At 63.1% G+C, this 56,881-nt stretch carries 51 protein-coding genes, 5 tRNA genes and 1 pseudogene (2 of these 57 running past the window's edge); 46 read left to right on the forward strand and 11 right to left on the reverse strand.

The window, feature by feature from the left end:
* From alaS to mgtE, 8 genes are all read left to right on the forward strand, one after another.
* On the forward strand, positions 1-2,489 hold the 3' portion of the coding sequence (gene alaS / locus SJI00_RS01815; RefSeq protein ID WP_322460051.1) for an alanine--tRNA ligase. 136 nt of this gene lie to the left of the window's left edge; the window shows 2,489 of its 2,625 coding nt (coding positions 137-2,625); the start codon falls outside the window, past its left edge; the stop codon is at positions 2,487-2,489.
* Between the two features lie 123 nt (positions 2,490-2,612).
* Positions 2,613-3,848 (forward strand): aspartate kinase, encoded by a 1,236-nt coding sequence (locus tag SJI00_RS01820; protein ID WP_322460052.1) that lies wholly within the window; start codon positions 2,613-2,615, stop codon positions 3,846-3,848.
* A 143-nt stretch (positions 3,849-3,991) separates the two neighbouring features.
* Positions 3,992-4,180, forward strand: a complete 189-nt coding sequence (gene csrA / locus SJI00_RS01825; RefSeq protein WP_028694590.1) for a carbon storage regulator CsrA — start codon at positions 3,992-3,994, stop codon at positions 4,178-4,180.
* A 72-nt stretch (positions 4,181-4,252) separates the two neighbouring features.
* Positions 4,253-4,343: transfer RNA gene (locus SJI00_RS01830), tRNA-Ser, on the forward strand.
* 108 nt (positions 4,344-4,451) lie between these two features.
* Positions 4,452-4,528 (forward strand) — tRNA-Arg (locus SJI00_RS01835).
* Between the two features lie 71 nt (positions 4,529-4,599).
* Positions 4,600-4,676: transfer RNA gene (locus SJI00_RS01840), tRNA-Arg, on the forward strand.
* A 73-nt stretch (positions 4,677-4,749) separates the two neighbouring features.
* Positions 4,750-4,826 (forward strand) — tRNA-Arg (locus SJI00_RS01845).
* A gap of 344 nt (positions 4,827-5,170) precedes the next feature.
* Positions 5,171-6,613, forward strand: a complete 1,443-nt coding sequence (mgtE, locus tag SJI00_RS01850) for a magnesium transporter (protein ID WP_322460053.1) — start codon at positions 5,171-5,173, stop codon at positions 6,611-6,613.
* A 65-nt stretch (positions 6,614-6,678) separates the two neighbouring features.
* Here the strand turns inward: mgtE and SJI00_RS01855 are convergent, their stop codons facing one another.
* The gene (locus SJI00_RS01855) at positions 6,679-7,005 is read right to left on the reverse strand and encodes an Arc family DNA-binding protein (RefSeq protein ID WP_322460054.1); all 327 of its coding nucleotides are present in this window, start codon (positions 7,003-7,005) and stop codon (positions 6,679-6,681) included.
* A 342-nt stretch (positions 7,006-7,347) separates the two neighbouring features.
* Between SJI00_RS01855 and phnN the strand changes: the two genes are divergently transcribed.
* From phnN to SJI00_RS01870, 3 genes are all read left to right on the forward strand, one after another.
* Positions 7,348-7,956 carry a phosphonate metabolism protein/1,5-bisphosphokinase (PRPP-forming) PhnN gene (phnN, locus tag SJI00_RS01860; RefSeq protein ID WP_322460055.1) on the forward strand — a complete coding sequence of 203 codons (609 nt, stop codon included), beginning with the start codon at positions 7,348-7,350 and terminating at the stop codon, positions 7,954-7,956.
* Between the two features lie 105 nt (positions 7,957-8,061).
* Positions 8,062-8,138, forward strand: a tRNA-Arg gene (locus SJI00_RS01865).
* 266 nt (positions 8,139-8,404) lie between these two features.
* On the forward strand, positions 8,405-8,935 hold the full coding sequence (locus tag SJI00_RS01870; RefSeq protein WP_322460056.1) for a hypothetical protein: 531 nt from the start codon (positions 8,405-8,407) through the stop codon (positions 8,933-8,935).
* Positions 8,936-8,993: 58 nt separating this feature from the next.
* Here SJI00_RS01870 and SJI00_RS01875 read toward each other — a convergent pair whose 3' ends face one another.
* Entirely contained in the window at positions 8,994-9,686 is a 693-nt protein-coding gene (locus SJI00_RS01875; protein ID WP_322460452.1) for a DUF421 domain-containing protein, read from the reverse strand.
* 434 nt (positions 9,687-10,120) lie between these two features.
* Here SJI00_RS01875 and SJI00_RS01880 point away from each other — a divergent pair, with 434 nt between their 5' ends.
* The 4 genes from SJI00_RS01880 (at position 10,121) to SJI00_RS01895 (ending at position 14,752) form a co-directional block, all read left to right on the forward strand.
* Complete coding sequence (locus tag SJI00_RS01880) at positions 10,121-11,002, forward strand: manganese catalase family protein (RefSeq protein ID WP_322460057.1); 882 nt, start codon at positions 10,121-10,123, stop codon at positions 11,000-11,002.
* A 214-nt stretch (positions 11,003-11,216) separates the two neighbouring features.
* Positions 11,217-11,714 carry a YciE/YciF ferroxidase family protein gene (locus SJI00_RS01885; RefSeq protein WP_322460058.1) on the forward strand — a complete coding sequence of 166 codons (498 nt, stop codon included), beginning with the start codon at positions 11,217-11,219 and terminating at the stop codon, positions 11,712-11,714.
* Positions 11,715-12,128: 414 nt separating this feature from the next.
* Entirely contained in the window at positions 12,129-13,310 is a 1,182-nt protein-coding gene (locus tag SJI00_RS01890; protein WP_322460059.1) for an MFS transporter, read from the forward strand.
* A 434-nt stretch (positions 13,311-13,744) separates the two neighbouring features.
* On the forward strand, positions 13,745-14,752 hold the full coding sequence (locus tag SJI00_RS01895; protein ID WP_322460060.1) for a bile acid:sodium symporter family protein: 1,008 nt from the start codon (positions 13,745-13,747) through the stop codon (positions 14,750-14,752).
* Between the two features lie 11 nt (positions 14,753-14,763).
* On the opposite strand, the gene SJI00_RS01900 is transcribed toward SJI00_RS01895, so the two are convergent.
* Complete coding sequence (locus SJI00_RS01900) at positions 14,764-15,471, reverse strand: GNAT family N-acetyltransferase (RefSeq protein WP_322460061.1); 708 nt, start codon at positions 15,469-15,471, stop codon at positions 14,764-14,766.
* A gap of 211 nt (positions 15,472-15,682) precedes the next feature.
* On the opposite strand from SJI00_RS01900, the gene SJI00_RS01905 reads away from it, so the two are divergent.
* Entirely contained in the window at positions 15,683-15,991 is a 309-nt protein-coding gene (locus SJI00_RS01905) for a DUF6555 family protein (RefSeq protein ID WP_322460062.1), read from the forward strand.
* A 258-nt stretch (positions 15,992-16,249) separates the two neighbouring features.
* On the opposite strand, the gene SJI00_RS01910 is transcribed toward SJI00_RS01905, so the two are convergent.
* From SJI00_RS01910 to SJI00_RS01925, 4 genes are read right to left on the reverse strand one after another with little or no spacing between them, the layout of a single operon-like run.
* Entirely contained in the window at positions 16,250-17,737 is a 1,488-nt protein-coding gene (locus SJI00_RS01910) for a dihydrolipoyl dehydrogenase (protein ID WP_322460063.1), read from the reverse strand.
* Between the two features lie 2 nt (positions 17,738-17,739).
* On the reverse strand, positions 17,740-19,218 hold the full coding sequence (locus tag SJI00_RS01915) for a dihydrolipoamide acetyltransferase family protein (RefSeq protein WP_322460064.1): 1,479 nt from the start codon (positions 19,216-19,218) through the stop codon (positions 17,740-17,742).
* Positions 19,219-20,277 (reverse strand): alpha-ketoacid dehydrogenase subunit beta, encoded by a 1,059-nt coding sequence (locus SJI00_RS01920; RefSeq protein ID WP_322460065.1) that lies wholly within the window; start codon positions 20,275-20,277, stop codon positions 19,219-19,221.
* Position 20,278: 1 nt separating this feature from the next.
* The gene (locus SJI00_RS01925; protein ID WP_322460066.1) at positions 20,279-21,511 is read right to left on the reverse strand and encodes a 3-methyl-2-oxobutanoate dehydrogenase (2-methylpropanoyl-transferring) subunit alpha; all 1,233 of its coding nucleotides are present in this window, start codon (positions 21,509-21,511) and stop codon (positions 20,279-20,281) included.
* Between the two features lie 197 nt (positions 21,512-21,708).
* Between SJI00_RS01925 and bkdR the strand changes: the two genes are divergently transcribed.
* The 3 genes and pseudogenes from bkdR to SJI00_RS01940 all read left to right on the forward strand — a co-directional run bounded on the left by bkdR (position 21,709) and on the right by SJI00_RS01940 (position 23,852).
* Positions 21,709-22,194 carry a Bkd operon transcriptional regulator BkdR gene (bkdR, locus tag SJI00_RS01930; protein ID WP_312936017.1) on the forward strand — a complete coding sequence of 162 codons (486 nt, stop codon included), beginning with the start codon at positions 21,709-21,711 and terminating at the stop codon, positions 22,192-22,194.
* Positions 22,193-22,393 (forward strand): annotated as a pseudogene (locus tag SJI00_RS01935) (glutamine synthetase family protein); the annotation flags it as partial. The gene bkdR and the pseudogene SJI00_RS01935, both read left to right, overlap by 2 nt.
* A 118-nt stretch (positions 22,394-22,511) precedes the next feature.
* The gene (locus SJI00_RS01940) at positions 22,512-23,852 is read left to right on the forward strand and encodes an MFS transporter (RefSeq protein WP_322460067.1); all 1,341 of its coding nucleotides are present in this window, start codon (positions 22,512-22,514) and stop codon (positions 23,850-23,852) included.
* Positions 23,853-24,072: 220 nt separating this feature from the next.
* On the opposite strand, the gene SJI00_RS01945 is transcribed toward SJI00_RS01940, so the two are convergent.
* The 4 genes from SJI00_RS01945 to flgA form a co-directional block, all read right to left on the reverse strand.
* Positions 24,073-24,816, reverse strand: a complete 744-nt coding sequence (locus tag SJI00_RS01945; RefSeq protein WP_322460068.1) for a flagellar brake protein — start codon at positions 24,814-24,816, stop codon at positions 24,073-24,075.
* Between the two features lie 88 nt (positions 24,817-24,904).
* Positions 24,905-25,372 (reverse strand): flagella synthesis protein FlgN, encoded by a 468-nt coding sequence (locus SJI00_RS01950; protein ID WP_322460069.1) that lies wholly within the window; start codon positions 25,370-25,372, stop codon positions 24,905-24,907.
* 44 nt (positions 25,373-25,416) lie between these two features.
* Positions 25,417-25,728 carry a flagellar biosynthesis anti-sigma factor FlgM gene (gene flgM, locus SJI00_RS01955; protein WP_322460070.1) on the reverse strand — a complete coding sequence of 104 codons (312 nt, stop codon included), beginning with the start codon at positions 25,726-25,728 and terminating at the stop codon, positions 25,417-25,419.
* Between the two features lie 152 nt (positions 25,729-25,880).
* Positions 25,881-26,633, reverse strand: a complete 753-nt coding sequence (gene flgA / locus SJI00_RS01960) for a flagellar basal body P-ring formation chaperone FlgA (protein ID WP_322460071.1) — start codon at positions 26,631-26,633, stop codon at positions 25,881-25,883.
* 63 nt (positions 26,634-26,696) lie between these two features.
* On the opposite strand from flgA, the gene SJI00_RS01965 reads away from it, so the two are divergent.
* From SJI00_RS01965 to fliG, 27 genes are all read left to right on the forward strand, one after another.
* Complete coding sequence (locus SJI00_RS01965) at positions 26,697-27,626, forward strand: chemotaxis protein CheV (RefSeq protein ID WP_312936023.1); 930 nt, start codon at positions 26,697-26,699, stop codon at positions 27,624-27,626.
* A 51-nt stretch (positions 27,627-27,677) separates the two neighbouring features.
* Positions 27,678-28,505 (forward strand): protein-glutamate O-methyltransferase CheR, encoded by an 828-nt coding sequence (gene cheR / locus SJI00_RS01970; RefSeq protein WP_322460072.1) that lies wholly within the window; start codon positions 27,678-27,680, stop codon positions 28,503-28,505.
* Positions 28,506-29,090: 585 nt separating this feature from the next.
* A complete protein-coding gene (gene flgB / locus SJI00_RS01975) occupies positions 29,091-29,498 on the forward strand; it encodes a flagellar basal body rod protein FlgB (RefSeq protein ID WP_322460073.1) in 408 nt (135 codons plus the stop codon).
* Between the two features lie 2 nt (positions 29,499-29,500).
* Complete coding sequence (flgC, locus tag SJI00_RS01980; RefSeq protein WP_322460074.1) at positions 29,501-29,941, forward strand: flagellar basal body rod protein FlgC; 441 nt, start codon at positions 29,501-29,503, stop codon at positions 29,939-29,941.
* Between the two features lie 13 nt (positions 29,942-29,954).
* On the forward strand, positions 29,955-30,647 hold the full coding sequence (locus tag SJI00_RS01985) for a flagellar hook assembly protein FlgD (RefSeq protein WP_322460075.1): 693 nt from the start codon (positions 29,955-29,957) through the stop codon (positions 30,645-30,647).
* A 29-nt stretch (positions 30,648-30,676) separates the two neighbouring features.
* Entirely contained in the window at positions 30,677-31,996 is a 1,320-nt protein-coding gene (gene flgE / locus SJI00_RS01990; RefSeq protein ID WP_322460076.1) for a flagellar hook protein FlgE, read from the forward strand.
* 244 nt (positions 31,997-32,240) lie between these two features.
* Entirely contained in the window at positions 32,241-32,432 is a 192-nt protein-coding gene (locus SJI00_RS01995) for a hypothetical protein (protein WP_322460077.1), read from the forward strand.
* Positions 32,433-32,838: 406 nt separating this feature from the next.
* Entirely contained in the window at positions 32,839-33,579 is a 741-nt protein-coding gene (locus tag SJI00_RS02000; protein ID WP_322460078.1) for a flagellar basal body rod protein FlgF, read from the forward strand.
* 48 nt (positions 33,580-33,627) lie between these two features.
* Positions 33,628-34,413, forward strand: coding sequence for a flagellar basal-body rod protein FlgG (flgG, locus tag SJI00_RS02005; RefSeq protein ID WP_312936031.1), 786 nt, complete (start codon positions 33,628-33,630; stop codon positions 34,411-34,413).
* A 44-nt stretch (positions 34,414-34,457) separates the two neighbouring features.
* Positions 34,458-35,153 (forward strand): flagellar basal body L-ring protein FlgH, encoded by a 696-nt coding sequence (gene flgH, locus SJI00_RS02010; RefSeq protein ID WP_322460079.1) that lies wholly within the window; start codon positions 34,458-34,460, stop codon positions 35,151-35,153.
* A gap of 11 nt (positions 35,154-35,164) precedes the next feature.
* Positions 35,165-36,274 (forward strand): flagellar basal body P-ring protein FlgI, encoded by a 1,110-nt coding sequence (locus tag SJI00_RS02015; RefSeq protein ID WP_322460080.1) that lies wholly within the window; start codon positions 35,165-35,167, stop codon positions 36,272-36,274.
* Between the two features lie 10 nt (positions 36,275-36,284).
* On the forward strand, positions 36,285-37,475 hold the full coding sequence (flgJ, locus tag SJI00_RS02020) for a flagellar assembly peptidoglycan hydrolase FlgJ (RefSeq protein WP_322460081.1): 1,191 nt from the start codon (positions 36,285-36,287) through the stop codon (positions 37,473-37,475).
* Between the two features lie 10 nt (positions 37,476-37,485).
* Positions 37,486-39,528 (forward strand): flagellar hook-associated protein FlgK, encoded by a 2,043-nt coding sequence (gene flgK, locus SJI00_RS02025; protein WP_322460082.1) that lies wholly within the window; start codon positions 37,486-37,488, stop codon positions 39,526-39,528.
* A gap of 13 nt (positions 39,529-39,541) precedes the next feature.
* Entirely contained in the window at positions 39,542-41,104 is a 1,563-nt protein-coding gene (locus SJI00_RS02030) for a flagellar hook-associated protein 3 (RefSeq protein ID WP_322460083.1), read from the forward strand.
* Positions 41,105-41,630: 526 nt separating this feature from the next.
* The gene (locus SJI00_RS02035) at positions 41,631-42,779 is read left to right on the forward strand and encodes a GAF domain-containing sensor histidine kinase (RefSeq protein WP_322460084.1); all 1,149 of its coding nucleotides are present in this window, start codon (positions 41,631-41,633) and stop codon (positions 42,777-42,779) included.
* 382 nt (positions 42,780-43,161) lie between these two features.
* Positions 43,162-44,103: a ketoacyl-ACP synthase III gene (locus tag SJI00_RS02040; RefSeq protein ID WP_322460085.1), complete on the forward strand. Its 942-nt coding sequence runs from the start codon at positions 43,162-43,164 to the stop codon at positions 44,101-44,103.
* Between the two features lie 294 nt (positions 44,104-44,397).
* Positions 44,398-45,819, forward strand: coding sequence for a flagellin N-terminal helical domain-containing protein (locus tag SJI00_RS02045; protein ID WP_322460086.1), 1,422 nt, complete (start codon positions 44,398-44,400; stop codon positions 45,817-45,819).
* A 75-nt stretch (positions 45,820-45,894) separates the two neighbouring features.
* Positions 45,895-46,260: a flagellar protein FlaG gene (locus SJI00_RS02050; protein WP_322460087.1), complete on the forward strand. Its 366-nt coding sequence runs from the start codon at positions 45,895-45,897 to the stop codon at positions 46,258-46,260.
* 85 nt (positions 46,261-46,345) lie between these two features.
* On the forward strand, positions 46,346-47,740 hold the full coding sequence (fliD, locus tag SJI00_RS02055; protein WP_322460088.1) for a flagellar filament capping protein FliD: 1,395 nt from the start codon (positions 46,346-46,348) through the stop codon (positions 47,738-47,740).
* 82 nt (positions 47,741-47,822) lie between these two features.
* Positions 47,823-48,224 carry a flagellar export chaperone FliS gene (gene fliS, locus SJI00_RS02060; protein ID WP_322460089.1) on the forward strand — a complete coding sequence of 134 codons (402 nt, stop codon included), beginning with the start codon at positions 47,823-47,825 and terminating at the stop codon, positions 48,222-48,224.
* 18 nt (positions 48,225-48,242) lie between these two features.
* Entirely contained in the window at positions 48,243-48,539 is a 297-nt protein-coding gene (fliT, locus tag SJI00_RS02065) for a flagellar protein FliT (RefSeq protein WP_322460090.1), read from the forward strand.
* A 175-nt stretch (positions 48,540-48,714) separates the two neighbouring features.
* Positions 48,715-50,190: a sigma-54 dependent transcriptional regulator gene (locus SJI00_RS02070; RefSeq protein ID WP_322460091.1), complete on the forward strand. Its 1,476-nt coding sequence runs from the start codon at positions 48,715-48,717 to the stop codon at positions 50,188-50,190.
* 499 nt (positions 50,191-50,689) lie between these two features.
* On the forward strand, positions 50,690-51,922 hold the full coding sequence (locus tag SJI00_RS02075; protein ID WP_322460092.1) for a sensor histidine kinase: 1,233 nt from the start codon (positions 50,690-50,692) through the stop codon (positions 51,920-51,922).
* A 388-nt stretch (positions 51,923-52,310) separates the two neighbouring features.
* Positions 52,311-53,669 (forward strand): sigma-54-dependent transcriptional regulator, encoded by a 1,359-nt coding sequence (locus SJI00_RS02080; protein WP_322460093.1) that lies wholly within the window; start codon positions 52,311-52,313, stop codon positions 53,667-53,669.
* A 141-nt stretch (positions 53,670-53,810) separates the two neighbouring features.
* Complete coding sequence (fliE, locus tag SJI00_RS02085; protein ID WP_312935393.1) at positions 53,811-54,137, forward strand: flagellar hook-basal body complex protein FliE; 327 nt, start codon at positions 53,811-53,813, stop codon at positions 54,135-54,137.
* An 11-nt stretch (positions 54,138-54,148) separates the two neighbouring features.
* Complete coding sequence (fliF, locus tag SJI00_RS02090) at positions 54,149-55,927, forward strand: flagellar basal-body MS-ring/collar protein FliF (RefSeq protein WP_322460094.1); 1,779 nt, start codon at positions 54,149-54,151, stop codon at positions 55,925-55,927.
* Positions 55,920-56,881 carry the 5' portion of a flagellar motor switch protein FliG gene (gene fliG / locus SJI00_RS02095; RefSeq protein WP_322460095.1) on the forward strand. The gene runs 58 nt beyond the window's last position, so 962 of the gene's 1,020 nt are visible here — the first part of the coding sequence; the start codon lies at positions 55,920-55,922; the stop codon falls past the right edge of the window. The genes fliF and fliG overlap by 8 nt, the downstream gene beginning before the upstream one ends.

The raw sequence follows: 56,881 nt of genomic DNA on the forward strand, positions 1-56,881 counted from the left end.
AGGATTGCTTCCTCGGCCAGGAAAAACGCGCCTACACCCGTGCGGTCAGCAGCCAGAAGTGCGTTCGCGCCGGCGGCAAGCACAACGACCTGGAAAACGTCGGTTACACCGCGCGTCACCACACCTTCTTCGAGATGCTCGGCAACTTCAGCTTCGGTGATTATTTCAAGCGCGACGCGATCACCTACGCCTGGACCTTCCTGACCTCGGAAAAATGGCTGAACCTGCCCAAGGAAAAACTCTGGGTCACCGTTTACGCCACTGACGACGAAGCCTATGACATCTGGACCAAAGACGTCGGCGTACCCGCCGAGCGCATGGTCCGCATCGGTGACAACAAGGGCGCCCCGTACGCCTCCGACAACTTCTGGACCATGGGCGATACCGGCCCCTGCGGCCCGTGCACCGAGATCTTCTACGACCACGGTGCCGACATCTGGGGCGGCCCACCCGGCTCGCCGGAAGAAGACGGCGACCGCTACATCGAGATCTGGAACAACGTCTTCATGCAGTTCAACCGCACCGCCGACGGCGTGCTGCACCCGCTGCCTGCGCCGTCGGTAGACACCGGCATGGGCCTGGAGCGGATCAGCGCCGTACTCCAGCACGTGCACTCGAACTACGAGATCGACCTGTTCCACAGCCTGCTGGCCGCCTCGGCCAAGGCCATCGGCTGCAGCAATGACGCCCAGGCGTCTCTGAAAGTGGTCGCTGACCACATCCGTTCCTGCGGCTTCCTCATCGCCGACGGCGTGCTGCCGTCCAACGAAGGCCGCGGCTACGTGCTGCGCCGGATCATTCGTCGCGCCTGCCGCCACGGCAACAAGCTCGGCGCCACCGGCAGCTTCTTCTACCAGATCGTTGCCGCGCTGGTGGCCGAGATGGGCGAGGCCTTCGTCGAGTTGAAAAACCAGCAGGCGCACATCGAGCGCGTGCTCAAGGCTGAAGAAGAACAGTTCGCCAAGACCCTCGAACAAGGGCTGCGCATCCTCGAGCAGGACCTGGCCCAGCTCGACGGCAAGGTCGTCCCCGGTGACGTGGTGTTCAAGCTGTACGACACCTACGGCTTCCCCATGGACCTCACCGCCGATATCGCCCGCGAGCGCGAGCTGACCATCGATGAGGCCGGCTTCGAGCGTGAAATGGACGCCCAGCGCGAGCGCGCGCGTTCGGCCAGCGCCTTCGGCATGGACTACAACAGCTTGGTCAAGGTCGACGTCGCTACCGAGTTCCTCGGCTACGGCGCCACCGAAGGCGAGGCCAAGGTCGTGGCCCTGTACCGTGATGGCATGGTGGTCGAGCAGTTGAGCGAAGGCCACGAAGGCGTGGTGATTCTGGATCGCACGCCGTTCTACGGCGAGTCCGGCGGCCAGGTCGGCGACGTCGGGGTGATTGAAATCGACGGCGCGCGCTTCGAGGTGCAAGACACCACCAAGACCGCCGGTGCCTTCCTGCACCATGGCGTGATGAGCGCCGGTTCACTCCAGCGCGGCGCCCAGGTGCAGGCGCGGGTCGAGGCCGAGGTGCAGCAGGCGACGTCGCTCAACCACTCCGCCACTCACTTGCTGCACGAAGCGCTGCGCCAGGTGCTTGGCGAGCACGTCCAACAGAAAGGCTCGCTGGTCGACAGCCAGCGCCTGCGCTTTGACTTCAGCCATTTCGAGGCGGTCAAGCCAGAGCAGCTCAAGCAGCTCGAAGCGATCGTCAACCGCGAAATCCGTCGCAACAGCGAAGTGCTGACCGAAGAAACCGACATCGAGACCGCCAAGCGCAAAGGCGCCATGGCGCTGTTTGGCGAAAAATATGGCGATACCGTGCGCGTGCTGAGCATGGGCGGCGATTTCTCGGTGGAGCTGTGCGGGGGTATTCACGCCAAGCGCACTGGCGACATCAGCGTATTCAAGATCATCAGTGAAGGCGGTGTGGCCTCGGGCGTACGCCGTATCGAAGCGGTCACCGGTGCCGCGGCGCTGGCTTACCTGAACGCTGCCGAAGAGCAGGTCAAGGAAGTCGCGCAACTGGTCAAGGGTAACCGCGAAAATGTCATCGACAAGCTGTCGGCGGTGCTCGAGCGCAACCGTCAGCTGGAAAAACAACTGGAGCAATTGCAGGCCAAGGCCGCCAGCGCCGCCGGGGATGATCTCTCCAATGCGGCCGTGGAGGTCAAAGGCGCCAAGGTGCTCGCCGCCCGCCTGGATGGGCAGGATGGCAAGGCACTGCTGGCGCTGGTCGATCAGTTGAAGAACAAGCTCGGCCACGCAGTGATCCTGCTGGGCAGCGAGCACGAGGGCCGGGTCGTGCTGGTAGCCGGCGTGACCAAGGACCTCTCCAGCCAACTCAAGGCTGGTGACCTGATGAAGCAAGCTGCCGCAGCCGTCGGCGGCAAAGGCGGGGGTCGCCCGGACATGGCCCAGGGTGGTGGCGTCGATGTCGCCGCGCTGGACACTGCCCTGGCCCTGGCGGTGCCCTTCGCCGAGCAGGGACTTTGAGATGCCGCGGCCGCTGAGTCGGTCACGAGCCTTGCCCGCAGGGGCAGGTGCTCGGCAACCGCTCCAGCGGCCACGGCATGATGGATTGTTTATTGGGGCCCTTGGGGCTGAGGCACCTTTGAAATGGCGTTGATCGTACAGAAATTTGGCGGTACCTCTGTCGGTTCCATCGAGCGGATCGAGCAGGTTGCCGACAAGGTCAAGAAATTCCGCGAGGCAGGTGATGACCTGGTGGTCGTGCTGTCGGCTATGAGCGGCGAAACCAATCGCCTGATCGACCTGGCCAAGCAGATTGACGAGAAGCCTGATCCACGCGAGCTGGATGTGATCGTGTCGACCGGCGAGCAGGTGACCATCGCGCTTTTGGTCATGGCCTTGCTCAAGCGCGGCGTGCCGGCGGTGTCCTACACCGGTAACCAGGTGCGCATCCTTACCGATAACGCGCACAACAAGGCGCGCATCCTGCAGATCGACGACCAGAAGATTCGCGCTGACCTGCAGGCTGGACGCGTGGTGGTGGTTGCAGGTTTCCAGGGTGTGGACGAGCACGGCAACATCACCACCCTGGGCCGTGGCGGCTCGGACACCACCGGCGTGGCCCTGGCCGCGGCGCTGAAGGCCGAGGAATGCCAGATCTACACCGATGTCGACGGTGTCTACACCACCGACCCACGGGTGGTGCCCCAGGCCCAGCGCCTGGAAAAGATCACCTTCGAGGAAATGCTGGAAATGGCCAGCCTCGGTTCCAAGGTGTTGCAGATCCGCTCGGTGGAGTTCGCCGGCAAGTACAACGTCCCGCTGCGCGTGCTGCACAGCTTCAAGGAGGGTCCGGGTACCCTCATCACCATCGATGAAGAGGAATCCATGGAACAGCCGATCATTTCCGGTATCGCGTTCAATCGCGACGAGGCCAAGCTGACCATTCGCGGTGTGCCGGATACGCCCGGCGTGGCCTTCAAGATCCTCGGCCCGATCAGCGCCTCGAACATCGAAGTGGACATGATCGTGCAGAACGTGGCGCACGATAACACCACCGATTTCACCTTCACCGTGCACCGCAACGAGTACGAGAAGGCCTTGAGCGTGCTCGAGAACACCGCCCGTGAAATCGGCGCGCGCGAAGTGATTGGCGATATCAAGATTGCCAAAGTCTCGATCGTCGGTGTCGGCATGCGCTCGCACGCGGGTGTTGCCAGTCGCATGTTCGAGTCGCTGGCCAAGGAAACCATCAATATCCAGATGATCTCCACATCCGAAATCAAGGTGTCGGTGGTCATCGAAGAGAAGTACCTGGAGCTGGCCGTGCGCGCGTTGCATACCGCGTTCGAGCTGGACGCGCCTGCGCGCCAGGGCGAGTAACACGCTGCAGGGAAGGGCGCGGCTTGCCGCGCCCTTTCGCGTTTCTGGCAGTTGCGCGGGCTCCTGTCCTTGCGCGCGCAATTGTTGAGGGCCAAGCCCTAAAAAGACTGTTATCCCTGATGAATTGTTTGAGGAGAAAAACCATGTTGATTCTGACTCGTCGGTGCGCCGAGAGCCTGATCATCGGCGACGGTGAAATCACCGTCACGGTCCTGGGTGTCAAAGGCAACCAGGTGCGTATTGGCGTCAGCGCCCCGAAAGAGGTGGCTGTACACCGCGAAGAAATCTACCTGCGGATCAAGAAAGAGAAGGACGACGAACCAAGCCTTTAATTTTTATCGGTTTTTTTTAGAAAAAAGGTTTGCAAACGGGGAGGGGTCTGGTTAATATACGCCCCGTGTTGCGGTGAGGTGGCCGAGTGGCCGAAGGCGCTCCCCTGCTAAGGGAGTATACCTCACAAGGGTATCGGGGGTTCGAATCCCCCCCTCACCGCCATTATTTCGCGAGATAGGTTGTACATCTCACAAGCTGTTAAGTCGTTGAATTTAAACGAAAAATAACTTGGAAAATGATTTTATCAACCTATAATGCGCAGCAAGACACGGACCCATAGCTCAGCTGGATAGAGTACTCGGCTACGAACCGAGCGGTCAGAGGTTCGAATCCTCTTGGGTCCGCCACTTTTGAAGTGGCTTTGAACATCAAGGCAGCTTCATCAACCCGTGGTAATGGGTCTAAAACTACCATCGACGGACCCATAGCTCAGCTGGATAGAGTACTCGGCTACGAACCGAGCGGTCAGAGGTTCGAATCCTCTTGGGTCCGCCACTTTTTGAAGTGGCTTTGAACGTCAAGGCAGCTTCATCAACCCGCGGTAACGGGTCTAAAAACTACCAATCACGGACCCATAGCTCAGCTGGATAGAGTACTCGGCTACGAACCGAGCGGTCAGAGGTTCGAATCCTCTTGGGTCCGCCATATTCAAGAAGCCCGCTTATCAAAGCGGGCTTTTTGCTGTCTGCGGTTCACCTGTCTGTCGTACTTCTCCCTTATCCTCGATCAATCGCCCTGTGCGTCGCCACGGGTGCGCACGTAACGCCTTGAGCGTTGTCATAGCCTCATCGCGGCCACGTTCACCGTGGACAAAAATTTAAGCGAACCAACCGCTTGGGCAGTGTATGATTGCGCCCGTCAGCCCCGCCGGGGCTTGTGGAATACCACCATGGACTTACCCAGTAGTTACTCATCCCTACGTTTCATCAAGTCTGATCTGACCGATTGATTCCCCCGGCGTGCTCCGCTGCTGGGAGTGGAGTTCGCCTATGACCGAAATCGAAGTAAAGAAAAGCCAGGACAGTCTGCAAGACCGTCTCGCTCAGGTAATCGAGCTGCTGCAGCGCCAGCGTGTCGTCGAAGACCTGACCCATCGCCAGGAAGGTCAGCACCACGACCTGGTCGAAAATCTCGTTCACCGCCAGAACCTCGTCGAGCTGCAACGCAAGCTCGATGACCTGCACCCCGCTGACATCGCCTACATCCTCGAAGCCTTGCCCCTGGAAGACCGTCTTTCGGTCTGGCAGCTGGTGCGCTCGGATCGCGATGGCGACATCCTCCTTGAAGTGTCCGACGCCGTTCGTCAAACGCTCATCGCCGACATGGATGACCATGAGCTGCTGGCGGCTGCCAAGGAAATGGACGCCGACGAGCTGGCAGACCTGGCACCCGAGCTGCCGCGCGACGTCGTCCATGAGCTGATGGAAACCCTCGATGCCCAGCAGCGTGAGCGTGTTCGCTCCGCGCTGAGCTATGACGAGGAGCAGATCGGTGCGCTGATGGACTTCGAGATGGTCACCATCCGCGAAGACGTCAGCCTGGAAGTGGTGTTGCGCTACCTGCGCCGTCTGAAGGAGCTGCCCAACCACACAGACAAGCTGTTCGTGGTGGACAACGGCGGCATCCTCAAGGGCGTACTGCCGATCAAGCGTCTGCTGGTCAATGACCCGGACAGAAAGGTCGCGGAGGTCATGGCCACTGACCCCGTCAGTTTCCGCCCCGAGGAAGATGGCTATGACGCCGCTCAGGCGTTCGAGCGTTACGACCTGGTGTCGGCGCCCGTGGTGGACAAGAGCGACCGTCTGATCGGCCGTCTGACCATCGACGAAATGGTCGACCTGATCCGTGAAGAAAGCGAATCCGAAGTGCTCAACATGGCCGGTTTGCGCGAAGAAGAAGACATCTTCGCCTCGGTCTGGCGCTCGCTGCGCAACCGCTGGGCATGGCTGGCAATCAACCTGATCACCGCGTTCCTGGCCTCGCGGGTGATCGGTCTGTTCGAAGGCTCGATCGAGAAGCTGGTCGCCCTGGCGGCACTGATGCCCATCGTGGCAGGAATCGGCGGCAACTCGGGCAACCAGACCATCACCATGATCGTGCGTGCCATGGCGCTCGACCAGGTCAGCCCGGGTAACACCATGCGCCTGATGCGCAAGGAACTGGCGGTCGGTTTGATCAATGGCCTGGTGTGGGGCGGGGTGATCGGCGCTGTGGCCTTCTGGCTGTACGGCAGTTGGTCATTGGGCGTGGTGATGACTGCGGCGATGACCCTCAACCTGCTATTGGCGGCGCTGATGGGGGTATTGATTCCCATGACCCTGATGCGCATGGGGCGCGACCCCGCCATGGGCGCCAGCGTGATGATTACCGCCGTCACCGACAGTGGCGGCTTCTTCATCTTCCTGGGCCTTGCAACGCTGTTCCTGCTCTGAGGACTTGACCTCGGGCCACAAAAAAGCCAGCAGATGCTGGCTTTTTTATTGCGTGATGGGCCCGATCAGGAAGCGTCTGCGGCCATTTCAACGTCGTGAGCGATCAGTGCCACCAGCGCATTTTGCTGGCGGTGGGAGAGTTGGCGGAAGCGTTGCAGGAGTTCACGTTCATGCAGGCTCAATTCAGGGCTGTCGAGGCGCATGCTCAGATCGTCGCCCAAAGCACCTTCCTGAATGAGGCTCTGCTCCAGACGGGCGATGATTTCGGAGTTCATGCTGCGGTGGTGGTTACGCGCTACTTCGGCAATGCGCTCACGCATTCCGTCTGGCAGGCGGACGACGAATTTGTCAGCGGTGCGGCTTGAGTAAATAGCCTGTTTCAATGGGCGCATATAAATTGACCGGTTCTTCTGGTTCAGGGGGAGCGGTTCTCAGATTGCCCGCACGGTGAAGGTACGACCGTTATTGCTGCAAAATGTTCAACCACTGCGTGACGGGGGCTTATAGTGCCTCAGGGTCGCCGGTTCCTTGGCGTCAAATCTGTGACAAATAGTGAGCCGGGTAGAGGCTTTTTGCCAGCACTGATTATCAGAAATGAGTACTGGTTTGAAAAGTGAAACCCTTTTCACGCGCTTTAGGCTGAAAATAGGGTGCAACCAACATCGCGCATCTCATGGCAAAGTTTCGTGAAACGGCGCTGAACATGCCGATTTTATCTAGTGAGGATCTTCGCCATGCCCCATGCGCGCGCTGATCGTGCCTGCTCTCGCAACCGACTCATCTATCTGGTAGGGCCATCGGGTTCAGGCAAGGACTCGCTACTGGAGGCCGCCAGATCGGTACTGGCGGAGCAAGGGATCGAGATTGCGCGGCGCATCATCACCCGTTCCGCCGAGTCAGTGGGTGAAGATGCACTCGGTGTATCACCGGTGCAGTTCGAACAGCTGCGCAAGCAAGGGGCTTTTGCCATGAACTGGCAAGCCAATGGTCTGTGTTATGGCATTGCGTTGCAGATCGATACTTGGTTGCAGCAAGGCAAGTCGGTGCTGGTCAATGGCTCGCGGGGTTATCTGCACCAGGCACGCGCGCGCTACCCGGACCTGCTGGTGATCTGCCTTGAGGTGGCGCCGCAGGTGCTGCGGCAACGTCTGCTGGCTCGCGGGCGTGAGCCTATCGAAGAGATCGAGCAGCGACTGGCGCGCAATGCCCATCTATCGAATGCCCAGGCGGCAGGCATGAAGCACTTGGACAACTCCGGCGAGCTTGGAGCCACGCTGCGTCGATTGCTCACCTTGCTGCAGGAGGAGGGGCTCATTGCTCGTTGCCCAGACGCCTCCGCTTGATGCCAATGGCCTACGCTATGATTGCCCTATTCCTACATGACAAACCGCCGAACGCTGGTTAACATGCACGCCTTCTTTGCCGCCAGCATTCGCTGCGGTCTCAGGGTCTCAGTAGCTCAATTGGATAGAGCATCCCCCTCCTAAGGGGAAGGTTGCAGGTTCAAATCCTGCCTGGGACGCCATCTCGTCTACCTCCCAAACGCCTGCCACACAGACGCTTATCCTTGGTTGCGTGCTCACGTGCTTGGAGTGGGCAGTGCCCGAACGGGCTGCTCATGCCCGCAGCGCCCCGTGGGTGCAGCTGTGTCTCTCGAACTGAACGTACCGGTCGAGCCGCTCTCAAAACGCCTGTCAGCCTTCTGCACGATGCTCACTTTGCAGGCGAGGGTCGAGCGCATGCTCGCCCTGAGGGCTGGCCTTTCGGTGTCTCGTTCAAGGAGCAGCAACAGTGAAAATCGCATGCCTGGCGTGGGGGTCGTTGATCTGGAAACCCGGCGCGCTGCAGATCCACGGCCAGTGGCATGGCGACGGGCCTGAGGTACCCATCGAGTTTTCCCGTGTAGCCGATGGTGGTGAACTGTCTACCGCGATCTGTCTGGGCGCTGCGTGCGTGCAGGTGCTGTGGGGGCGGCTATCGACTGATTCGCTGGAGCAGGCCTGCGGGCAACTCGCACAACGCGAAGGCATACCCTCCGACCGTCTCGGCGGCGTCGGTACACTGCTGGTGCACGACGATGACGGTGCCCAGGGGCTCAATCGCTGGGCGCTCGACCACGACTTCGATGCCGTTATCTGGACCGCGCTGCCGCCACGCTACCTGAATATCGAAAGCCGTATCCCAACGGCCGCGCAGGCCATTGCCTACCTCGCTGATCTAGATCCCCCGGTTCGCGACCACGCGCGTGACTATATCCAGCAGGTGCCATCGCAGATCGCCACGGCCTACCGTCGGCTGTTCGCGAACACGCTGGGGTGGTGAGCCGCACTGGCGGGCCAGCGCTGGCTGCTCGCTGGCAGATGGGTATCGACAAGAAGGGCTAACGGCTGCGCAGCGTCTCCAGCGCCGGCGACCAGGTGTCATGGCCGCAACGCTCGCAGAGCACTGAATCCTGAGCTTCATGGTGGGTCGCAAACCCGCAACTGACGCAGCTGTATTGCCCCGCAGTGGGCGGCGAGGTGAACTCGCAACGGTGTTCACCTGGCAAGACCGACAAACCGGGGCGTGTCTCTTCAGGCCCGTAGAAATACAAGCTCAGGTCGCCGTCTGTTTCCAACAGTCCCAAACGAACCTGGCCGAGGTGCTCGACGCCCTGTTGCCGCAGTTCCATGAACAGCTCATTGGATGAAATGTTCAGATTGCGCAGGGAATGGATTTCATACATGCCGTCCTTGACCACGGTGATGGGAAGCCCATCGATCCGGGCCTCCCAGGCTTTGCTGTGCTTCATGGCATAGATGGTGCCGCGGTACAGCAATAGCAGCGTCACGAATACCAACAACACAGGCAGGATGGGCACATCCTCGTAAAACGTCACATCGCCCGCCGCAGAGCCCAGCGTGAGAATGACCACCAGCTCGAAGCGCGACAGCTGCTTGATGCCGCGCCGGCCGCTGAATTTCAGAAAACAGAACACTGCGACAAATGCCACCACCACTCTGCACGGCACTTCCCAAAGAAAGCTCAGTGGCATTTCACCCAGCAGCATTCTTTGCGCATCAAACGTGACCATTGTTTTATCCCGTGGGCAATCGGTGTCCGGATCGCTGATTGACCCATACGCCTGAGGCGAGTTCAGCGATTGATGCAAGGTACTAGGGCTCTGGTTGAAGGCGTTGGAGTGCGCGGTCACACCGGACAACAGCGAGGTAGCCGGCGGCACACCGGATCGAGACCGCGCACGGTTTGCATGGCGTGGCATCAGCCTGTGGACGTTGGCAGGCGCTGCAGCGCGTCGGCAACTCAGCCCAGGACTCGCTCGCAGGCGGTACTCCAGGCATTAGCGGCCCTTTATTTATCAGCCGTTTATCAGTGCGTGCGGATTGTTCTCCATCCGTCCGGTCAGGCCGAATGCGGTTTAACTATTGGCAACCTGCCTCACTCCCAACTATTGGGCGGCGCTAATACATTCATATTCTGGCGTTTGCCCAACCGTGAGGGAACACCATGTTCATTCACAACAAACGTCTGCAATACACCGTCCGAGTTGCCCAACCTAATCCTGGCCTGGCCAATCTGCTGCTAGAGCAGTTCGGCGGTGCGCAAGGTGAATTGGCGGCGGCGGGTCGTTATTTCACGCAGGCCCTGGCCGAAGATGACCCTGGCCGCAAAGACTTGCTGATGGACATCGCCACCGAGGAACTGAGCCATCTGGAGATCGTCGGTTCGATCATCGTGATGCTCAATAAGGGCGCCAAGGGTCGCCTTGCCGAAGGCGTGGAGGAGGAGGGCGCGCTCTACCGCTCCATCAACGGTGCCGGCAATGACTCGCACATCACCAGCATTCTCTACGGTGCAGGCGCACCGCTGACCAACTCGGCAGGCGTGCCGTGGAGTGCCGCTTACATCGACACCATCGGTGAGCCGACGGCTGATTTTCGCTCCAACATCGCCGCTGAGGCGCGGGCGAAGATTGTCTACGAGCGGCTGATGAACGTGACCGACGACCCCAGCGTCAAGGAGGCCCTGGGCTTTTTGATGACCCGTGAAATCGCTCACCAGTTGTCTTTTGAAAAGGCGCTGCATGCGATCCAGCCCAACTTCCCCCAAGGCAAGCTTGCGGGAATGCCTGGGTTCACCAACAAATATTTCAACATGTCCGGCGAGCCCAATGTGCGTGGCCCATGGAATGAAGGTGAGGAGTGGGAGTACGTCGAGACCCCTTCGCCCGCCGTCGATGGGGGTGACGGTAGCGCGTCGGTGAACTTGCCCGATGCCGACTTCACAGCTTTGCAAGCGATGAAGTCACGCACGATGTCCAACCCCGCCAGCGACCCTATTACAGGCGCCGACCTGGGCTCTGGCTTGGCCAACGCGCCGGACAAATAAGGTGCGGTGACCGTTCGCTGATCCTCGGACACGCAGCGACAACCCCTCAGTGATCCACGGGATGAACAGGGCGCTGTTGGTCCGCGATCGGCGCCCGGAGAAGCAGACCGAGGCGCACCTGCCAGCACACCGTTTCTGCCGTTTCAAGTCGGGCTTGAGGGCTTTTGAGCAAGCCTTGCAACGGCACACTTTTTCGTACCCAGGAGAAATGACGATGGCCCGTAAAACCGTTGAAGACCTGTTCATCCATGAACTGTCGGACGTTTACAGCGCTGAGAAGCAGATCGCCAAAGCGCTTCCCCGCTTGGCCAGGGCAGCAACCAACCCGTTGTTGGCCGAAGCGTTCAGATCCCACTTGGAAGAAACCCACGCACAGATAGAGCGCATCGATCAACTGGTGGACGCCGAAGGCCTCAAGCTCAAACGCATGAAGTGCGTGGCCATGGAAGGCCTGGTGGAAGAGAGCAAAGAGTTGTTGGAGGAAATCGAAAAAGGCGCAGTGCTGGATGCGGGGCTGATCGGCGCCAGTCAGAAGGTCGAGCATTACGAGATCGCCAGTTATGGCACGTTGATCGCGATGGCCAAGACGTTGGGCCTGAAAACGGCTGCCAAGCTACTGGCTGAAACCCTGCAAGAAGAAAAGGCCGCTGATGAGACGTTGTCGGCCATCGCCCAGCAAGGCGGTAATCAGGCCGCTACGCTCGAGAAGTGAGCATCGATGCCCAGCATGCTGCGGGCTGGGCATCCAAGTTCCAAGGGTGGTGTGTAACGCCGTAGTGCGCCAAGCCAGGCCGCCTGGCCGCTGGGTTCGCGTACGCTTGGGGGTTCAAGCGCTTTCCAGTCGAGGGTTGGCGGTCTGCACGCGGGTCAGGCGCGGTGCCGCTGATCGATCGGCCATCGTGACCATCGGCCATCGTTACTGGACTGCCCGGTGTCCAGGCAGACCGCTACGTGACAGCCTGTCGCCCAGGCCTCGGCGCAGGGTCGAGGGTCATCTGCCAGACGCGGCCTTGCTTGCCCTGACTGCCCACCACAGCGTCAAGCTTGCGCACCTTTCATCCCAACCGATTTGACCATTCGGTCAAACCTGCCTAGGGTATGTGCCCCGTTTTTGCCTGAGACCGTCATGACTGACCGTGCTTCACTGCCTCCTGCCGTTTACCTCCTGGGGTTGACGATCTTTTCCTTGGTCACCGCTGAATTCATGGTGGCCGGCATCATGCCGGCGCTGGCAGCGGAGTTTTCCGTCAGCCTGGCCCAGGTCGGCAACCTGATCGCTTTCTACGCCTTAGGGATGGCCCTGGGCGGCCCTCCGGTCACGATGCTGTTGATCAGCCGCGGTGTGCGTAACAAGCATGCGCTGCTCGGCCTGCTGGCGGCGTATGTGCTGGCAGGCGTGCTGGGTGCGGTCGCCACGCAGTATGGCGTGCTGCTGTTCGCCAGGGTGCTGATGGGCGTTACCAGCTCGGCGTGCCTGGGCCTGTGCATGACCCTCTGCGCCAGCCTGGTGCCCGTGCACCAGCGCGGCCGTGCGATTGCCGTGGTGCTGGCGGGGCTGATGATGTCGCCGGTGGCCGGTGTGCCCATGATCAACCTGGTCGAGCACAGCGTTGGCTGGCGTGCCAGCGCGTGGGTGATCGTGGCGCTGTCGATGCTCTGCACCGTGCTGGTAGCCGCGTGCCTGAAACAAGACCCGGCCGATGCGCAGCCGGCGCTGTCGCGGCAATGGGCGGCGCTGCGCAACCCCAGTCTGTGGGGCGCCTACCTCACCAGTGGCTTGATCATTGGCGCGACGTTCGCCGGTTTCAGTTACATCACGCCGATCCTCATCGAGGAAGTCGGTGTGCTGCCCAGCCATGTGGCGCCGCTGCTGGCGCTGTATGGCGTGGCCAACCTGCTGGGCAACATGCTGGTAGGGCGTGTGGCCGACCGGCACACCTTTGCCGCGTTGGGTTGGGGGCTGGTGCTGCTGATGGCCGCGATGGCCGGTTTTGCGCTGGCCGGCGGGCAGGTGTGGTTGAACCTGATGTGTTTCCTGGCCATCGGCCTGACCGGTGTGGCGCTGAACCCGGCGATGGTGGCGCGGGTAATGAAAGCCGCCGAGCCGGGTGCGCTGGTCAATGCGTTGCACACCTCGGTGATCACGGCAGGTCTGGCGTTGGGCAGTTGGGCGGGCGGGCAGGCCATCGACGCCGGTTTCGGCCTGCGTTCACCCTTGTGGGTCGGCGCGGCGATGGCGGCTGTGGGGTTGCTCAGCCTGGTTCGCCCCTGGCTGGCGCCTGCGCCGATGGCCAAGCCGTGTGCGTGATGGCGCGGGGCAGCGAGACGTGTATGTGAACGGGCGCCAGACGAGGATCGCAGCACGCCATTGAGCGAGCGAACCACGCGCCCCTGCGCACTTAAGGCACCGCGGCACGGCACAGGTTGACCCGACCGCGCGCCTGAAGTGGCGGGCGATCGAGGTGATGCCTGGGCAGTGGGTCTGACGCCGCTGGCACCGGAGCCTGTGGGCCAGGCGGGCGTGTCACGTGCCTTGCGCTCAAGCGGGGGCTTGACCTTCCTGACACTCGAACCCGCTCTGGAACCCGGCGCCCAGCAGCACCTCGAGGCGCGCACAGACATTCGGTTACTTTCATCCGGAACAGCTGTCCGTGTATCGTCCCCTCTCGCGCTCAGGCCAATGGCCTGGGGGACTGCCCCGGCCCCGGCGCGCGTCACTCTGACAACAACAGGATCTTCTTCATGGCCCGCTCGCGTTTCCTGCCTGACAACTTCACCCTCATGCTGGTCGCCGTGGTCATTACCGCGACCCTGCTGCCCGCCCAAGGCCAGGTGGCGGTGGCGTTCGACTGGATCACCAACATCGCCATCGGCCTGTTGTTCTTCCTGCACGGTGCCAAGCTGTCGCGTGCGGCGATCCTGGCAGGTGCCGGGCACTGGCGCCTGCATGGGGTGGTGTTCCTCTGCACCTTCGTGCTGTTCCCCTTGCTCGGCCTGGGTTTGCGCCCGTTGCTGCTGCCGCTGGTGGGCAAGGACCTGTACATGGGCTTTCTCTACCTGTGCATGCTGCCGGCGACGGTGCAGTCGGCCATTGCCTTCACCTCGCTGGCGCGCGGTAACGTGCCGGCGGCCATCTGCAGCGCCGCCGCGTCGAGCTTGATCGGTATCTTCATCACGCCCTTGCTGGTGGCGCTGTTGATGGGCGTGCACGGCGACAGCGGCTCGACACTCGAAGCGATCCGCAAGATCAGCCTGCAACTGCTGGTGCCCTTCGTGGCCGGGCAGATCGCGCGGCGCTGGATCGGTGAGTGGGTTGGGCGCAACCGCAACTGGCTGAAAGTGGTCGACCAGGGCTCGATTCTGCTGGTGGTGTACTCGGCGTTCAGCGCGGCGGTGATCGGCGGCTTGTGGCAGCAAGTGCCGCCCCTGCTGCTCGGCTGGCTGGTGCTGGGCTGCTGCGTGCTGCTGGCGCTGTCGCTGGGCATCACGGCGCTGCTGGGGCGGGTGCTGGGCTTCAGTCTCGAAGACCGCATCACCATTTTGTTCTGCGGCTCGAAAAAGAGCCTGGCCACCGGGGTGCCCATGGCCCAGGTGCTGTTCGCTGGCAGCACCATCGGCCTGCTGATTCTGCCGCTGATGCTCTTCCACCAGATCCAGCTGATGGTCTGCGCGGCGTTGGCCCAGCGTTACGCGCGCCGGCCTGAAACACCCGCCTCAATGGCAGACGTGGCGGCCAAGGTCGCCAAGTAAGCCCTTGTCGGTCAACCAGCCCTGAACGCGCTCAGGGCCTGGCGCTGGCGATCCTGTTCATCGAAGTTGGCCGGGTCCAGCCAGGCCACGAAGGCGGCCTTCAGCGCGGGCCATTCGCTGTCGATGATTGCATACCACGCCGTGTCGCGGCTGCGGCCCTTGTACACCAGCGCCTGGCGGAAGGTGCCTTCATAGGTGAAGCCCAGACGGTCCGCTGCGCGCCGCGAGGGCGCGTTGAGGTCGTCGCACTTCCATTCGTAGCGCCGGTAGCCCAGTTCGTCGAAGGCATAGGCCATGAGCAGGTACTGCGCTTCGGTCGACAGCGCTGACTGCTTGAGCTTGGGCGAAAACGTCACGTGGCCCACTTCGATGACGCCATGGGTCGGGTCGATGCGCATCAGCGCCAGCGTGCCTACTGCTTTGCCCGACGCCTGATCGATCACCGCATAATGGCGTGGATCGGTGCTTTTTTCGGCGGCTTGGGCATAGGTCTTGTAATCGGCCGCTGACTGATGAGGGCCGACAGGCAGGTAGGTCCAGTCGCGACCGTCGCTGGCTGAAGCATAGGCCTCGTAGAGTTCAGCGGCGTGGCGCTCGGCGTTCAGCGGCTCCAATCGGCTATAGCGACCACTGAGGGTGACGGCGGCAGGTTGCGCACGCGCTGACCAGTCGCTCAGCGCCGCGCCAATGGGTTGGTCGTATTCGTTGGAGCGGGCCATGGTGATGATTCCTGGGCAAGTGGTGCTCGCACTGTAGCCGGTCAAACGCGGGGCGTAAGGTCCATTTCCCCGTGTTTACGAGGCGCCAATCGGCAGCACTGGAGAGGGCTGCACGCAAGGCATCCGCGCAAGGGCAATCCGATCGGATTTAGACTGAATCTTTCCCGCGCCAGACCGCTCCCATACCCATGAAATGATTGGGGAGGCCGCAATGGCAGGTCAGCAACTGTATGTAATCGAATACGCGCTTCACGCGCAGCCGCGCACATTCATCATCCGTTTGGAACGCATGGACAATGCCCAAGCCTGGCATTGGGCAAGCTGCGATGCCGGGGTGGGGATCATTCCGCGCTTTGGCCAGCACACCATCAAGAAGGTCAGCCGGCCGATGGCCGAGCGCTATGGCATTACCGAGGTGAAATGGCGGGTCGCGGGCCAAGGCCCGGAATTCGTCGCGCCGCCGATCGATGTCACGCGCTTGGGTGGGGCCCGTTCTGAGGGCTGCGTAGGCAGTTCCTAGGGTCTGTCTGAAAGAGGTCTGCGCGAAGGCCACGCAACGCCGGTGGCGGCCCCGCGAAACGGGGCGAGCCAGCGCTGTGTACTGGAGTGCTTGAGCATTGCCTCGGGGACGCCTGGTCAGGGCCGCCCAGTCGAGACCGGCCTTCCGGCGCCGGTTCAACGCACAGGGCAAGTGCAGACCTGTTCACAGCGCCTGAGACAAGCCGTTTGCCACACAACACCCGCCCTGCGCGGGTGTTGTGCTGTTCAGGCCGGGGCATCAGATATGCAGCGCTTGCCCCAATGCACGCAGCGCTGCCTCTTGCACCGCTTCACCCAGGGTGGGGTGGGCGTGAATGGTGCCGGCGATGTCTTCCAGGCGCGCGCCCATTTCCAGTGACTGTGCGAACGCCGTGGACAACTCCGACACCGCCACCCCCACCGCTTGCCAGCCGACGATCAGGTGGTTGTCGCGGCGCGCCACCACGCGCACGAAGCCGCTGCGGCTTTCCAGGGTCATGGCCCGGCCATTGGCCGCGAACGGGAACTGCGCCACCAGGCAGTCCAGGCCCTGCTCGCGGGCATGCTCCGGTGTCAGCCCGGCAACGACCAACTCCGGATCGGTGAAACACACCGCCGCAATCGCCGCAGGCTCAAAACGCCGCGCATGGCCCGCAATCAGCTCAGCGACCATTTCGCCTTGCGCCATGGCCCGGTGCGCGAGCATCGGCTCGCCGGTCAGGTCGCCGATGGCCCAGACGTTGCGCATGCTGGTCTGGCAGCGGTCATCCACCGCCACCGCAGCGCCGTTCATCTGCAGTTGCAGCGACTCCAGGTTGAAGCCCTGACTGCGCGGGCGTCGGCCTACCGCCACCAGCACCCGGTCACAGGCCAGGCTCAAGGCCTCGCCGTCTGGGCTGCGCAGATCCAGGCCCTGCTCGCCTTGGCCCTCGACGCGATGGCCAAGGTAGGTGGCAATGCCCAGCGCCTTCATGGCTTCGACCACCGGCGCCGTCAGCTCGGCGTCGTAGCTGGGCAGCAGCCGCTCGCGAGCCTCCACCACGCTGACCTGCGCACCCAGCTTGCGGTAGGCGATACCCAGCTCCAGGCCGATGTAGCCGCCGCCGACCACCACCAGGTGCTCAGGGAGCGACTGGGGCGACAGGGCTTCGGTGGACGACACCACCTCGCGCCCCAGCGGCAGCGTGGGCCGCTCGGCGCTGTGAGATCGGGGGGGCTGCATCCGATGCTCTGCCGGCGACTGTGCCGATTCGGCGCCGCCAGAGGTCACCGCCGCGCTGCTCAGCGGCAGTGTAGGCAGCTCGACGCTGGTCGATCCGGTGGCTAGCAGCAGGTGCTCGCACTGAATGCGCTGTTCGCCCACTTGCACGGTCTTACCGTCGACGATCTGCGCCCAGCCCTGGATCACTTTGACCTTGTGCTTCTTCAGCAGTGCTGCCACGCCGCTGGTCAGGCGGTCGACGATGCCGTCTTTCCAGGCCACGCTCTGGCCGATGTCCAGCTGCGGCGTACTGACGCTGATGCCCAGGCCTGAACCTGTGGCATGGCGGCTGGCCTGATGAAACTGCTCAGCCACATGGATCAGTGCCTTGGACGGAATACAGCCGACGTTCAGGCAAGTGCCGCCCAGGGCCTGGCCCTCGACCAGCACCGTGGCAACGCCCAGTTGTCCGGCGCGAATGGCGGCGATGTAACCGCCGGGGCCACCGCCGATGATCAGCAGCGTGGTGTTCAAGGTGTCGGACATGCTCACTCCACGAACAGGCAGGCGGGTTGTTCGAGCAGGCCGCGCACGGCCTGGATGAACAGCGCGGCGTCCATGCCGTCGACCACGCGGTGATCGAACGAGCTGGACAGGTTCATCATCTTGCGGATCACGATCTGGCCATTGACCACCATCGGCCGCTCGACCATGCGGTTGACGCCGATGATCGCCACTTCGGGTGTGTTCACCACCGGCGTGCTGGCGATACCGCCCAGGGCGCCGAGGCTGGTCAGGGTGATGGTGGATCCCGACAGCTCTTCGCGCGCGGCCTTGTTGCTGCGCGCGGCCTGCGCCAGGCGGCTGATTTCGCTGGCGTTGCGCCACAGGCTGGCGGCTTCGGCATGGCGCAGTACCGGCACCATCAGGCCGTTGGCGCCCTGGGTGGCGATGCCGACGTGCACCGCGCCGTGGCGGGTGATGACGTGGGCCTCGTCGTCGTAGGTGGCGTTGATCTGCGGGAAGTCGCGCAGCGCCACGACCAGCGCGCGCACCAGGAACGGCAGCAAGGTCAGCTTGCCGCGCTGCTCGCCGTGCTGGCGGTTGAGTTGCTGGCGCAGGGCTTCGAGCTGGGTCATGTCGATTTCTTCGACGTAGCTGAAGTGCGCAACGCGGCGCTTGGCGTCCTGCATGCGCTGGGCGATCTTGCGGCGCAGGCCGATCACCGGAATCTGTTCGCTGTCGGTGCGGCGGGGCTGCCCGCTCTGGCCGTGGCTGGGCGCAAGCGCGTCGGAGCGCTGCGGTGCCTGCAGGAAGGCGTCAAGGTCTTCGTGCAGGATGCGCCCGGCCGGGCCGCTGCCGTGTACATAGCGCAGCTCGATACCGGCATCCAGCGCGCGCTTGCGCACGGCCGGGGAGGCAAGGGGCTTGTCACTGGCCTGGCGCGGCACGACCGGTGCCGCCGCGTGGCGTGATGCAGCGGTCGTGGCTGTGGCAGCGCCCGGCGAGCTGTCGTTGGCATGGCCTGCTGCGCCGGAAACGACTGGCTGACCGTGGGCAGCCGCTGCCCCGGCAGACGACCCAGCGATGGCCGTTGTCTCAGGGTTTGCGACCGCAGAAGACGAAACCGCATTCGGCGCCGCGTGAGCGGCGCGTGATCCATCGCCGCTGTGCGAGCCCAGGCTGTCTGCGGTGTGGGTGGCCTGCGACGCGCGCGTCGCGGCCTGCGTTGGTTGCGCGTCAGCCTGGCCCTGCGGCATGGGCGCATCGACATGGTTGCCGCTGCCTTGCACCTCGATCCGAATCAGCTCACTGCCCACCGCCATGACCTCGCCCGGCTGCCCGCCAAGCGCGATCACCGTGCCGTGGACCGGCGAGGGGATTTCCACCGTGGCCTTGTCGGTCATGACATCGGCCACCACCTGGTCTTCGCCGACCACATCGCCGACCTTGACGTACCACTCCACCAGCTCGACCTGGGCAATGCCTTCGCCGATGTCCGGCATCTTGATGACGTGCGTGCCCATTCAGGCCTCCATGACTTTTTTCAATGCTGCGCCCACCCGCGACGGGCCTGGGAAATACGCCCATTCCTGGGCATGTGGGTAGGGCGTGTCCCATCCGGTGACGCGCTCGATCGGCGCCTCCAGGTGGTGGAAGCAGTGCTCTTGCACCAGCGCGATCAGCTCGGCGCCAAAACCGCAGGTGCGCGTGGCTTCATGCACCACCACGCAGCGCCCGGTCTTTTTGACCGACGCGACGATAGCGTCCAGGTCCAGCGGCCACAGGCTGCGCAGGTCGATCACTTCGGCGTCCACGGCGCTTTCCTCGGCGGCCACCTGGGCCACGTAGACCGTGGTGCCGTAGGTCAGCACGGTGACGTCATTGCCGGGGCGGGTGATCACCGCTTTGTCTAGCGGCACCTTGTAGTAGCCGTCCGGCACCGCGCTTTGCGGGTGCTTGGACCACGGCGTTACCGGGCGATCGTGGTGGCCGTCGAACGGGCCGTTGTAGAGGCGCTTGGGTTCGAGAAAGATCACCGGGTCATCGCATTCGATCGAGGCGATCAGCAAGCCTTTTGCGTCATAGGGGTTGGACGGCATCACCGTGCGCAAGCCGCAGACCTGGGTGAAGGTCGCTTCCGGGCTCTGGCTGTGCGTCTGGCCGCCGTAGATGCCACCGCCGCAGGGCATGCGCAGGGTCAACGGAGAAATGAACTCGCCGGCCGAGCGATAGCGCAGGCGGGCCATCTCGGACACGATCTGGTCATAGGCCGGGTACACATAGTCGGCGAACTGGATTTCCACCACTGGGCGCAGACCATAAGCGCCCATGCCCACGGCGGTGCCGACGATGCCGCATTCGGAAATCGGCGCATCGAACACGCGTGAAGTGCCGTATTTGCGCTGTAGCCCTTCGGTGCAGCGGAACACGCCGCCGAAGTAACCGACGTCTTGGCCGTAGATGACCACGTCGTGGTCCCGTTCGAGCATGATGTCCATGGCCGAGCGCAGGGCCTGGATCATGGTCATGGTGGTTGTGGCGGTGGCGGTTTCCGGCGTGATGGTGCTGGTGTGATCGTTCATCTCAGACCCCCAGTTGCTGGCGCTGACGGCGCAGGTGATCGGGCATGTCCTTGTACACATCCTCGAACATCGAGGCGGCGCTGGGGATCTGGCCATTGGCGAGGGTGCCGTACTGCTCGGCCTGCTTCTGCGCGGCGATGACTTCGGCTTCCAGTTGCGCACTCACGGCGCTGTGTTCTTCTTCGCTCCAGTGGCCGCTGGCAACCAGGTGCTGCTTGAGCCGGGCAATCGGGTCACCGAGCGGGAAGTGGCGCCATTCATCGGCGGGGCGGTATTTGGAGGGGTCGTCGGAAGTGGAGTGCGGGCCGGCGCGGTAGGTCACCCACTCGATCAGGGTCGGACCGAGGCCGCGGCGGGCACGCTCGGCGGCCCAGCGCGAGGCGGCGTAGACCGCGATGAAGTCGTTGCCGTCAACCCGCAAGGAGGCGATGCCGCAGCCCACGCCTCGGCCCGCGAAGGTGCTGGCCTCACCGCCGGCGATGGCCTGGAAGGTGGAAATCGCCCATTGGTTGTTGACCACGTTGAGGATCACCGGTGCGCGGTAGACATGGGCGAAGGTCAGGGCGTTGTGGAAGTCCGATTCGGCCGTGGCGCCGTCACCGATCCAGGCCGAGGCAATCTTGGTGTCGCCCTTGATCGCCGAGGCCATGGCCCAGCCGACCGCCTGCACGAACTGTGTGGCGAGGTTGCCGCTGATGGTGAAGAAACCGGCCTCGCGCACCGAGTACATGATCGGCAACTGGCGGCCCTTGAGCGGGTCGCGCTCGTTCGACAGCAACTGGCAGATCATCTCCACCAGCGACACGTCGCGGGCCATCAGGATGCTCTGCTGGCGGTAGGTGGGGAAGCACATGTCGGTGCGATTGAGCGCCAGGGCCTGGGCGCTGCCGATGGCTTCCTCGCCCAGGCTCTGCATGTAGAACGACATCTTTTTCTGGCGCTGGGCGATCACCATGCGGCTGTCGAAGATGCGCGTTTTCAGCATTGCCCGCAGGCCGCGGCGCAGCAGTTGCGGGTCGATGTCGTCGGCCCACGGGCCCAGGGCGTTGCCCTCGCCATCGAGCACGCGGATCAGGCCGGTGCACAAATCGCCGGTATCGGCCGCTTCTACATCGATTGGGGGTTTGCGCACCTGGCCGGCATCGCTCAGGTGCAGGTACGAAAAATCAGTCTGGCAGCCGGGCCGGCCGGTGGGCTCGGGCACGTGCAGCCGCAGGGGGGCGTACTCGTTCATGCTTGTCTACGCTCGCTCGGGTCATTGTTTTTGTGAGCTATGCAGCGATCTGGCCGGCCTGCCCCAGGGCAGGGCGAGCCAGCATGGGTTATAGGGTAGAAGTTCGGCCGCAGAATTTTTCTCTGATGTTCGTTGCCTTTCGCCTACGGCGCAGATAAACATTCCTCACAACCATAAAAACCCGGTGAATTTGTCTCATGCGCAAACTCGATCGCACCGATATCGGCATTCTCAACAGCCTTCAGGAAAATGCCCGCATCACCAACGCCGAGCTGGCCCGCTCGGTGAACCTCTCGCCCACCCCGTGTTTCAACCGCGTGCGGGCCATGGAAGAGTCGGGGCTGATTCGCCAGCAAGTCACGCTGCTGTCACCTGAAGTGCTGGGGCTGGACGTCAATGTGTTCATCCACGTCAGTCTGGAAAAACAGGTGGAGCAGTCGCTGCACCGTTTCGAAGAAGAAATCGCCGAGCGCGCCGAGGTGATGGAGTGCTACCTGATGACGGGCGATCCGGACTACCTGCTGCGCGTGCTGCTGCCGAGCATCCAGGCCCTGGAGCGTTTTCTCGACTACCTCACGCGCCTGCCGGGGGTGGCCAACATCCGTTCCAGCTTTGCCCTCAAGCAGGTGCGCTACAAGACCGCGCTGCCGCTGCCGGCCAATGGCCTGACCTTGCGTGAATGAATTCGGTGTGCCGGCGCACCTGCAATTGCGCTGCACCTTGCACGCCACCGTGCAGCGGCTGGGCGACAGCGTATTGGCACGGGAACTGTTCGGCGCCTGGTTCATCGAAGGCTTTGTTGCCACCAAGACCCTCGAACTGACCGATTTCCTCAACGAAATCACTCCATGGGAACGCCGCGTACTCGCCGCCCAGGCCTGATCACGACAGGACCATGATTCGCCGCACCGCCTCGGGGCTACTGCCTGGGGCGATGCACCCCAGCGGGGGTATGCTGGCCCGCTGTACTCCACCTGATCCGGGAGCCCGCCAGGGACGTATGCGCACTATCTGGAAGTCGTTTCGCTCGTTGTATTTCGCCGCGCTGATGATGTTGATCGGCTCAGGTCTGCTCAGTACCTACCTGGCCTTGCGCCTGGCGGCCGACGAGGCCGACAGCCTGTGGGCCGGTGCGCTGATGGCGGCCAACTATTTCGGCCTGGCCGTCGGCGGCAAGGTGGGCCACCGGCTGATCGCCCGGGTCGGCCATATTCGTGCGTACGCAACCTGCGCCGGCATCGTCGGGGCGGCGGTGCTCGGCCATGGCCTGACCGATTGGCTGCCAGCGTGGGTCGGGCTGCGCATGGTGGTGGGCCTGGGCATGATGTGCCAGTACATGGTGCTTGAGAGTTGGCTCAACGAACAAGCCGATGCCAAGCAGCGTGGAGCGGTGTTCAGCTGTTACATGATCGCTTCCTACCTGGGCCTGGTGTTGGGCCAGTTGATTCTGGTGGTACACCCCCAGCTTGGCCTGGAGCTGCTGATGCTGGTCGCCATGTGCTTTGCCCTGTGCCTGGTGCCGGTGGCCATGACCCGGCGTATTCACCCCGCGCCCCTGCACCCGGCGCCAATGGACCCGTTGTTCTTCATCAAGCGTGTGCCGCAGTCGTTGTCGACCGTGCTGGGCGCGGGTCTGATCGTGGGTGCGTTCTACGGTCTGGCGCCGCTGTATGCCTCCAGCCAGGGTCTGAGTACCGAGCAGATCGGTCTGTTCATGGGCTGCTGCATCTTTGCCGGCCTGGTGGTGCAGTGGCCGTTGGGCTGGTTGTCCGACCGCTACGACCGGGCCTTGCTGATCCGCATCGTGGCCTGCGGGCTGGCAGTCGCTGCGCTGCCCCTGGCGATTTTTCCATCGGTGCCGCTGGAGTTGCTGTTTGGCATGGGCTTTGCGATTTCCCTGCTGCAGTTCGGGCTCTACCCACTGGCCGTGGCGTTTTCCAACGACCACGTCGAGAGCGAACGCCGGGTGTCGTTGACGGCCATGTTGCTGGTCACCTATGGCGTGGGCGCCAGCATCGGGCCGCTGGCCGCCGGTGTGCTGATGAAGCTGTTCGGTGCTCAGATGCTCTATGCCTTCTTCGCCTTCTTCGCCTTGGTACTGGTGTGGCGTATTCGTCCGCAGGCGGTGACCGGCCTGCATCAGGTGGACGACGCGCCACTGAGCCACGTGGCCATGCCAGCGGCCGGCTCGCCACTGTCGGCGGCACTTGACCCTCGGGTCGACGAGCAGACCGTGCAGGACGTGATGCACGCGCCGGTGGCGGCGGAGGATACCGAGGCGGAGGACGAAGAGGTGCAGCAAGCCCAAGCGTCGGCCGAGCAAGAAGTGGCCAAGCCGTAGGGGTGCTGACGGGGTGCTGCTGAACCCATGAGATTGTGAGCATTGGGTCCGCGTTGCGCGCCATCGCGGCACTCCAGCGCGCCGAACCACTAGGCACCTGGATAAAGCCGGCTACGCCGGCCCGGTTCAGGCGGCACCGGCCCACCTGAGTCGACGCGGTAGCAGCGCCAGCCCAGGCACCCCTGCCAGGTCTGGCCAAGGCCAGACGAGCTGACCTGCCCTAGTAATCGTCTTGATCGAACCGACGCGCTTCGCGCTGCAGCTGGTAGACAAAGCTCTCGATGCGCCGCTGCGCCTGCCCGGTGAGGTTGTGGAAGCGCACGCCGGCAAAGGTGGTGTTGATGCGTTCTTCATAGTGCAGGTGACGCAGCTCCACCATCACATCGTTCAACCCCAGCGGTGGCCCTGCTTTCATCCGCTCATACACCTGGCCCAGTTGCAGACGGGTTTCCACATTGCCCTCAAAGCGCAGTTTGCAGCCGGTGGCGGAGATGTCGAGCAGCTTGCCGCGCAGCGGACCGTCGCCGCGCAGGTGCTTGCCGTCGACCACGATGTCCACCAGTTGCGACAGCTTCAGCGCGGCGCGGAAGGCGTTGCGGCGCTGGTGATAGGTGATTTCCGTGGGCAGCGGGCCGCGGTAGCAACGGTGGCCGTCGACCTCGGTGATGGTCAGGGCGTGGTTGCACTCCCAGGCCACGCGCACCCCGTCGTGAAATCCTTCGATGCGAAACGGCTCGCCGTTCTCGATGAAGCGTTCGCCATCGCGCGGCATCAGCTCGTCCAGCGCAAGCACATCGCTGTCTTTGTCGACATGCACCACATAGCTCTGAAAGCGCTGGCTGCGCTCGGGAAAGGTCAGAATCAGGGGGTCGTGGCTGTCGAGCAATTGGCGCAGGTTGGCATTGATCTCCAGAGGTGTGGACAGCACCTTCGGCGGCTGCGGAGCATCGGCGTCGTTGAACACAGGTAAACAATCTCCAGGCAAAAAGCATCACATCCAGGTCGCGGCATTTTGCCAGTATGGAGGGCGGCTTGATAGGGCTAATCGCAGGTCAGACCTGGCTGAGCGCTCGGCGTCGGGCCATGGGCGAGGTGCCCCCGCGGCTGTCATACAAGGATGGGGATTCACCACCCATCAGGATGCGCACCTGATTGCTGGTGATGTGCTGCTGAACCTGGATGATCCGGCCGTTGCTTTCGTTGACCTGCTGGCAGGCATCGAGCAGCCCGCTGAGCACATCCAGCCGCTGCATCAGCACCTCGCCCTGCGAAGACTGCGCGGCCAAGGCCTGAACCCCGTCGCGGTCGGCGGGCAAGCCGAGTTCGGCGAGCAGCTGGGCGCGGCGCCGGCCGTGTTGTTCAAGCAGCACGATCAGCGACTGCTTGCGCGCCAGGATCGTCTCCAACAGTGCCATGTCGCGCCCGTGCAGGGCCACGGCCTCGCTTTGCAGCAAGTCGAGCAGCTCCTGGGTCGGCGCGATGTCGTCTTCAATGAGGTGCAGCAAAGTCGTGTCGTGCATGACTAACCCTAACGTTGGCGTCCGTGAAAGTCAGCGCAGCAGGCTCAGCGCTGATTTTCGAAGTCGAGCATCTTGCCAGCCACGCGACCGGCATCGACCTGGTAGCTGCCATCGGCGATGGCCTGCTTCAGTTGCGCCACGCGGGCGCTGTCGACCACCGGCTGTTGGCCCAGCTTGTCGGTGATGTTCTTCAACTGCTGAGCCTCCTGGCTGAGGTGAACCGTCTCGCCGCTGGCGCTGGCCGGTTTCGCCTCGGCACCACTGGCAGGCTTTTCAGCGGCGCTGGTGGCAGTGATACTGCGGGCCCCGCCGCTCACGGCGGGCGGATTGTTCAAACGGCTGAAATCAATGACCATGATCGGAAACCTCTAGGGATATGGACGCTTGCCTTGTTTTCGACCATTCCCGGCAAAACTTTAGGCGCAAATGCGCAGCCGCCCATCGGCTGGCCACGGGTGTGCAGTGCCTCACAGTTTAGGAAAACCCCTGGTTCACCGCCAGCCTTATCCTACATGGCCACTTCCACTTGCCCCGGCGCTGTGACGCGCGCCTTGATCACCCGCTTGGAATTGAGGTTGCGCACCCGAATCTGCTCGGCCAGGCCCCCCTTGCTCAACGCCTCGCCCGGCATGCGCACACTCAAGCTGCCGCTGCGGGCAATGATCACCACATGATCGCCCTTGCGGATCAGCTCAGCCTGCTCCAGGTGCTGCGGCGTCAGCACCTGGTCGATCACCGTAGGGCGCAGCAGCTTCATGCCCACCACCTGGTCCAGCTCGGTGATGAAGCCCTGATTGAGGGTGCCGACATCGCGCTCGCGCACCGCCACGTCACCTTCACCCACCACGCTGTCGCGCCGCAGCGGGCGCACCATCACCACCACCTCGCGGTACAGTTTGACCGTGGCCGGGACGAACACCGTCCACGGCCCGCTGCCTGCGCAACGTACCCGCACGGTCACCCGGCCGAGCGGTTGTGCGGGGCTTTCCAGCGTGGCGTCGAGGTCCTGGCTGCACAACGGCATGCGCAGGCGTGGGTCGAGCGGATTGACCGAAATCTCGTAACGGCCCGGGGTCTGCGTGGTGGCGAGATAATCCTCCACGGCGAACTCAAGAAATCCCTGCGTTACGCCGATAAGCTGTTCAGGCGAGGTAAACGCCTGCGCCAGCACCTTGGCGCCCGGTGCCCACAGGCACAGAGCCGCCAGCAGGGTGCTCAGCAGTCGCGTCAGTCGTCGGAAATTTGTCGTTTTCATGTGCATGACGCTCAAAAAAGCAAAGCCCGTGCCGACTTGGTAGCAGGGCAACAGGAAGAGGAGTCGGGCATGGCGGGTGTAATGGATTCGGTCAACCAGCGCACACAGCTGGTGGGGCAGAATCGTCTTGAGCTGCTGCTGTTTCGCTTGAATGGCGCACAGCTATACGGGATCAACGTGTTCAAGGTGCGCGAGGTGCTGCAATGCCCGCCCTTGACCGTGTTACCCAAATCCCACCGGGTGGTGCGTGGCGTGGCCAATATTCGTGGGGCGACCATCCCGATCCTTGACCTGTCCATGGCCACCGGGCTGCCGGGCTTGCAGGAAGAGCTCTGCAACAGCTTCGTGATCATCACCGAATACAACACCAAGACGCAGGGATTCCTGGTCCATTCGGTGGAACGCATCGTCAACATGAACTGGGAAGAGATCCATCCGCCACCCCGTGGGACCGGCCGCGATCACTACCTGACCGCTGTCACTCGGGTGGACGACAAGATGGTCGAGATCATCGACGTCGAGAAAGTGCTGGCCGAAGTGGCGCCGACCTCCGAGTCGATCTCCGAAGGCGTGATCGATGCCGAGGTGCAGGACAAGGCCGTGATGCTGCGCGTGCTCACCGTCGATGATTCCTCGGTGGCACGCAAGCAGGTCAGCCGCTGCCTGCAGACGGTGGGCGTGGAAGTCATCGCGCTCAACGACGGGCGCCAGGCGCTCGACTACCTGCACAAGATGCTCGACGAGGGCAAGCATCCGGAAGAAGAGTTCCTGATGATGATCTCGGACATCGAGATGCCGGAAATGGACGGCTACACGCTGACTGCCGCGATTCGCAGCGATCCGCGCATGCAAAAGCTGCACATCGTCCTGCATACTTCGCTGTCCGGGGTGTTCAACCAGGCGATGGTGAAGAAGGTCGGTGCGGATGATTTTCTCGCCAAGTTCAGGCCCGATGACCTCGCCCAGCGCGTGGTCGACCGGATCAAGGCGACGCACTGAAATGCCCGGGAGCTCGCTCCCGGTTTCCACGATTGAAAAGAGGCGGCAACAGTGTCTACGGCGACTACCGATTTTGAACAGTTCAGGGTTTTCCTGGAAAAAGCCTGTGGCATCTTGTTGGGTGACAACAAGCAATACCTGGTTTCCAGCCGTCTCAACAAACTCATGGAGCAGCAAGGCATCAAGTCGCTGAGCGAGTTGACCCAGCGCATCCAGACCCAACCGCGCAGCGGCCTGCGCGAGCAAGTGGTCGATGCCATGACCACCAACGAAACCCTGTGGTTTCGCGACAGCTACCCTTTTGAAGTGATGAAGAACCGGGTCATTCCCGAGTTCATCAAGAACAATCCCGGGCAGCGACTGCGCATCTGGTCGGCGGCGTGTTCGTCGGGCCAGGAGCCGTATTCGCTGTCGATGACCATCGATGAGTTCGAGCGCAGCAACCTGGGCCAGTTGAAAATGGGTTCGCAGATCGTGGCCACCGACTTGTCCAGCCTGATGCTGAACAACTGCCGCACCGGCGAATACGACAGCCTGGCCATTGCCCGCGGCCTGTCGCCAGATCGCCTGCAGCGCTACTTCGACAGCAAAGGGGCAGGGCGCTTTGCGGTCAAGCCGCCGATTCGCAGCCGCGTCGAGTTCCGCTCGTTCAACCTGCTCGACAGCTATGCCGCGCTGGGCAAGTTCGACGTGGTGTTCTGCCGCAATGTGCTGATCTACTTCTCCGCCCAGGTGAAGAAGGACATCCTGATGCGCATCCACGGCACCTTGAAGCCGGGCGGCTACCTGTTCCTCGGCGCCTCCGAAGCGCTGAACGGGTTGCCGGATCACTACCAGATGGTGCAATGCAGCCCGGGCATCATCTACCAGGCCAAATAAACCACGGTGCCCCCTGGTGCTCAGGGAGCGAACCCGCTCTGCGCGACCCGCCATGGCGCGTGATGAAGTGGAACGCATCCGTAGGATCGAGCTCGCTCGCGAAAAACGCCCAGGCACCGCGTTCCGCCGGGCGTTCGCGTCCATCGTTGACGTCCATCGCGAGCACGCTCGCTCATACGGCGTGGCTTGAGCCGCGGCAGTTCACTCGGCCCGCAGCTCGCGAAAAAAGCCCAGGCACCGCGTTCCGCCGGGCGTTCGCGTCATCGTTGACGTCCATCGCGAGCACGCTCGCTCTTACAGAATGGGCCGGAGCCGCGGCAGCCTGTGGGAGACGGCCGGACAGGTCGATCGCGCATGGCACCAGTGCCGTCAAAAATCCGCTATGCACCTGGCCCCTGCCGACCGATTAACCGTGGATTTGCCGCCTTCTGCCGCCGAGCCGGCAGGCTTTTGCCGCTTTTCTGGCAAGCCGGCAGCGAGCGACCTGCTGTAACCCTATGGTTCTCAAGGCTTTTGCCACTCTGGCACAACCCTTGCTATCTCTGGCTCATACGATCTTCGGCCAACCCTCGCAGGTTTCCTGATATGAGCATCAACTTCGACAAGGCGCTCGGCATTCATCAGCAGGCGATGAATTTTCGCGCCCAACGCGCTGAGGTGTTGGCCAACAACATCACCAACGCCGACACCCCCAACTACAAAGCGCGCGACCTGGATTTCTCATCGGTGCTCGCCGCCGAGGCGCAGAAGCAGAACAACGGCAATTTTGCCCTGAATCGCACCAACGGCCGGCACATCGAAGCCGAGGGCTTGTCTGGCGGCGATGAAGCGCTCAAGTACCGGATTCCGACCCAGCCGTCGATTGACCAGAACACCGTCGATGCGCAGATGGAGCAATCCAACTACGCGCAGAACGCCCTCGACTTCCAGGCCAGCTTCACGCTGCTCAACAGCAAGTTCAAAGGGCTGGTATCGGCCCTGCGAGGAGAGTGACCATGTCCCTTGCCAACGTCTTCAACATTGCCGGCAGCGGCATGAGCGCGCAGAACACCCGCCTCAACACCGTCGCCTCGAACATCGCCAACGCCGAGACCGTCTCGTCGAGCATCGATCAGACCTACCGCGCCCGCCACCCGGTGTTCGCCACCACCTTCGAGCAGGCAAGCGGCACCGGCCAATCGCTGTTCGAGGACCAGGGCCAGGCCGGGCAGGGCGTGCAGGTCAAAGGTATCGTCGAGGACCAGAGCGAGCTGCAGGCCCGTTACGAGCCCAGCCATCCGGCGGCGAACAAAGACGGCTACGTCTACTACCCGAACGTCAACGTGGTGCAGGAAATGGCCGACATGATTTCGGCCAGCCGCTCGTTCCAGACCAACGCCGAGTTGATGAACACGGCCAAGACCATGATGCAGAAAGTGCTGACGCTGGGTCAGTGATCAGGAAATCGACATGACGACGACTAACGCAACCGGCCCGGCCTACCTCACTTCACTGCAGCAGCAGACCGACAGCACCAAGAGCAACACCGGCGCGGCCGGCAGTGCCTTGGGCAAGGACGCGTTCCTCAAGCTGCTGGCCACTCAGATGCAGCATCAGAACCCGCTCGATCCGCAGGACAACGGCGAGTTCGTCGCCCAGCTGGCGCAGTTCAGCAGCCTTGAAGGGATCCAGACGCTCAATGGCTCGGTGAACAGCATTCTTCAGGGCTTCCAATCGTCCACTGCGCTGCAGGCGTCTTCCCTGGTGGGGCGCAACGTGGTGGTGCAGACCGACAAGGCCAGCCTCGATGCCGGCAAAGATCTCAAAGGCTCGGTCAACCTCAGCGGCTCCAGTGCTGCGGTCCAGGTGGATGTGTACAACGCTTCGGGCGATCTGGTGCGCAGCGTCGACATGGGTAGCCGCGCAGGCGGTGTGGCCGACTTCACCTGGGATGGCCTGGACAACCAGGGCGAGGCGGTAGCGTCGGGCGTGTACACGTTCAAGGCCACAGCAGACATCAAAGGCACGTCCACGGCCATGACCACCAATCTGCCAGCCCAGGTCAACAGCGTGACCATGGGCACCAATGGCGGCGAAATGATGTTGAACCTGGCAGGCATGGGCAGTGTGGCCCTGTCGAAAGTCCAAATGATCGGAATCTGAGGGCCGACCCCGTCGGCAGGAGTGAATACATGTCTTTCAATATCGGACTGAGCGGGCTGTACGCAGCCAACAAGGCCCTCAACGTCACCGGCAACAACATTGCCAACTCGGCCACTACCGGCTTCAAGTCCTCGCGCGCCGAGTTCGCTGACCAGTACGCCGCTTCGGTGCGCGGTACCAGCGGCCGCACCCAGGTCGGCAGCGGTGTGCGTACCGATGCGGTGTCGCAGATGTTCACCACCGGCAACATCGTGGGCACCGGCAAAAGCCTGGACCTGGCCATCGACGGCAACGGTTTCTTCGCCATGAACGACAATGGCTCGCGCATCTATACCCGCGCGGGTGCTTTCTATAGCGACAAAGACGGCATGGTCGTCAATGCCTCCGGGGCCAAGCTGCAAGGCTACCCGGTCGATGAAGACGGCAATGTGGTGCGCGGCGCCCTGGCTGACCTGAAGATCGACACCGCCAACCTGGCGCCCAAGCCGACTTCCAAGGTGAGCGAGACCCTCAACCTCAACTCCACCGCCACCACGCCGAAAGTGACGCCGTTCGATCCGGCCAACGTCGACAGCTACAACCACACCTTCAACACCGACCTGTACGACAGCCAGGGCAACCTGCACCAGCTGAACCAGTATTTTGTGCGCGACACGGCCAGCAACAGCTGGACCATGTACAGCACGGTCAACGGTCGCAACCCGGCCGATCCGACCAACACCACACCGTTGGTCAACACCTTGCAGTTCAAGTCCGATGGTTCGCTCGATACCGCTTCGATGAACGCGGGCCCGGTCGCCGGTGGCATGAGCATCGCAGCTGACAAGACCTTCCAGATGACCAGCTGGGTGCCCGGTCAGAAGACTGCAACCGGTGACTGGGTCAGCAACGGTGCGACCGCCAGTGCCAAGGGTGTGAGCCTGGATATGCTGGCGACCACGCAGTACAACGCTGCCTCGGCAACGACCGCCAAGAGCCAGGACGGGTACTCCACCGGCGAGCTGACCGGCTTGACCGTGGACCAGAGCGGCATCATGTTCGCCAACTTCACCAACGGCCGCGACAAGGTCATTGGCCAGGTAGCATTGGCCAGCTTCGCCAACGTTCAGGGCCTGACCCCGGTTGGTGGCACCGCCTGGAAAGAGTCGTACGGGTCGGGCGTGCCCGTGGTCGGCGAGCCGGACACCGGCACCTTCGGCAAGATGGCAGGCGGTTCGCTGGAAGACTCCAACGTCGACCTGACGGGCGAGCTGGTGAACCTGATCAAGGCGCAGAGCAACTACCAGGCCAACGCCAAGACCGTGTCCACCGAAAGCACCATCTTGCAGACCCTCATTCAGATGACCTGATGAGGTGATCTGCTGACAGGCGGCCGGACGGATCGTTGTCGGGCCGCCTCTTTGCGTGAGATCGGGTGGGCCGATGCAGGGCGGCGCTGTGGCCCTTGGCGGTGGAGTCGCTCCCCAGGGCGTAGCCTGGTGGCGGTACGCGCGCTGTAGGAGCGGCTCCAGCCGCGATCCAAGGCGCAGCCTTGGCAACCCAGGCAGCCCGATCTTCGCAGGTGCATCCCCTCTAACACGCCGGATCGCTCCCATGCACAAACGCCTCACCCTCAGCGCACTGCTCCTGCTGCTCGCGCACACTGCGATCGACGCTGCCCCCGCGCCGTTCCAGCTCTGGCAGAGCAAGCTCACCGGCCGCTACCAATGCAGCCAGCACCTGCCTGGCGAAGGCTGGGTATGGCATGCCGGCCCGTTCAACAACGCAGGTTGCCGCAACCGCTAGCGCCAGGGCCGTGGCCATGACGCGCTCGCCAGCCCCGTTGGCATTGCGCGCACGGGGCAGCCAGGCGCAACGCCGCTCGGCGCACCGGGTTGTACGCAATCGGCAGCAACGACCGCCTCGCGTGATCCAGGCGCGACGCCCCCTCGCAGTGGTGGCCCCGATTCAAACCCATGCACGCCCCTGTGCCCCCTCCAGCAATACCTGCGCGCACGCGTTTGCCAAGGCTCCACGGCAATCCTTTCGCCCGGTTCCCCGGCTTGCGGCAAAACCTTGCCGGCAAACTGACGCGAGCTCCGGTCATTTCCCCTGAAAGCCCCATGAACAGGGGCTTTTACAAAGCTGGTTCGATAATTGCTTCAGCGAGCCTGACGCGACAACGTTCCGCTGCCCGCACAGAGGATTTTCCGTGGACAAGATGCTTTACGTGGCCATGACCGGTGCCAGCCAGAATGCCCTGGCGCAACAGGCGCACGCCAACAACCTGGCGAACATTTCCACCAACGGTTTTCACCGCGACCTGGAGCAGGCGCGCTCGATGCCGGTGTTTGGCGACAGCTTTCCGTCACGTGCTTACGCCATGACCGAACGCCCGGCCACTGACTTCACCCCCGGCGCCATGGTCGAGACGGGCCGTGACCTCGACGTCAGCGTGTCCGGCCCAGGCTTCATGGCCGTACAGGCCCCGGATGGCAGCGAAGCCTATGTGCGCACCGGTAGCCTCAACATCGACGCCCTCGGTGTGCTGCGTGCTGGCAACGGCATGCCGGTGCTGGGCAATGGCGGCCCGATCGCCGTGCCGCCGGAGCAGAAGATCGAAGTCGGCGACGACGGCACCATCAGCATTCGTGGCCTGGGCGAAGACCCGCGGGTCATGGCGGTGGTCGACCGCCTGAAACTGGTCAACCCCGACACCAAGGGCATGGTCAAGGGCCTGGACGGGCTGATCCACACCAGCAGCGGCCAGGCCGCCGACGCCGATGTGAACGTGCGCGTGGTGTCGGGCTTTCTCGAGTCGAGCAACGTCAATGCCGTTGAAGAAATGGCTTCGATGCTCTCGCTGTCCCGGCAATTTGAATTGCACATCAAGATGATGACCGCGGCCAAGGAAGGCGATGAAGCCATGGCGCGGGTTTTGCAAATCGGCTGATAACACTTGAACGCGTGCCGAAAAACCGGCGCACGAGGAGAACACTAGATGCTTCCAGCACTATGGGTCGCCAAGACCGGGCTGTCCGCCCAGGACACCAACCTGGCCGTCGTCTCGAACAACCTGGCCAACGTCTCGACCACCGGTTTCAAACGTGACCGCGCCGAATTCCAGGACCTGCTCTATCAGGTCAAGCGCCAGCCTGGTGCCCAGTCGACCCAGGACAGCGAGCTGCCGTCGGGTCTGCAGGTCGGTACCGGTGTGCGCGTGGTCGGCACGCAGAAAAGCTTCACCGCCGGCAGCCTGCAGACCACCGAGAACCCGCTGGACATGGCCGTGAACGGTCGCGGCTTCTTCCAGGTGCTGCAGCCTGATGGCACGGTGTCTTACACCCGTGACGGCACGTTCCATCTCAATTCCGATGGCCAGATCGTCACCGCCAACGGTTTCGCTCTGGAGCCGGCCGTGGTCGTGCCCAATGACGCGCAGACCTTCACCGTCGGCCAGGACGGCACCGTGTCGATCACCACCGCCGGCAACGCCGCGTCGCAGGTGATCGGCAACATCCAGACCGCCGACTTCATCAACCCGGCGGGCTTGCAGGCCATCGGCAACAACCTGTTCCTGGAAACCGCTGCCAGTGGCGCGCCGCAAGTGGGCACGCCGGGCCTCAACGGCCTGGGCACCACCCAGCAGATGACCCTGGAGAACTCCAACGTCAGCACCGTCGAAGAGCTGGTGAACATGATCACCACCCAGCGTGCCTACGAGATGAACTCGAAAGTCATCTCCACCGCCGACAAGATGCTCTCGTTCGTGACCCAACAGCTTTGATCCCTCGTCCGTTCCTGCGCCTGTTACACCGTGAGGTAAGCGTCATGAGTCGTCTGTTGTCCGTGGTTGCCCTGGGGGGCGTGGTACTGCTGACCGGGTGCGTGGCACCGGCGGCCAAGCCGAACGATCCGTACTATGCGCCGGTGCTGCCGCGCACTCCGCTGCCAGCGGCGGCCAACAACGGCTCGATCTATCAGGCCGGGTTCGAGCAGAACCTGTACACCGACCGCAAGGCGTTCCGGGTCGGTGACATCATCACCATCACCCTCAACGAGCGCACCTCGGCGAGCAAGAACGCCGGTTCGCAGATCGCCAAGAACAGCAAGGCCAACCTTGGCCTGACCTCGCTGTTCGGCGGCTCGGCCACCACCAACAACCCGTTTGGCGGCGGCGACCTGTCACTGAGCGCCGGCTACAACGGCGACCGCACCACCAAGGGCGACAGCAAGGCCAACCAGGGCAACACGCTGACCGGCTCGGTCACGGTCACGGTCGCCGACGTGCTGCCCAACGGCATCATCGCCGTGCGCGGCGAAAAGTGGCTGACGCTCAATACCGGTGATGAACTGGTGCGCATTGCCGGCCTGATCCGCGCCGACGACATCGCCACCGACAACACCGTGCCGTCCACACGGGTGGCCGATGCGCGCATCACCTACTCGGGCACCGGCTCCTTCGCCGATGCCAGCCAGCCCGGTTGGTTGGACCGCTTCTTCCTCAGCCCGCTCTGGCCCTTCTGAGAACGATGACCATGCTCAACCCAAGGCAGCTGATTGCCGCGACCCTTCTGCTCTGCTGTGCCGTTGGCGCCCACGCCGAGCGGCTCAAGGACATCGCCAGCATTTCTGGCGTGCGCAGCAACCAGTTGATCGGTTACGGCCTGGTGGTCGGTTTGAACGGCACGGGTGACCAGACCACCCAGACCCCCTTCACCCTGCAGACCTTCAACAACATGCTCGCGCAGTTCGGCATCAAGGTGCCGCCGGGGTCGGGCAACGTGCAGCTCAAGAACGTGGCGGCAGTGTCGATTCATGCCGACCTGCCACCGTTCGCCAAGCCGGGGCAGGTGGTCGACATCACCGTGTCGTCCATCGGTAACTCCAAGAGCCTGCGCGGCGGCAGCCTGCTGATGACGCCCCTCAAGGGCATCGACGGCAACGTCTACGCCATCGCCCAGGGCAACCTGGTGGTCGGCGGCTTCGATGCCGAGGGTCGCGACGGCTCGAAGATCACCGTCAATGTGCCGTCGGCCGGACGTATTCCGGGTGGCGCGTCGGTCGAGCGCACCGTGCCGAGCGGGTTCAATCAGGGCAATAGCCTGACCCTGAACCTCAATCGTCCCGACTTCACCACCGCCAAGCACGTGGTCGACAAGGTCAACGAACTGCTCGGCCCAGGCGTCGCCCAGGCGTTGGACGGCGGTTCGGTGCAAGTCACAGCGCCCATGGATCCCAGCCAGCGCGTGGATTACCTGTCGATCCTGGAAAACCTGGAGATCGATCCGGGCCAGGCGGTGGCCAAGGTCATCATCAATTCGCGCACCGGCACCATCGTCATCGGCCAGAACGTCAAGGTCTCGCCGGCGGCAGTGACGCACGGCAGCCTGACCGTGACCATCACCGAAGATCCGATCGTCAGCCAGCCGGGCGCGTTTTCCAACGGTCAGACCGCCGTGGTGCCGCGCTCGCGCGTCAATGCCCAGCAGGAAGCCAAGCCGATGTTCAAGTTTGGCCCCGGCACCACCCTGGATGAAATCGTGCGCGCAGTGAACCAGGTGGGCGCAGCCCCCGGTGACCTGATGGCGATCCTCGAAGCCCTGAAGCAGGCCGGCGCGTTGCAGGCCGACCTGATCGTGATCTGAGGCCGCGCCCATGACGCCCAAGAGCCTGGTATCGAACACGCCTGACAGCGGTGCCTACACCGACCTCAATCGCCTCAGCTCGCTCAAGCACGGTGATCGCGACAGCGACGCCAACGTGCGCAAGGTGGCCAAGGAATTCGAGTCGCTGTTCGTCAGCGAAATGCTCAAGGCCTCGCGCAAGGCCAGCGACGTGATGGCCGACGACAACGAGATGAACACCGACACGGTCAAGCAGTACCGCGACATGTACGACCAGCAGTTGGCCGTGAGCATGTCCCGCGAAGGCGGCGGCATCGGCTTGCAGGATGTCCTGGTGCGCCAGTTGTCCAAGCGCAAGACTGGCGCGGCGTCTGCCAGCGGTGCGTTGCCCCGCGTTGGCGGCCATGCCCCGGCGCTGTGGGGCGCGCACGTGGCCACGGCAACTGGCGAGGGCAATGCAACCGCCGGTGCGGGCCGTAACGATGTGGCCGCGCTCAACGCCCGACGCCTGGCGCTGCCGGGCAAGCTCACCGACCGTCTGCTGGCCGGCATCGTGCCCTCCGCCGGCAGTTCGGCGCAGGCCCCGGCCGGCCCCGTGCTGCGCGGCCGTGACGCGCTGGCCAAGCTCGACGGCGCCGCCGCGCAGACCTTCGCCGCGCCGGCCACGGGCACGCAGATCCTCGGCCGCGCCGTGGCGCAGCCACCGCTGGCCCCGCAGAAAGCCTTTTCGGGAAGCGACGAATTCGTCAGCACCATGCTGCCCATGGCCGAAAAGGCTGCCAAGCGCATCGGCATCGACCCGCGCTACCTGGTCGCCCAGGCCGCGTTGGAAACCGGCTGGGGCAAGTCGGTGATGCGCAACGCCGATGGCAGCAGCAGCCACAACCTGTTCGGCATCAAGGCCACGGGCAAGTGGCAGGGCGGGGAGGCCAGCGCCATCACCAGCGAATTCCGTGAAGGCAAGTTCGTCAAGGAACGTGCGGCGTTCCGCTCGTACGAATCCTACGAAGACAGCTTCCATGACCTGGTCAGCCTGCTGCAGAACAACGGCCGCTATAAAGATGCGGTGGCCGCTGCCGATAAACCGGAACAGTTTGCCAAAGAGCTGCAGAAGGCCGGGTACGCCACCGATCCTGACTACGCGCGCAAGATCATCAGCATTGCCAGGCAGCTGCAACCCACTACTCAATACGCCATGGCCGGCTCTGCAACGACTCTATAAGGATTGACGCATGACCAATCTGATCTCGATCGGGCTGAGCGGCCTGACTGCCAGCCAAGCGGCGTTGTCGGTGACCTCCAACAACATCGCCAACGCCGCGACGTCGGGCTATTCCCGTCAGCAGACGATCCAGACCAGCAGCCCGTCGCAAAACATCGGCGTAGGCTTTCTGGGCACCGGCACCACCTTGTCCGAGGTGCGCCGCATCTACAGCGCCTACCTGGACAACCAGTTGCAGTCGGCCACCTCCTTGCAGGCCGATGCGACCGCGTTCCAAGACCAGATCAGCGGCATGGACAAGCTGCTGGCCGACCGCGATACCGGCATCAGCTCGGTGCTAACAGGCTTTTTCTCGGCGTTGCAGACCGCCGCTGCGGCGCCGTCTGACGTGGCTTCGCGGCAGTTGCTGCTGACCCAGGCGCAGACCTTGAGCAACCGCTTCAATGCGGTCGCCAGCCAGATGAACCAGCAGAACGAGCAGATCAATTCGCAGCTGCAGACCGTGGCAGGGCAGGTCAACAAGCTCACCGCCAACATCGCCGAATACAATCGCCAGATCGTCCAGCAGACCGCCTCGGGCAGCAGCCCTAACAGCCTGCTCGATGCCCGCGGTGAAGCGGTGCGCCAGCTCAACGAGCTGGTCGGGGTGACGGTGCAGGAGCGCGACGGCAATTTCGACGTGTCACTGGGCACCGGCCAGGCGCTGGTCACCGGTGTGCGCGCCAACACCTTGTCGGTCGAGCCGGGCAGCGCCGACAAGAGCCAGGCCAGCATCAAGATCGACTACCCCAATTTCAGCTCCGATGTGACCTCGGTGATTACCGGCGGCCAGATCGGCGGCGTGCTGCGCTACCGCAACGAGGTGCTGGCGCCGGCGATGAACGAGCTGGGCCGTGTGGCCCTGGTGGTGACCGACAGCATCAACTCGCAGTTGGGCCAGGGCCTGGATGCCAACGGCCAGTTCGGCGCCGACCTGTTCTCCAGCATCAACAGCGCCACGGCCATCGCCCAGCGCAGCCTGGCCTCGTCGAGCAACAGCGCCGGCTCCGGCAACCTCGATGTGAGCATTCGCAACAGCGGCGCGCTGAGCATCCATGATTACGAGGTCAAGTTCAGCAGCGGCACGCAGTACAGCGTGCGCCGTTCCGACGGCACTGACATGGGCAACTTCGACCTCAGTGCCGACCCTGCGCCGGTGATCGACGGCTTCAGCCTGGCGCTCAAAGGCGGCGCGCTGGCGGCCGGCGACAGCTTCAAGGTGATTCCGACCCGCACCGCTGCGGCGGCCATCAACACCGTGACCCTCGACGCCAACAAACTGGCCTTTGCCGCGCCCGTGACCGCGGCCGCCAATGGCGGCAACGGCGGCACCGGTACCATCGCCCAGCCGACCCTGACCGAGCGCCTGGACATCTACGGCGGTACCGACACGGCCATCGTGCGCGACGCCATGCGCACCTCGATGCCGGTGCGCATCGTGTTCCAGGCTGCCGCCAACGGCGCCCAGGGCTACACCGTGTTCGATGCCAAGGGCACCTCGATCGGCAAAGGCAGCATCGTGCCCGGGCAGGACAACAAGCTTTCGATCAGCGTGCCGATGCGCGATGCCGGCGGCGCGCCGATCCTCGATGGCAATGGCCAGCCGCGCAGCTTCAGCCTCGACACCAGCATTGGCGGCAGCCCCAATGGCAATGACAGCTTCAGCCTGTCGTTCAACACCGACGGCAAGGCCGACAACCGCAATGCCACGCAATTGCTGGCGCTGCAGACCAAAGCCACGGTGGATACCAATTCGGGCGGCGGGATCAGCTTCACATCGTCCTACGCCTCGCTGGTAGAGCGGGTCGGCGCCAAGGCCAGCCAGGCCAAGATCGATGGCACCGCGACCGATGCGGTGCTCAAGTCGGCCAAGGAAAGCCGCGGCGCGGTGTCCGGGGTGAACCTCGATGACGAGGCGGCCAACCTGGTCAAGTTCCAGCACTACTACACGGCGTCGTCGCAGATCATCAAGGCGGCGCAGGAAACCTTCCAAACCTTGATCAACGCACTCTGAAGGAGAGCTGACCATGCGCATCTCGACTGCTCAGTTCTACGACGCCAGCGCCACCAGCTATTCGAAGAACTTCTCCGACATGGCCAAGACCAACGACCAGGTCACCTCAGGCGTGCGCATCCAAAGCGCCGGCGACGACCCGGTCGGCGCGGCGCGCTTGCTGGTCCTGCAACAGCAGCAAGCGCTGCTGGGCCAGTACAGCAACAACATCTCCACGGTCAGCAACGCCCTGCTGCAGCAGGAGAGCGTGCTCACGACCATCAACGATGCGTTGCAGCGCGCCAGCGACCTGGCTTTGCGTGCCGGTGGTGCGGGCCTGACCGATGCCGACCGCACCTCGGTCAGCAGCGAGCTGAAAGAGATCGAGGCCAACGTGTTCGGCCTGCTCAACTCGCGCGATGCCAATGGCAACTACATGTTCGGCGGCTCCAAGAGCGCCACACCGCCCTACGTGCGCAACGCCGATGGCACCTACACCTTCCAGGGCGACCAGACCCAGCTGAGCCTGCAGGTGTCCGACACCCTGAGCCTGGCCACCAACGATTCGGGCTTCAGCGTGTTCGACCAGGCGACCAACAAGGAGCGCACCCAGTCGACCCTCACCGCACCCACGACCGATGACGGCAAGGTGCTGTTGTCCCAGGGCCTGATGACCTCGACGCCGACGTACAACAGCCGCTTCGCCTCGGGCCAGCCGTACTCGCTGAATTTCACCAGCTCGACGCAGTTCTCGATCACCGATGCCAGCGGCAAGGACATCACCGCCGAAACCACCACCAATGGGGTCTTCGACGCCAGCACCGAAGGTGGCAATGTCGTCAACCTGCGCGGTGTGGAGTTTCGCATCGACCTGGCCCTCAAGACGGGCGAAGATGCCGATGCGGCGGTGGCCGGGCATCAGTTCAAGCTGCAGGTGCGTCCTGACAGCCTGACCGCCACCCGTGCGGCCGGCAACACCTCAACGGCGCAGATCACCGGCAGCAGCATCAGCAACGCCGCCGACTACCACAGCACCTTCCCGGGCAGCGGCGCGGTGATCAAGTTCACCAGCGACAGCGCGTATGAGCTGTATGCCCAGCCGATGACCGAAGGCGCGCAATCGATCGCCAAGGGCACGGTCGCCGGCGGTGCCTTTACGGTGGCCGGGGTCACCTACCAGCTCAGCGATGCGCCCAAGGCCGGTGACCAGTTCTCCGTGACCGCCAACACCCACCAGACGCAGAACCCGCTGCAGACCCTGGCCAAGTTGCGCGCGGTGCTCGATGCCCCGATCGATGACAAGAACGCCAACGTCGACCTGCGCAACGCCGTGTCCTCGGCCGTGGCCAACCTGGCCAGCGGCCGCGAACGGCTGGACATCACCCGCGGCTCGATCGGTGCGCGTGGTAACTCGCTGGAGATCCAGCGCCAGGAAAACACCAGCCTGGGCGTCGCCAACAAGACCACCCAGGACGCCATCGGCAACACCGACATGTCCCAGGCCGCCATCACCCTGACCCTGCAGCAGGCGATGCTCGAAGCTTCGCAGCTGGCCTTCTCGCGGGTGTCGCAGTTGAGCTTGTTCAACAAGTTGTAAGGGCAGGGTAGGCCTGCTGCGCGGGCGGATCAGGCGGCAGCGGCGTTCAGGTGGATCGCCTGCCCGGTGAACGGCGGGGCTTCTGCGTAGCCCTTCGAGGCCAGCGCAGTGTCGGACCGGCTCCCTCCCGAGCCCACGAACGTCATCAGGAGCTATGGGGGGAGCAAAGCCCGGCCATCTCGACAACCTCCTTGCTTCGCCATTCAAAGAACCCCTGGCGCCAGGCCTGCGCTGCCTCGCGCAAAACGGTGGGTGGGGCGAATGTTGAAATGATCGCCGCATTCCTGGCGGTCATCCGAACCGCACATGACCGGACGCGCGCTCACCCCGAGCAGGCAGCTTGATTCTGACCAAACGGTTTCAGCGCGGGACACGTGTGTGTGCGACCGCTTATCGTGTGCTGGCGCGTTGTCACCCATCGGACCTTACGATTTAATTGCGATTTGCAATTCACCCCTCGGCGATCCTGATGCCTCATCCCTCAGACTCTGCACACGATAACAGTACGGTTGCCCAGATCGAGGCCGTGCCGCTCATCCTCAAGATGGTGAAGGCTATAACCGGCATGCGCTTTGCCGCGATCGCACGGGTGACTGACACCCAATGGGTGGCTTGCGCCGTAGACGATTCCATCAATTTTGGCCTCATCCCAGGTGGCGAACTGGTGCTGGAAACGACGATCTGTCATGAAATCCGCCAGCATCAAAAGCCGGTCATATTCAAGCATGCTAGCGAAGATGCGGTGTATTCAGCCCACCACACGCCAGCGACCTACCGTCTGGAAAGTTATGTCTCCATTCCGATCGTCCGAAAAAACGGGGATTTCTTTGGGACGCTCTGCGCTATCGATCAACTGCCCGCTCAGTTCGATGAGGAGACGGTTTCCAATACCCTGACGCTGTTCGCCGAGTTGATCGCCGTTCAGCTGGACGCTCAGGCAGATCTCGAGGCCAAGACAATCGCGCTGGCCACTGCCACCGAGACGGGCATTCTTCGGGATCAGTTCATTGCCGTCCTCGGCCACGATCTGCGTTCACCGCTGAGCGCGATCCGTATGAGCGCCGACATGCTGGAGGCCAAGCTCCCCACCGGCCGCGAGCAAAAGCTTGCGACCGCCATCCGGCAAAGCTCACAGCGGATGAGCCATCTGATCGAAGATGTCCTGGATTTTTCTCGGGGAAAGCTGGGGGGCGGCATTCCGGTCAAGCGGAACTTGGTAGACAGCCTGGGCGACATTTTTACAGGCGTCATCAACGAAGTCGCTGCGAGCCATCCCCACGTCAAGATCACGCACGACGTGGTCATCCCGCCAGGGATCTTCTGTGATGCCGGGCGGATGGCACAGTTGTTGTCGAACCTTTTAGGCAATGCGGTCACTCACGGGTCGGCTGATCACCCGGTCGAAGTGCTAGCCAGCATGCAGGACGCGCATATCGTTCTGTCAGTCAGGAACCAGGGCCCTGAAATACCCGGCACATTGATGCCGCTGCTGTTCCAGCCCTTTACAAGGTCTGCAGGTGGTGGTCGGGGCGAAGGATTGGGCCTGGGCCTGTATATCGCTTCGCAGATCGTCGCGGGTCATCAGGGGACGCTCTCGGTCACCTCGACACCAGAGGGCGGCACGCGGTTTGTCGCGCGCTTCCCAGGCACGCTCGAGTGGACGCAATCGAGTTAGCGCGTTGTGTTGCGCCGACCGTCGACGTCGCTGCACGCTTGCTCCTCTTTCGCTCCGCTCAACCGCGATGTGCCGCCTAGCGGCTCTGACCCAGACAGCGCCCTGCTGACAGGCAAACGGCCTTGGGGTGCGCCGACCGGCCCAGCGCTGAAGGCTCAAGCTGCCCACGTGCCGCTGGGCTTTTGCCTTTTCAATGTGACCAATGAGTCAAAACCTGCATCTTCCCTGTATCCTATTGGCGGCTGTCGCATTTTGTTGCCTTTTATCTTTCGGCATACAGGCAACGAATCTGTGCGCGTCGTGTATCTGCACGCCAGCCCCTCCTCATGGCGCCCTCACACTGCGAGCGGCGGACTTTGGCTGTTTTGATTGGGAAGCCAGAATGATTGGCATTAAAAGCATCGCCAGCTACGTGCCGGCCCAGGGCGTAGACAACTACGCCCAAGGTGCGCGTTTTGAAAAGAACGAAGATTTCATCCTCGGCAAGATCGGCTCTGCCTTCCTGCCGCGCAAAGAGGCTGTACAGGAGACCTCCGACCTCGCCGTCGAAGCGGCCCGCGCCTTGTTCGTCAACAACCCGAGCCTCGACCCGCAGTCGATCGATGTGCTCATCGTGGTTACCCAGAATGGCGACGAAGAAGGCTTGCCGCACACCTCGGCCATCGTTCAGGACAAGCTCGGCCTGAGCACCTCGGTCGCCGCGTTCGATGTGTCGCTCGGTTGCTCCGGCTACGTCTACGGCCTGTACGCGATCAAGGGCTTCATGGACGCCACGGGCCTGAAGAACGGCCTGCTGATCACCGCTGACCCGTACTCCAAGATCGTCGATCCGAATGACCGCAACACCACGATGCTGTTCGGCGACGCGGCCACCGCCACGTGGATGGGCGAGGGCGCCGACTGGCAGCTCGGCCAGTCGCGCTTCGGCACCGATGGGTCGGGCGCCGCGCACCTGAAGGTCAGTGACGGCACCTTCTTGATGAACGGTCGCCAAGTCTTCAACTTCGCCTTGCTCAAGGTGCCGGCGCATTTGCGCGAGCTGCTTGAGGCCAGCGACCTGCAGTCGTCCGACATCGACGCCTTCTGCATCCACCAGGGCAGCGCCGCCATCGTCGACGCCGTGGCGCGCCGCTTCGAGGAAGAGCTGGAGCACAAACGTCCGGAGAAATTCGTCAAGGACATGCTGGAAACCGGCAATACCGTGTCTTCGAGCATTCCGCTGCTGCTGGAAAAACACATGTTCGGCGGCACCTGGCGACGTGTGGCGATCAGTGGGTTTGGCGTAGGGCTGTCATGGGGCTCGGCGATTCTGCAGCGCAGCTGATGTGAACGCCTTGGGCTTCGCCGCGCCGAGTGCGCCGCGCGAAGCTGACCAGAACGATCAGAAAAAAGCGCCGGCAGGCCTCGCCCCGGCGCTTTTTCTTCGTCCGCTCATCGGTTCCAGAACGGCCTAAGCGCTTGATTTGGCAAAAGATGGCACGGTAGTGGCAATTTTTTTTGCAAATAGCCCTCAAGCCAACGCCGCATCCGACGATAAACATTACGAAGGTTCTCTAGGCCACATCCGGCGGTTGCCAAGGCCGGAAGCCGCAGTAACTCATCCACCGAGGATTTCGTCATGGCTTTAACCGTTAACACCAACATTGCTTCGATCACCACTCAGGCCAACCTGACCAAGGCCAGCAACGCCCAGACGACCTCGATGCAGCGTCTGTCGTCCGGCCTGCGGATCAACAGTGCAAAGGATGATGCTGCAGGCCTGCAGATCTCCAACCGTCTGACCAGCCAGATCAACGGCCTGGGCCAGGCAGTGAAGAACGCCAACGACGGTATCTCGATCGCCCAGACCGCTGAAGGCGCAATGCAGGCTTCGACCGACATCCTGCAGAAAATGCGTACCCTGGCGCTGTCCTCGTCCACCGGCTCGCTGAGCTCCGACGACCGTAAGTCGAACAACGACGAATACCAGGCACTGACTGCTGAACTGACCCGTATTTCCCAGACCACCACCTTCGGTGGCCAGAAACTGCTGGACGGCTCGTACGGCACCAAGGCCATTCAGGTTGGCGCCAACGCCAACGAGACCATCAACCTGTCGCTGGAGAACGTTGCGGCCAATAACATCGGTTCGCAGCAGATCAAGAGCTTGTCGTCTCCACCTGTAGCCAATGGTCTGACGGGTGGCGACATCACTGTGACCGGTAACGGCCAGAGCGAAACCTACACCGTCGGTGCCGGCGCTTCCGCCAAGGACGTCGCCAAAGGCCTGGGCGGTCTGATCGGTGGTCTGACCGCTACTGCCAGCACCGAAGTCAGCTTCGCTGTCGACAAGACCGCTGCTACCGCCGCGCCTGCCAGCTTCACCATGCAGGTCGGTGACCAGAAAGTGGACATCAAAGGCGTGACCGACACTGCCGGGCTGGCCGAACAGTTGAAATCCAACTCCGCCAAACTCGGCATCAGCGTCAACTTCGACCAAGAAAGCGGCAAGCTGTCGATCAAATCCGACAGCGGTGAGAACGTCAAATTCACCGCGACCACCGGCGGTGCAGCAATTGAGGTTGCCACCAAAGGCGCTGATGGCAAGTTCTCGACCACCGCTGCTATCGCTGATGACTTGGTTGCCACCGGCGCAGTGTCGCTGGACTCGGCCAAGGGCTACTCGCTGAGCGGCGCCGGTGCAGAAGAGATTTTCGGTACTGGTACTGCACTGACTTCGAGCAAGACCACCATCTCGCAAACCGACGTCACCGACGCGACCAACGCCCAGAACGCGCTGGCCGTCATCGACAAGGCCATCGGCTCGATCGACAGCAACCGTTCCGGCCTGGGTGCTACCCAGAACCGTCTGCAGACCACTGTCGATAACCTGCAGAACATTCAGAAGAACTCCACCGCTGCACGTTCGACCGTACAAGACGTGGACTTCGCTGCAGAAACTGCGGAGCTGACCAAGCAGCAAACCCTGCAACAGGCCTCCACCGCGATCCTGTCGCAGGCCAACCAGCTGCCGTCCTCGGTCCTGAAACTGCTTCAGTAATGGCGCAGCCAGGCTAGCAACGAAAGGGCGCGTTCTACGTGCCCTTTTGCCGTTCTGACGTGAGGAGTCCCACCCATGGACATGAGCGTAAAAATGAACCCGGGTTACACTCCGCCCGTGCTGCCGGCTGTCGCGCCGCCCAAAGGTTCGGCGGACCTGGCGGTGGCGCCGGATACGCCGGCTACGGTGAAGGCTGTTGCCCCGCCGGCCCCTGCGAGTCGCGAGGACCTGGAAAAAGCCGTGGGTGAGATGCGCGACTTTGCCCGCGACAATCAGCGCAACCTTGAATTCTCGATTGATGACGACAGCGGTAGAGTCGTGGTCAAGGTCATTGCGACCGATTCTGGCGAAGTGATTCGTCAATTGCCTTCCGAGGCTGCGCTGAAGCTGGCGCAAACCCTCAACGACGCCAACAGTCTGCTCTTCAAGGACGAAGCCTAGCGTTGGCATGAAACGTGTTGCCGCAGTGGTTCGATGAACGTGATCGTCAAGCTGTTGGCAGTGACTGAATGACAGGGAGACAACGATGGCAGGTTCAACAGTCAGCGGCATCGGTTCGAACATCGATACCCAGGCGATTGTCACGGCACTGGTCAACGCGCAGAAGGCGCCGAAGCAGTCCCAGATCAATACCCAGACACTGAAGGCGACCACGACGTTGTCTTCCCTCGGCAAGGTGCAGGCGGCGCTCGATGCGTTCCGTGGGGCCATGGAGAACATGACCACCAGCAACAGCTTCAGCGGTTTGAGCGTGAAGTCTGCCGACGAGAAAGTCGCCACGGTCAAAGCCGGCAACGGTGCGGCGAACGGCGCGTTCAACCTGACCGTGAACAAGCTCGCCACCGCGTCGAAAGTGTCGACCCAGGTGTATGCCGATGGCGCGAGCACCGTGGTCAACAAGACCGGCGCGGCCACCACCTTCAGCATGACCCAGTCGGGCAAGAGCTATGACCTCAGCGTGCCGGCCGGGGCCACCCTGCAGCAGGTGCGCGACAGCATCAACAGCACCTTCGGCACCTCGGGTCTTAGCGCCAACGTGCTCACCGATGCCAATGGCTCGCGCCTGGTGGTGACCTCGACCAAGATGGGCGAGGGGTCGGACATCACCTTGGGTGGCAACTCGGGCATCGACACCGACTACAAGGTCATCAGCCCGCCGTCCAATGCTGAGTACGTGCTCGACGGCATCAGCATGACCTCCAAGAGCAACGAGATCTCGGATGCGGTGAGCGGGTTGAGCATCACGCTAGTGGGAGAGTCGCCGAAGAACACGAGCAGCACCAATAACGAGCGCTCACCGACCCTGATCTCGCTGACCACCAACGCCAGCACGCTCAAGTCAGGCGTACAGGGCTTCGTCGACACCTACAACGCGCTGATGACCGCCATCAACGCCGAGACCAAGGTCGGCAAGGGCGCCGATGGCAGCCCGGTGGCAGGTGCTTTGACGGGCGATGCCAACATGCGCGCGTTGGTCACCACAATTCGCAACGAGATGAGCCAGTTGTCGGGCAATGGTGCGTTCAAGTCACTTGCCCAGTTTGGCGTCACCACTTCGCAAGATGGCGGCCTGCTGAGCCTGGACGACAAGAAGTGGAGCGCTGCAGCGGCCACCAACATTGCCGACCTGCCAAGCATCTTCAACGGCAAGACCGGGCTGCTGGCGCGCATGCAGAGCGCGACCGAAGACTTCGCCAAGGCCACCACCGGCACCTTCGCCCAGCGCACCAAGACCCTCACCGACAACCTCAACAAGCTCAAGACCGAGCAGACCACGCTCGATGACCGCATGACCGCCCTGACCAAAAGCCTGCAAGACAAGTACAACGCCATGGACACCCTGGTGGCCCAGCTGCGTGCGCAGAGCAACAGCGTCATGACCACCCTCAATGCGTTGAACAAGGCCAACAGCGATAGCTGATCGGTCGCTTAAGTAATCGGAGGCTCTGCCGACATAACTGTCATTAGAGCCGTTATCTTTTTTCTGTCACGAGGTTGCACCGATGAACCCCATGAGAGCCCTTCGCCAATACCAGAAGGTCAATTCCCATGCACAGATCTCCGAAGCCACGCCATACCGCTTGGTGCAGATGCTGATGGAGGGTGGGCTGGACCGCATGGCCCAGGCCAAGGGCGCCATGGCCCGCGGGGACGTGGCGGAGAAGGGCTTGCTGATCGGCAAGGCCATCGACATCATCATCGGTCTGCGTGATGGCCTGAGTGCAGAAAAAAGCGAAAATCCCGAGTCCATCGAGCAGCTTGCCAGCTTGTACGCCTACATGACCAATCGCCTGATGCAGGCGAATATCGCCAACGATGCCAGCATGATTGATGAAGTTGCTCGGCTGCTGATCACCGTCAAGAGCGGCTGGGACCAGATCCCGCCCGCGCAACAAGCCGGCTAAGCCTGCAAGGAGCCTGTCGTGAACACTGCCATCCAACGATTCGACGAGACCCGCGATGCCCTGCTCAGCGCCTTGGGCGAGCGCGATTGGGAAGCTATTGGCAAGCTCGATGAAACCTGTCGCGGGTGCATCGACGACATGCTGACGGCGGAGGTCGTGGACGAGGCCCAGATCAAGGCCAAACTGGAAGGATTACTTGAGGTCTACCGCGATTTGCTTGACGCCACAATGGGAGAGCGTCAGGCCATTGCGACGGAAATGTCTCAGATCAATCAGGCAAAATCCGCCGCGAAGGTTTACCATCTCTTCAGTTGAGGTAAATAACGCAAGAATACCGCCCGCTTGGCGCCATTAATTTGACTGCCTAGACGTTTTTTACTTTACTAGTAGCTGTTTTCGTATTTCGAGCGTCCCAACGTTGATTGATTACGTCGGAGTGATCTCGAACTCGCCTCCCCGGCGCCGATATGACTAGGGAAGTTGCTATTGCATGTGGCGTGAAACCAAGATTCTGCTGATTGATGACGACAGCAACCGCCGCCGCGATCTGGCGGTCGTGCTGAATTTCCTGGGCGAAGACAACCTCGCCTGCTCAAGCCAGGACTGGCAGCAGGCAGTGGCTTCACTGCAATCGAGTCGCGAAATCCTGTGTGTGCTCATGGGCACCGTGGATGCACCAAGCACAGTACTCGGGCAGCTTAAGACCGTCGCTGGGTGGGATGAGTTCCTTCCCGTGCTGCTATTAGGTGAAATTTCTTCTGCCGAGTTTCCTGATGACCTACGTCGTCGGGTCCTTTCCAATCTGCAGATGCCGGCCAGTTACAGCCAGCTGCTGGATTCCCTGCACCGTGCGCAGGTCTATCGCGAGATGTATGACCAGGCGCGCGAGCGCGGTCGTCAGCGCGAACCCAACCTGTTCCGCAGCCTGGTCGGCACCAGCCGTGCCATCCAGCATGTGCGCCAGATGATGCAGCAGGTGGCCGACACCGATGCCAGCGTGCTGATTCTCGGCGAATCCGGTACCGGCAAAGAGGTCGTGGCGCGCAACCTGCACTACCACTCCAAGCGCCGTGACGCGCCGTTCGTGCCAGTCAATTGCGGGGCGATTCCGGCCGAGCTGCTGGAAAGTGAACTGTTCGGCCATGAGAAGGGCGCCTTCACTGGCGCGATCACCAGCCGCGCTGGGCGTTTCGAGCTGGCGAACGGCGGCACGCTGTTCCTCGATGAGATCGGCGACATGCCGCTGCCCATGCAGGTCAAATTGCTGCGTGTGCTACAGGAACGCACCTTTGAGCGGGTCGGCAGCAACAAGACCCAAAGCGTGGACGTGCGCATCATTGCCGCGACCCACAAGAACCTCGAAACCATGATCGAGGGCGGCTCGTTCCGCGAGGACCTGTACTACCGGCTCAACGTCTTCCCCATCGAGATGGCGCCACTGCGCGAGCGGGTCGAGGACATTCCGTTGCTGATGAACGAGCTGATCTCGCGCATGGAACATGAAAAGCGCGGTTCGATTCGCTTCAATTCTGCGGCCATCATGTCACTGTGCCGCCACGGCTGGCCGGGCAACGTGCGCGAGCTGGCCAACCTGGTGGAGCGCATGGCGATCATGCACCCTTACGGGGTGATCGGCGTGGCGGAACTGCCCAAGAAATTCCGCTATATCGAGGATGAAGACGAGCAGCTGGTCGACAGCCTGCGCAGTGATCTTGAAGAACGTGTAGCGATCAACGGCCATGCGCCGAACTTCGCCAGCCACGCGATGCTGCCGCCTGAGGGCCTCGACTTGAAAGACTACCTCGGTGGCCTGGAGCAGAGCCTGATTCAGCAGGCGTTGGACGATGCCAACGGCATCGTCGCCCGCGCCGCCGAACGCCTGCGTATTCGCCGTACCACCTTGGTGGAAAAGATGCGCAAGTACGGCATGAGCCGGCGCGACGGGGAAGAAGCGGCCGAAGAATAGGCCGCTTCACGCAGGGGTGCTGGACGTCGCGCTGTTGTGTCGGGCCGTACCGGCAGGCACGCCGCGGTTGCAGCCATCGGGGCTGCTGCGGCTGAAGCCGCTCCAGCAGGTGCTGAGCCAGACGAAGCCTGCTTGATAGGCGTAAGTGATCCGGGCGCAAGCCTGCGCTAGGCGTAGGAATATGCGATCCGGGCGCAAGCATTCGATAGGCGTAGGAATATACGATCCTGGCGCAAGCATTCGATAGGCGTAGGCGTATGCGATCCGGGCGGGTGTATCCGAGCAGGTGGGAGCGGCTATCGCCGCGATGGCCGGCGTAGCCGGCCTGATTCAGACGACCCGTGGCCGCAGGCAAAGCACGGCATTCCTGTCGCGAGCCACGTCCTCACGCCTCCCTGTTCAGCCTTTCTCAGCGGTATCATCCCCAGCCCGGCACGCCCCTTGCTACACCCTCGCCAACAGGTCGTTTTTATGACGGTCAGCCACGCGAGAATCCCCGATGCCTCAGGCCGCCTCCCGTTCCCAAGCTCCCGAACTCCCGCAACGCCCGACCGTCCAGAGCCAGAGCCAGAGCCAGAGCCGCGAACGCCTGGAGCAGGCGTTTGCCGTGTTCAGCCAGGTGTCCAGCCAGCTCAATGCCTCATACGGCATGCTCGAGGCCAAGGTCAGTGCGCTCAAAGGCGAACTGGCGGTGGTCGGCGCCCAGCGCATGGCCGAGCTGGCCGAGAAGGAGCGTTTGGCCGGTCGGTTGCAGAGCCTGCTCGATGTGCTGCCCGGTGGCGTGGTGGTGATCGACGGACGCGGCACGGTCAGCGAGGCCAACCCCGCCGCCCTTGAGCTGCTCGGCGTGCCGCTGCTCGGCCAGTGCTGGCGCACCGTGATTGCCGAACGCTTCGCGCCCCGTCACGACGATGGCCATGAGGTGTCCCTGCGCGACGGACGGCGGCTGTCGATCGCCACCCGCTCGCTGGGCGCCGAGCCTGGCCAGTTGCTGCTGCTGAACGACCTGACCGAAACCCGTCGCCTGCAAGATCGACTGGCGCGCCACGAACGGTTGTCGAGCCTGGGTCGCATGGTCGCGTCCCTGGCGCACCAGATCCGCACGCCGCTGTCGGCCGCCATGCTCTACGCCAGCCATCTCGCCGACCCGGCGCAGAGCCTGGCCAGTGACACGCGGCTGCGTTTTGCCGGTCAGCTCAAGGACCGCCTGCACGAGCTCGAACACCAGGTGCGCGACATGTTGGTGTTTGCCCGTGGCGAGCTGCCGCTGACCGATCGCCTGACGCCCAAGGCGCTGTTCCAGGCCTTGCAGCAAGCCGCCCACAGCCATGTCCAAGGCCACGCTGTGCGTTGGCAGTGCGATGTGCGTTTGGGGGAGGTGCTGTGCAACCGTGACACCCTGGTCGGGGCATTGCTCAACCTGATCGACAACGCCCTGCAGGCCAGCGACAGCCCGGCGCGGCTCAAAGTGCACCTGCTGCGCCGCGAGCAGTGTCTCGAACTGCGCATCAGTGACGCCGGCAGCGGCATCGACGCGACGCTGTTGAAGCGCCTGGGCGAACCTTTCCTGACCACCAAGACCACGGGCACCGGCCTGGGCCTGGCGGTGGTCAATGCGGTGGTGCGTGCGCATCAGGGCAGCGTCGACATCCGCTCGCGGGTCGGACGCGGCACCTGCGTCAAGGTCTGCCTGCCGCTGATTGGCATGCCCGCAGCGGAGGGCGCGGCATGAATCACAGGGTTGTGCTGCTCGAAGACGACTGCAGCCCGCGTCAGGCCTTGGCCAGCGCCCTCCAGGTGATTGGGGCGGTCGTGGAGGGCGGCGCATGAACCACACGGTTGTGCTGGTCGAGGACGACTGCAGCCCGCGTCAGGCCCTGGCCAACGCGCCCCAGGTGATTGGAACAGTCGTGGAGGGCGGCGCATGAACCACACGGTTGTGCTGGTCGAGGACGACTGCAGCCCGCGTCAGGCCCTGGCCAACGCGCCCCAGGTGATTGGGACAGTCGTGGAGGGCGGCGCATGAATCACACGGTTGTGCTGGTCGAGGACGACTGCAGCCCGCGTCAGGCCCTGGCCAACGCGCCCCAGGTGATTGGGACAGTCGCGGAGGGCGGCGCATGAACCACACGGTTCTGCTGGTCGAGGACGACCGCAATCTGCGCCAAGCCCTGGCGGACACCCTGGAGCTGGGCGGCTTTGCCTGGCAAGCCGTGGCGTCGGCCGAGGACGCGCTGGTGGCCGTGGCCCAGCACAGCTTCAGCCTGGTGGTCAGCGACGTGAACATGCCCGGCATGGATGGCCATCAGTTGCTGACCCAACTGCGCCGGCAGTACCCACAACTGCCTGTATTGCTGATGACCGCCCACGCGGCGGTCGAGCACGCCGTGCAGGCGATGCGCGAAGGCGCCGTGGACTATCTGGTCAAGCCGTTCGAGCCTCGGGCGCTGCTCGACCTGGTCGAGCGTCACGCGGCCCATCGCCCAAGCCATGACCAGGGGCCCATCGCCTGTGAGGCCAGCAGCCGCCAGCTGCTGGCACTGGCCGCACGGGTCGCACGCAGTGATTCGACGGTGATGATCTGCGGCGAATCCGGCACGGGCAAGGAAGTGCTGGCGCGCTACATCCACCAGCAGTCGCCACGCGCTGACGGGCCGTTCGTGGCGATCAACTGCGCCGCGATCCCGGACAACATGCTCGAAGCCACGCTTTTCGGGCACGAAAAGGGCGCCTTCACCGGCGCCATTGCCGCGCAGCCAGGCAAGTTCGAGCAGGCCGATGGCGGCACCTTGTTGCTCGACGAAATCTCGGAAATGCCCTTGGCCCTGCAAGCCAAGCTGCTGCGTGTGCTGCAGGAGCGCGAAGTGGAGCGGGTCGGCGCGCGCAAGCCGATCAGCCTGAACATCCGCGTGCTTGCCACCAGCAACCGCGACCTGGCCGCGCAGGTGGCGGCCGGCGCGTTTCGCGAAGACCTGTATTACCGCCTGTCGGTATTCCCCCTGGCCTGGCAGCCGTTGCGCGAGCGGCGCGACGACATTCTGCCGCTGGCCGAACGCCTGCTGGCCCGTCATGCCAGCAAGCTGCAGCTCGGCCCGGTGCGCCTGTCGCCCGAAGCCAGTGCCTGCCTGCGCAACCACGCCTGGCCGGGCAACGTGCGCGAGCTGGACAACGCCGTGCAGCGCGCGCTGATTCTGCAGCAGGGCGGGCTGATCGAAGCGGCGGATTTCTGTCTGGCCGGGATCGCCCCCAGCATGGCCGCCGCGGCGCTGCCGGAGCTGGCATTGCCCGAGGAGCCGGCGGTGCTGGGCGAGGACCTGCGCCGTCACGAATTCCAGATGATCCTCGAGGCCCTGCGCAGCGAGCGCGGCCGACGCAAGGAAGCCGCCGAGCGCCTGGGCATCAGCCCACGCACCCTGCGCTACAAGCTGGCGCAGATGCGCGATGCGGGCGTGGATGTGGAAGCCGGCCTGTACGGCTGAGGCGCAGGCCGGCAGCGACCGCTGGTGCGTCGTTTGCCAAGGTTTTCCAGCCCAGCCCTACGGACTGGCATTCTTGTTGCTAGGTCCTGGCTACCCGCCGCATGAGTGTCAAAAAAATGCGGCCGCCGCAGAGAGAATCCCATGACCCAAGGTGTTCAATTCAATCGTCTGATGCTGGACATGCGCGCCATGCAGGCCGAAGCCATGTCCCAGCCAAAAGCCGTGGCTGCGCCTGAGCTGGGCCAGAATTCGTTCGCTGACATGCTTGGCCAGGCCATCGGCAAAGTGAATGACACCCAGCAGTCGTCCAATGCCCTGGCCAATGCTTTCGAGATCGGCAAGGGCAATGTCGACCTGACGGACGTCATGGTCGCCTCGCAGAAAGCTTCGGTGTCGTTCCAGGCACTCACGCAGGTACGCAACAAGCTGGTCCAGGCGTACCAGGACATCATGCAGATGCCAGTTTGAGGGCTCAGTAAGTGGCCGACGCATCCGTAGACACGCCACCGGCAACCACCGGCAAGCCGGCTTCCAAGGTTTCGCTGCCCGGCTTAGGCTTTCTGGAAAACATCTCGCGCATGCCTGCGCTGCGCCAGGTCGGCCTGCTGGTCGGGCTGGCTGCCAGCGTGGCAGTCGGTTTTGCCGTGGTGCTGTGGTCGCAGCAGCCCGATTACCGTCCGCTGTACGGCAGCCTGGCCGGCATGGACACCAAACAGGTCATCGAAACCCTGGGCGCGGCCGATATCGGCTACCGCGTCGAACCCAACTCAGGCGCGCTGCTGGTCAAGGCGGACGACCTTTCCCGCGCCCGCTTGAAACTGGCGGCCGCCGGTGTGGCGCCGAGCGACGGCAACGTCGGCTTCGAGCTGCTCGACAAAGAACAAGGCCTGGGCACCAGCCAGTTCATGGAAGCCACCCGCTACCGCCGCGGCCTGGAAGGCGAGCTGGCGCGTACCGTGTCGAGCCTGAACAACGTCAAGGGCGCCCGCGTGCACCTGGCCATTCCGAAAAGCTCGGTGTTCGTGCGCGATGAGCGCAAGCCCAGCGCCTCGGTGCTGGTGGAAATGTTCCCGGGGCGCAGCCTGGAAAGCGGTCAGGTGATGGCTATCGTCAATCTGGTGGCGACCAGCGTGCCGGAACTGGACAAGTCCCAGGTCACCGTGGTCGACCAGAAGGGCAACCTGCTCTCCGAGCAACTGCAGGACACCGCGCTGACCATGGCCGGCAAGCAGTACGACTACAGCCGCCGCATGGAAAGCCTGCTCACCCAGCGCGTGCAGAACATCCTCCAGCCAGTGCTCGGTAACGACCGCTACAAGGCCGAAGTGTCGGCGGACGTCGACTTCAGCTCGGTCGAATCCACCGCCGAGCAGTTCAACCCGGAACAGCCGGCGCTGCGCAGCGAGCAATCGGTCGATGAACAACGCTCCAGCAGCCAGGGCCCACAAGGGGTGCCCGGCGCGCTGAGCAACCAGCCGCCGGGCGCCGCCGCTGCGCCGCAGAATGCGACCGCTGCCGCACCGGCCGCCGGCGCCATTCAGCCAGGGCAACCGCTGCTCGACGCCAACGGCCAGCAGATCATGGACCCGGCCACTGGCCAGCCGATGCTCGCGCCGTACCCGAGCGACAAACGTCAGCAAAGCACCAAGAACTTCGAGCTGGACCGTTCGATCAGCCATACCCGCCAGCAGCAGGGCCGTCTGACCCGCCTGTCGGTGGCGGTGGTGGTCGACGACCAGGTCAAGATCGATGCCGCCACCGGCGCCGCGACCCCGGCGCCCTGGAGCAGCGAAGACCTGGCGCGCTTCACTCGCCTGGTGCAGGACGCCGTGGGCTTCGATGCCAGCCGTGGCGACAGCGTCAGCGTGATCAACGTGCCGTTCTCGGCCGACCGTGGCGAGCTGGTGGCGGAAATTCCGTTCTACTCGCAACCGTGGTTCTGGGACATCGTCAAGCAAGCGCTCGGCGTGCTGTTCATTCTCGTGCTGGTGTTCGGCGTGCTGCGCCCGGTGCTGAACAACATCACCCGCGGCGGCAAGGCCGGCGACGCCCAGGGCGACTCGGAACTGGGCCCGATGATCGGCATGGACGGCGCCCTGGGCGACGACCGCGTCAGCCTCGGTGGCCCGCAAAGCATCCTGCTGCCTAGCCCTACAGAAGGCTACGAGGCGCAGCTCAACGCAATCAAGGGCCTGGTGGCCGAAGACCCGGGCCGCGTCGCTCAGGTCGTCAAGGACTGGATCAACGCCGATGAGTGATAACCGCGCTGTAACCGCCAAGCTCAGCCGCGTCGACAAGGCGGCCATTCTCTTGCTGTCACTGGGCGAAACCGACGCCGCCCAGGTGCTGCGCCACATGGGCCCCAAGGAGGTGCAGCGCGTCGGCGTAGCCATGGCGCAGATGGGCAACATCCATCGCGACATGGTCGAGCAGGTGATGAGCGAGTTCGTCGAGACAGTGGGCGACCAGACCAGCCTGGGCGTCGGCTCTGATGGCTACATTCGCAAGATGCTCAACCAGGCCCTGGGCGAAGACAAGGCCAACGGCCTGATCGACCGCATCCTGCTGGGCGGCAACACCAGCGGCCTGGACAGCCTCAAGTGGATGGAACCCCGCGCCGTGGCCGACGTGATCCGCTACGAGCACCCGCAGATCCAGGCCATCGTGGTGGCCTACCTCGACCCCGACCAGGCGGGTGAGGTGCTGAGCAACTTCGACCACAAAGTGCGCTTGGACATCATCCTGCGCGTGTCGTCGTTGAACACCGTGCAACCGGCGGCGCTCAAGGAGCTGAACCAGATCCTCGAGAAACAGTTCTCCGGCAACTCCAATGCGGCGCGCACCACCTTGGGCGGCATCAAGCGTGCGGCCGACATCATGAACTTCCTCGACAGTTCGGTGGAAGGCCAGCTGATGGACTCGATCCGCGAGGTCGATGGCGACCTGTCCGAGCAGATCGAAGACCTCATGTTCGTCTTCAACAACCTGGGCGATGTCGACGACCGCGGCATTCAATCGCTGCTGCGCGAAGTGTCGTCGGACGTGTTGGTGGTCGCCTTGAAAGGCGCCGACGACCGGGTCAAGGACAAGGTCTTCAAGAACATGTCCAAACGAGCCTCCGAACTGCTGCGCGACGACCTGGAAGCCAAGGGCCCGGTGCGTGTCAGCGATGTGGAAGGCGCGCAGAAAGAGATCCTGACCATCGCCCGGCG

Source organism: Pseudomonas gebzensis (assembly GCF_034427815.1).
Lineage (GTDB): Bacteria > Pseudomonadota > Gammaproteobacteria > Pseudomonadales > Pseudomonadaceae > Aquipseudomonas.

What these genes read in the sequence shown, in the direction of transcription:
- SJI00_RS01820 (WP_322460052.1), top strand. Translation starts at nt 2,613, where the DNA reads ATGGCGTTGATCGTACAGAAATTTGGCGGTACCTCTGTCGGTTCCATC.
- csrA (WP_028694590.1), top strand. Translation starts at nt 3,992, where the DNA reads ATGTTGATTCTGACTCGTCGGTGCGCCGAGAGCCTGATCATCGGCGAC.
- mgtE (WP_322460053.1), top strand. Translation starts at nt 5,171, where the DNA reads ATGACCGAAATCGAAGTAAAGAAAAGCCAGGACAGTCTGCAAGACCGT.
- SJI00_RS01855 (WP_322460054.1), bottom strand. Translation starts at nt 7,005, where the DNA reads ATGCGCCCATTGAAACAGGCTATTTACTCAAGCCGCACCGCTGACAAA.
- phnN (WP_322460055.1), top strand. Translation starts at nt 7,348, where the DNA reads ATGCCCCATGCGCGCGCTGATCGTGCCTGCTCTCGCAACCGACTCATC.
- SJI00_RS01875 (WP_322460452.1), bottom strand. Translation starts at nt 9,686, where the DNA reads ATGGTCACGTTTGATGCGCAAAGAATGCTGCTGGGTGAAATGCCACTG.
- SJI00_RS01880 (WP_322460057.1), top strand. Translation starts at nt 10,121, where the DNA reads ATGTTCATTCACAACAAACGTCTGCAATACACCGTCCGAGTTGCCCAA.
- SJI00_RS01885 (WP_322460058.1), top strand. Translation starts at nt 11,217, where the DNA reads ATGGCCCGTAAAACCGTTGAAGACCTGTTCATCCATGAACTGTCGGAC.
- SJI00_RS01890 (WP_322460059.1), top strand. Translation starts at nt 12,129, where the DNA reads ATGACTGACCGTGCTTCACTGCCTCCTGCCGTTTACCTCCTGGGGTTG.
- SJI00_RS01895 (WP_322460060.1), top strand. Translation starts at nt 13,745, where the DNA reads ATGGCCCGCTCGCGTTTCCTGCCTGACAACTTCACCCTCATGCTGGTC.
- SJI00_RS01900 (WP_322460061.1), bottom strand. Translation starts at nt 15,471, where the DNA reads ATGGCCCGCTCCAACGAATACGACCAACCCATTGGCGCGGCGCTGAGC.
- SJI00_RS01905 (WP_322460062.1), top strand. Translation starts at nt 15,683, where the DNA reads ATGGCAGGTCAGCAACTGTATGTAATCGAATACGCGCTTCACGCGCAG.
- SJI00_RS01910 (WP_322460063.1), bottom strand. Translation starts at nt 17,737, where the DNA reads ATGTCCGACACCTTGAACACCACGCTGCTGATCATCGGCGGTGGCCCC.
- SJI00_RS01915 (WP_322460064.1), bottom strand. Translation starts at nt 19,218, where the DNA reads ATGGGCACGCACGTCATCAAGATGCCGGACATCGGCGAAGGCATTGCC.
- SJI00_RS01920 (WP_322460065.1), bottom strand. Translation starts at nt 20,277, where the DNA reads ATGAACGATCACACCAGCACCATCACGCCGGAAACCGCCACCGCCACA.
- SJI00_RS01925 (WP_322460066.1), bottom strand. Translation starts at nt 21,511, where the DNA reads ATGAACGAGTACGCCCCCCTGCGGCTGCACGTGCCCGAGCCCACCGGC.
- bkdR (WP_312936017.1), top strand. Translation starts at nt 21,709, where the DNA reads ATGCGCAAACTCGATCGCACCGATATCGGCATTCTCAACAGCCTTCAG.
- SJI00_RS01940 (WP_322460067.1), top strand. Translation starts at nt 22,512, where the DNA reads ATGCGCACTATCTGGAAGTCGTTTCGCTCGTTGTATTTCGCCGCGCTG.
- SJI00_RS01950 (WP_322460069.1), bottom strand. Translation starts at nt 25,372, where the DNA reads ATGCACGACACGACTTTGCTGCACCTCATTGAAGACGACATCGCGCCG.
- flgM (WP_322460070.1), bottom strand. Translation starts at nt 25,728, where the DNA reads ATGGTCATTGATTTCAGCCGTTTGAACAATCCGCCCGCCGTGAGCGGC.
- flgA (WP_322460071.1), bottom strand. Translation starts at nt 26,633, where the DNA reads ATGCACATGAAAACGACAAATTTCCGACGACTGACGCGACTGCTGAGC.
- SJI00_RS01965 (WP_312936023.1), top strand. Translation starts at nt 26,697, where the DNA reads ATGGCGGGTGTAATGGATTCGGTCAACCAGCGCACACAGCTGGTGGGG.
- flgB (WP_322460073.1), top strand. Translation starts at nt 29,091, where the DNA reads ATGAGCATCAACTTCGACAAGGCGCTCGGCATTCATCAGCAGGCGATG.
- flgC (WP_322460074.1), top strand. Translation starts at nt 29,501, where the DNA reads ATGTCCCTTGCCAACGTCTTCAACATTGCCGGCAGCGGCATGAGCGCG.
- SJI00_RS01985 (WP_322460075.1), top strand. Translation starts at nt 29,955, where the DNA reads ATGACGACGACTAACGCAACCGGCCCGGCCTACCTCACTTCACTGCAG.
- flgE (WP_322460076.1), top strand. Translation starts at nt 30,677, where the DNA reads ATGTCTTTCAATATCGGACTGAGCGGGCTGTACGCAGCCAACAAGGCC.
- SJI00_RS01995 (WP_322460077.1), top strand. Translation starts at nt 32,241, where the DNA reads ATGCACAAACGCCTCACCCTCAGCGCACTGCTCCTGCTGCTCGCGCAC.
- flgG (WP_312936031.1), top strand. Translation starts at nt 33,628, where the DNA reads ATGCTTCCAGCACTATGGGTCGCCAAGACCGGGCTGTCCGCCCAGGAC.
- flgH (WP_322460079.1), top strand. Translation starts at nt 34,458, where the DNA reads ATGAGTCGTCTGTTGTCCGTGGTTGCCCTGGGGGGCGTGGTACTGCTG.
- SJI00_RS02015 (WP_322460080.1), top strand. Translation starts at nt 35,165, where the DNA reads ATGCTCAACCCAAGGCAGCTGATTGCCGCGACCCTTCTGCTCTGCTGT.
- flgJ (WP_322460081.1), top strand. Translation starts at nt 36,285, where the DNA reads ATGACGCCCAAGAGCCTGGTATCGAACACGCCTGACAGCGGTGCCTAC.
- flgK (WP_322460082.1), top strand. Translation starts at nt 37,486, where the DNA reads ATGACCAATCTGATCTCGATCGGGCTGAGCGGCCTGACTGCCAGCCAA.
- SJI00_RS02030 (WP_322460083.1), top strand. Translation starts at nt 39,542, where the DNA reads ATGCGCATCTCGACTGCTCAGTTCTACGACGCCAGCGCCACCAGCTAT.
- SJI00_RS02040 (WP_322460085.1), top strand. Translation starts at nt 43,162, where the DNA reads ATGATTGGCATTAAAAGCATCGCCAGCTACGTGCCGGCCCAGGGCGTA.
- SJI00_RS02045 (WP_322460086.1), top strand. Translation starts at nt 44,398, where the DNA reads ATGGCTTTAACCGTTAACACCAACATTGCTTCGATCACCACTCAGGCC.
- SJI00_RS02050 (WP_322460087.1), top strand. Translation starts at nt 45,895, where the DNA reads ATGGACATGAGCGTAAAAATGAACCCGGGTTACACTCCGCCCGTGCTG.
- fliD (WP_322460088.1), top strand. Translation starts at nt 46,346, where the DNA reads ATGGCAGGTTCAACAGTCAGCGGCATCGGTTCGAACATCGATACCCAG.
- fliS (WP_322460089.1), top strand. Translation starts at nt 47,823, where the DNA reads ATGAACCCCATGAGAGCCCTTCGCCAATACCAGAAGGTCAATTCCCAT.
- SJI00_RS02070 (WP_322460091.1), top strand. Translation starts at nt 48,715, where the DNA reads ATGTGGCGTGAAACCAAGATTCTGCTGATTGATGACGACAGCAACCGC.
- SJI00_RS02075 (WP_322460092.1), top strand. Translation starts at nt 50,690, where the DNA reads ATGCCTCAGGCCGCCTCCCGTTCCCAAGCTCCCGAACTCCCGCAACGC.
- SJI00_RS02080 (WP_322460093.1), top strand. Translation starts at nt 52,311, where the DNA reads ATGAACCACACGGTTCTGCTGGTCGAGGACGACCGCAATCTGCGCCAA.
- fliE (WP_312935393.1), top strand. Translation starts at nt 53,811, where the DNA reads ATGACCCAAGGTGTTCAATTCAATCGTCTGATGCTGGACATGCGCGCC.